Here is a 55243-nt window from a genome sequence, read left to right as displayed (position 1 = left end):
GCCCGGCTGCAGCTCGGACCGCTTGATCTGGGTTGACACGTCGTTCAGGGACCACGTGTTGTGGCTGTCCTGGAGCTGCCAGGCCATGGAGACGTAGCCCGAGCAGTCCTGGCGGTAGCGCCCGCCGGTCGCGTCGTCGTAGTACCAGCTGTAGGGCGAGTTCAGCCCGTTCGAGCTGTACGGGACCCGGTTGGCCGCCCAGTCTCTGGCCCGTTCGAGCACCTGCTGGCGGGTCACTTGCCCGCCGGCGGCCGCGCCCTTGCCCAGGGTTCCGGTCGAGGTGACGGACTTCCAGTCGGACTGCACCGAGTCGGCGAAGGCACTGCCGGTGACCAGAGTGACGGAGGCGATGGCGGTGACGAGAACGAGGGAAGCGCCGCGCGTGGCGGTTTTGTTGCGAAGCAAGGGTGTCTCCAGACACGTCGGACGTACGCGTGGCGTACGGGGGTGATGCGTGGGTGAGCAGGCCGAAGAAGGAGGGCGTGGGCGTGCGAAGGCGCGGCGTGCGGGGGCCCGGGTGGGAGGAAGGCGGAACGGAGAAATGTTCCAGCCTTGGCCGGTGAAGGCAACGCGGCGGATCGGCGCGGCTTGTGCGCGGGAAGCCTGCTGTCTAGCTCAGTGGTGCCAAATCCCTGGCAGGGGGTAGGGCATAGGGCTCCTGTGAAAAATGAGGCATGTCGTGTTGTAAAGGCTAAACCTTGCCCCTGGGTCAAGATCAACTCCAGTGTCGATATTGAGATGAAGATCCCTTCAAAAGGGGAGCTTTATCCCTTTTATGGCAACTTAGTGGACGGCTATCTTCCGTTTCTTCCGTTTTCGTGCGGGCCGGCAGCACTCGGTCGGCTCGAGGAAGAGAAAGACCCCGGGGGGAGATCCCCCGGGGTCGGGCTTGTCAAAGAATCGCGCAGCGCGCGAAGGTGTCGCCGCATGTCCGACGCCACCCATGACCGTCGCCACCGGAGGAAGTGGCTCACGCGGAGGCGTGTCTTTTCCGATCTTCGGAGGTTAAGGCAAGCGGACCGCGCAGGGCGGTCCGCTTCAACTCGGGGACACTCAAGGAAAAGGGGCGGTCACCCTGATGCGTGGTGCCAAGTTCCTGGCTGTACTTGCTCTTTCGGCCACCGCCGTGTGCGGAGGCGGAAGCATCGCCTCCGCACACACGGGCAAAGACGCGGGCGGTGAGGACATCACGGGCGGTGTCCTGTCGGTGCTGGGCAGCAGCACCAGCGCGGGCCACGCCAATCAGTGTGGAGCCCCCATCGGCGGTGTCGGGGGGAAGTCGGTCTGCCGGTCCGAGCACGACCACGCCGGTCACGACCGGGCGGGCAGCGAGCGGGTGGACGGCGGGCTGCTCTCCAACATCGCCGCGTGGAACGCGACCGGGCACAGCAACAACTGCGGCAATCCCAACGTCGCCGTCTTCAGCGACACCACCTGCATCACCGAGGACGTCCACCGCGGACGTTGACCCCGGCCGCGGAATCAGAACCTGCCGGACCGCTTGGGGAAATAGTCCTCGAGCACCCCTTCGCGGTGGACGTCGAGCGTGGCGCAGTGCAGTCCGCCGCCGAAGGGGGCCACGTCCCAGAAGGGCACCGGGACGACTTCGAAGCCCAGTCGGTCGAGCTGTTCCATCTGCGCGGTCTCGCTCGCTTCCACGCAGACCGTGCCGGGGTCCAGCATCAGCACGTTCATCGACAGCCAGGAGCTGCACGCGGACAGGGGCGGCGGGGCCTGCCGGCCGGGGGTGGCGGCCTGGACGACCTGCCAGTCGCTGGCCTTGAGGTGGTGCAGCAGTTCCCCCTCGGCGGGCCGTTCGGCACAGTGCAGGACGAGTCCGGGCCGCAGTGGCACCCAGGTGGCGTCGATGTGCATGGGGTGTGCGTTGCCGAACGTCACTCCGTGCACGCGGTGGTTTGGAAGGTGCTGCCGGAGCCAGCGGGCGATGTCGGCGGCGTCGAAGAGCGGCTCGGCCTCGGTCAGGACGAGCCCTCCGGCCCTGACCCGGGCGATCTGTTCCGCGGGCGACAGGGTCTCGTACTTCTCCCAGAAATCCGGCCGGTATGACGCTTCGGTCAGCCGGGGCTTGGGGGCCGCTTCCCACCGCATGTCCGGGTCGGCGCGGTAGTAGGTCTCGATGAGCGGCCGGTGGGCCAGGTACTCGAACCAGCGGCTGCGGAACGACATGGTCGCCTCGAGCAGCTCGTTCCCGATCACCACCAGGACGTCACGCACCGGCATGGCACCGAACATGCTCGCCTGCGACCACTCCGGGGTGGAGACCGGCCGGCCGAAGTCCAGCGCCCGGGGCCGGTCGACCCGAATGCCACGCGCTTCGAGGACGCGCGCGAAGTTGTCCAGTTGCTCGTTGGCCGCCGCCGTCATGTCCTCGGGCAACAGCCCGTACGTTCCGTGGGGAAAGCCGTGTTCGGGCCAGTCCCGGGCGACCGCCGGCTCAGGCGCCTGCACCATGGTGCCGTCCGCCCGGCCGACGACGATATGCCTCAGCGGATCCCACTCGTTCCAGGAACCGACCTTCACCGACCCTCCCCTGGGTTACGCCAGTACCGCCCGCTCCGCGGAAGGCAGGAGACGGGGAGGGGCCAGTCTGGCGTCTGCCCGACCGCGGCACGAGAGGGCAAGCACGGGGCGCGCGAGGTGACGAGGGAGTGCCCAGCGCACGAGTGCCGGGCGGAGGCCCAGCGGGGCGCGGTCGTGGTGGAAGACGGCGCGCGCCCCGGCGCCTCCCGCGGCCAGGATCAAAGAGGTCCAGTCACGTGGCGGACACTTCCGACTGCGGGATGCTCAGTGAGATCTCACTGCTCCGCACCGGACCGGCGCCCCAGTACGGGCCCTTCTGCGAATACTTCACGGATACCGAATAGTTACCGCTCCCCGGAAGCCTCATCCATTCGCCGTGGAATTCACCAGCGCGTTCAACAGTGCCGCCGGCAGCACTCCCCGACGACACCGTCACGCCCCGGTATGTGACGGTGTGAGACTGCTCCGGAAGGCACTTGTAGTTTTCCTTCGACACGTACCACACCCCTCCCCATTTGTAGGCGCAGTTCCGGACGCGGGTCACCGTGCGGGCCTTCCCTGCGCCGTCTGTCTCCAGGCAGTGCTGTACGCGCGACTCCACCAGGCCGTCCCGGCCTTCGTAGTCGTAGCCGTCGCCGCAGTACGTGTTCCCTCTCCTCGGGGTCATGCCCTCGTAGGGCGAGGCGAGGAAGTCCACGACTTTATCGGCCACCCATGGGTCTCTGTGGATCTCGTTGTGTCCCAGGCAAGGCGTGACGATATTGGTCGCGCCGTTCACGGCCGAGGTCTTGCCCGCCCTTACGGGAAAGTTGCTCGGCACCCCGCCGACGATTCCATCGCAGTAGTATCCCGGCAGTTCGTTGGTCCTGCCTTCCCCTACATTCGAGCGGAAGGTGGCGTACCGTGTCGGGCCCGGTGTGGACTTGGCCGGATCCTCTTCGCCTTCGTTCAGCTTCTTGACGAAGGCGGACCCTTCGGCCATCTCGGCGCCCTGGACGGCCAGGGCGGTTCCGTGGATCGGAGCGGCGATTCCCGCCCAGTGGGAGACCAGAGGGCTTCCGCCCATTTTCCTCAGGTACCAGAGGGTGGACAAGCCGCCCATGGAGTGGGCAACGAGATCCACCTTCCCGTCCGGCGACTTCTTCGCTTTTTCCTCGACGACCTTCCTGAGCTCGCCCGCGATCTCCTCGTTTCCCTTTTTTATCGAGTCGTAGCCCCAGGCGAAGAGGTCGTCCTCGGCATATCCGGCGTCGCGGAAATACTTCTTCATGTCGTCGAATGTCGCGGGCTTGCCACTCCAGCCGTGGACGAAGATGACAGGTCTCTTCCCCCCTTCCATGCGGACGGCGGCGTGTGCCGGTGGCGGCTGGAACTGGGACAGAATCGCGGTGATCGCGCCTACGGCCACAAGCGATATGAGGCGGTGTCGCGCGGAGCGACCGGCCGGCTGGAGCTTGCCGGAGCGAGTCGACGGCATGGAATGACCTTTCTCTCCATGACGTGAGCGCGTGGCTGAACGGGCCACCGCGCTCAGTGAGGGGCGAAGCCGAAGACGGCGAGCCGCGGCATGGCCGCCGCTCTGTTCCTCGCTCATCGCGGGAACCGTCGAATCGATCGTCTCCGGCCAGCCGGTGCGGGACATCGGGATAAAGCCGCAGGGTTTCTGCGGATTTCCCGCAACCGCGCGGACAGTTCACGCACGCGCCCTGGTCGAATCCCGCGATCAGATCGCTGCTTTCGTCATATTCGGGCCAGTCCATCGGAGAGGAAAGGGAGCCGTCAGGCGGCGTGGCGGTCCCCGGGGAGCGGAATGGCGGCCCGCACGGTGGTTCCGCGTCCGGTGCCGCCGGAGGTGAGGGAGAACGTCCCGCCGTATGCCTCGCACCGCCAGCGCATGCCCTCGACCCCGTACCCGGGTACGGTCGCCGGAGAAGTGCCAGGGAGTCCGCGTCCGTCATCGGTGACGGACAGCACGACGTGGTGGTGGCGGAATGCCAGGGAGACGCGTACCTCCTCCGCGTCCGCGTGTTTGACCACGTTGCTGAGGGCTTCCTGGACCACGCGGTAGGCGGCCAGGCATGCCTCGCCGTTCGCCATGGGCGACTCGAGCCGGTCGTCCTGGACGTCGACGTCCACGATCAGCCCGTTCTCGGCCGCCACCCGCGCGGCGAGCGAGCGGACCGTCTCGGCCAGGCCCAGTCCGCGCAGGGCGACCGGGTGGAGGGTGGCGACGATGCTGCGGAGCACGGATGCCTGTTCGTCGAGGCGTCCCACAGCCGTCCGCGCCGACGCCCGTAGCACGTCCGGGTCTTCCTCGGTGAGCGCCGCGTCGAGTTGCCGTCGGGTCAGGGCCAGGAGCTGGAGCACCTCGTCGTGGAGTTCTCCGGCGATCAGCGCCGCGTAGTGCTCCTGCCTGCCCAGCAGGGCGCGGGCCCTGCCCTGCCCGAGCAGGGCCCTGGCCTCGGGCCAGGCCCGCGCCGCGTACACCACCGCCGCCAGGAGGAGGGCCAGCGCCGCGTATCCCGCTTCCGCGCGGAACAGCCAACTGCCGGCCAGGGCCGCGAATCCGCAGGCCACCAGGGCCAACGGCACGCGGACCTTCGGCACCGCGCGGGCCATGACCGCGAGGATGCCGGTGGCGGAGGCGACGGCGAGGGCCGCGACAGGACGGACGGGCAGCGGTTCCTCGGTGAGGACGTCCACCACGTAGGCGACCGTGCCGAGGAGAGCCAGCGCCAGGCACAGATCGCGTACGAGACCGAGGACGTGCGGCCGGTGGATCATGGATCGCTCGCGGGAACGGTTACCCATGGGACCCGTGAGACCCGGGGGTCAGGCTGGTGCGCCGGGCATAGGCGACGAGGTCGGCCCGGGTGACCAGGCCGATCCTGTTGCGCAGCGCGGCCCTGATGCTCTCCACCGTGCGCACGCTCAGCATCAGCTGGGCGGCGACCTCGCGGTTGGTGTGCCCGTCGGCCAGCAGCGCCAGCACCTGTTCTTCGCGCGGGCTCAGCGTCTGCTGAGCGGCCGGGACATGCATCATGTCGACACCGAGCGGGGGCTGTACGTAACTCCCGCCGGCGGCCACCGTGCGCGCCGCCAGGACCAGTTCAGGTACGGACGTGTTCTTCGACAGATAACCGGACGCGCCCGCGCTCAGGGCCCCGCGCACGAGCGCCGCGTCCTCGTGCATGCTGTGCACGAGAATTCCCGTATTCGGGGCTGCCGCCAGCAGCGCGGGGATGACCGGCAGCACTGGTCCGGATTCCAGCACCATGTCCAGCACGAGGAGATCGGGGCGCCTCGAGCGCACGACGTCGACCGCCTCGCGTTCGGCCGCGGCCTCCCCCACCACCACGAAACCCTCGGGCTCCAGAAGCGCCCGCGTACCGGCTCTCACCGTAAGGTGATCGTCGACCAGGACGACGGTCACGGGAGCGGCCATCAACTACCCCGTCCTGGGCGTCGCATGAAAAACCACAGATCCTTGTGCGTGGGCGGAACGCGTCCCACCCTCCGATACACGGCCCCTACTGTCAACCGTAGGCACGAACGGTAGCCGGTGCGTCGCACCATGAATATCCGCGAGTCGGTGACAGCGCATTGCGGGAAACCCGCAAATGTCTTGCGGCATTCCCCGGATGCGGGCACGGGTGCGGCGCTGGGATTCTCGGTCCACCGGTTCTCGCCCGCAAGGTCACAGGCGAGACCATCGATCTCATCCAACCCGACCGGGAATGGAGAAGCACGTGGCCCTCAACCTCCCTCGCACGGCGCTCGCGGTCACCGGGGCGGCACTGCTGCTGTCACAGCTGCCCGCGGGCACAGCGGCCGCCGACAGTAATCCATCCTTGAACGTCATGGCGTTCAACGTGGAACAGCTCCCGTCCATCACCGAAATCGCCGGCACTCCGGGCAGCGACCGCAGAGCGGAACGGCGCGAGGCCGCTGCCGCGGTCATCAAGCGCGAGAACGCCGATGTCGTCGTGCTGGACGAGGCGTTCAACAAGTACGCCCAGGCGATGCGCAACGCGGAACTCAAGGAGATCTACCCGTACCAGACCTCCCTCGTCGGTGAATACTGCAGCGGATCCGGCAGGTGGACGAGTTACGCGGGCAACTGCAGCAACTCACCGTTCGTCGTCAACGGAGGAGTGACGATCCTCAGCAAGCACCCGATTCTCGAGTCCCACCAGCTCGTCTACAACAGCTCCGACAGCTCGACCTCCGACTACAAGTCCAACAAGGGAGCGGCGCTCGCGCGCCTTTCCGTGGCCGGGAAACCGGTATGGGTCGCGGGAACGCACCTGCAGGCGGACGAGGAAGGAAACAGCCCGGTCGAGAAGACGCGCAAGGTCCGTCTCGAACAGCTCAAGGAACTCAGATCCTGGGCTTCGCAGAAGTCCGGCGGCAAGCCCGTGGTGGTCGCGGGCGACTTCAATGTCGAGCACTACACCACGGACCCGGAGAACGGCCACGTGCCCGGAGGTGTCAGCGGTGAGGTCGCCAAGGCGAACGAGGCACTCGGCGGGTCCCTCACGACGCCCAGTACCTCGGGCTACACCTACGACATGGTCGACAATCCGCGCGCCAAGCTGCGTGACGACAAGGGCCGGTACGCCAAGTATCGCAACCGGCTGGATTACATCGGCTACATCAAGGGGACGGGAACCCAGCCGTCCATATCCGGCGAGAAAATCGTCAGCTACGACGGGCTGCGCAAGGGCGGCGACCCTCTCGCCGAAATTCCCTCCGATCACCAGCCCATCGTCTCCCGGGTGACCATCAACAGCTGAAGCTGGGTGACCGGCCCGCGTTTCGTGGATCTCTGCGGTACGGCCGGGGGCGCGGTAGGACCCGGTCACTCTCCTTCGCTTCGAAAGTGCCTCTGCCAGTGCGGGAAAAGGGATGGCAGCAATCACCGTCCTCACCGGCCAGGGGCACTTTCGGCTGGGCTGACCCCCTACCGGACAGTCCGCTTCATGGAGGCAGGAGCGGGCTGCGCTGTGTGAGGTGCTGGTCCAGGCCGGCAAGCCGAAGGGGTGCCGCTTCAGCTGTTGACTGATCCCTGGATACAACCTTCTCGGCCAAGGCTCGTTGACCGCGGCGCGGCCCGCACCGCGATGGTCCACAACTGCCTGCGCTTCGGCACGCTCCACCTGCCCGAGTCCATGATCCTGGAGATGGTGCGCCTGCACGCCCTGGAATACCCGGACCACATCCAGCGGGCGCTGGCCATGCTCCAGCAGCGCGGCGCGTGGCAACGCCGCGCGCAGTTGGAGGCGTCCTTGCCGTACGGCTTCGCCTCGTTCAAGGGCAACCGCCAGCATTATCCGCCGAGGCCATCCCCCAACTCCCCGTCGACGGCGGCGGCCGCCACCACCAGGTCCTGCCATGCCATGCCCGTTCCCTTGAACAGCTTCGGCCGCCGGGGCGCGATGTCCACCCTTCCGCGCACGAGTTCGGACAGGTTGCCCGCGATCACTCCGGTGTCGACCTCGCCCGAGCGCAGGGGGATCAGGAGGTCGCCCGCCTCGCGCAGCGCGGCGGTGCGCGCCTCGACGATGACGGTGGCGCGGGCGACGAGGGCGCTGTCCACCTCGCGGGCCGTCGGTTCGTGCGATCCCATCGCCACGACGACCGCGTGGTCCGCGACCGCCGAGGCGGGGAACAGCGGTGTGCGTGCCGTCGTACAGCAGGCGATCACGTCGGCGGTCTCCACGGCCTGCGGTGGGACGGCCTCCGCTGGCAGGCCCGCCGTCCGGCAGCGCTCGAGGAGTTCGGCTGTCCGCTCCGGGCGGCGCGCGACGACGCCGACCGAGGAGATGGGGCGTACGGCTCTGATCGCTTCCACGTGGCCCCATGCCTGTGGTCCGGCTCCGAAGACGACGAGCCGTTCACCGTCGGTGGCCGCGAGGTGGTCCACGGCCACGGCGGAGACGGCGGGTGTCCGCAGCAGGGTCAGGGCGGAGCCGTCGATCAGCGCTGTCGGGCAGAGCGTGGCGGCGTCCATGAGGAGGTAGGAGGCGACGATGCGCGGCAGGCCGCGGGCGGGGTTGTCGGGCGCGACCGCGGCGATCTTCACTCCGACGTACGAGGTGGACGTGGCGGGCATCAGCAGGAGTTGGCCCGCCTGGGTGTCGAGCACGGTGCGCGGGACGTCCGCTTCGGGGTCCAGTCCGGCACGCAGGGCCCGCTCCAGTGCCTCGATCGCCCGTGGCATGGGCAGGCGGCGGGCGAGTTCGTCGGCGTCGATCAGGGGCAGTTTTGTGGGGTTCACGCGCTCAGTTCCTTCAGTGCGTACGAGGTCTTCTGCAGCGCCGCCGCCAGGTGGGTCGGTTCCTGCCCGTAGGTGAACCGCAGATGGTGCTCGGTTCCGAAGTGGGCCCCGGGGCTGACCAGCACTTTGCCGTGGGCCAGCAGGGCGTCGGCGACCTCGGTGCTGGGCAGGTCCAGGTGGTAGCGGACGAAGGCCAGGGAGGTGGCCTGGGGTGGCACGACCGAGAGCAGGTGGTCGTGGGAGTCGATCCACTGCCGCATGTGGGTCCAGCTTTCGCGCAGGAAGCCGCGGTAGCGGTTCAGCAGGCGGGCGCGGGTGGGCGGCGCGAGCGCCAGCTCCGCCAGTGTCATCGCCGTCCCGGCGGCGGAGATAGTGGTGTATTCGTGCCGTTGGCGGAGCTGTGGGAGGAGTGCGGGTGGGGCGATCAGCCAGCCGAGGCGCAGCCCTTGCATGCCGAACGCCTTGGAGAGGCTGCCGACGCACACGACGCGGTCGTAGTGGCCCCAGAAGGTGGGGCTGAGTTCGTCGGTGTGGAGTTCGGTGCCGCGGTGGACCTCGTCGGAGAGGATCCAGGCGCCGGCCCGGTCGGCGACGGAGACGATCGCCCGTATCTCCTCTTCGGTCAGGACGGTGCCCGTCGGGTTGTTGGGGGTCGTCACCACGATGGCCCGGGTGCCGGGGCGGACCGCGCGGGCCAGGGCGTCGATGTCGGGCCGCCAGCCGCGCTCGGGGTCCAGGGGGACCTCTTCGACATGGGCGCCCAGGTTCCGGGCCGCGCCCCAGACCTGGCGGTAGCCGGGTGACATCGCCACCAGGTGGTCACCGGGGCGGACGAGGGTGTCGACGGTGATCGTGTTGGCCTCGGCCGCCCCGACGGTGACGATGACCTGTGGTGCGTGGTCGGTGCTCCCGGTGTGCCAGTGGGCGATCCGCGCGCGCAGCTGGTCGGTGCCGCAGGTCGGCGGGTAGTTCAGTTCGCTGTCGAGGAGTCGGCGCAGTGTCTGTTCGTCGTCGATCAGATCGCGCAGCCGGATCGGCCGGCAGCCGCTGTCGGCCAGGCTGTACGCGGCGGTGGCTTCCCGCCCCTGCCGCCATTCGAGCAGTTCCAGCGGGCTGAAGGTCATGGATCTCCCCAGGTACTCGGCGGAATGGAGGCGGGACGGGCGGGCTCTATGCGGCGCTGTCCACCTTGGCGGGATCGCGTTCGACGACCGGGCCGAGGACGGTGTCGATGTGCCGCATCACCGCCGGGTCGATGGGGACGCCCGCCGCCTTCGCGCTGTCGCGGACCTGTTCCGGCCGGGATGCACCCACGATGGCCGCGGCGACGTTCGGGTTCTGGAGCGTCCAGGCGACGGCGAGCTGAGCCGGGGTCAGGTTCAACTCCCGGGCGATAGGGACGAGTTGCTGTACGCGCTCCAGCACCTCGTCGCGCAGGAAGGCTTTCACCCACTGGGCGCCCGCCTTGTCCGTGGCGCGTGATCCGGCGGGCGGCGGCCGTCCGGGCAGGTATTTGCCGGTGAGCACGCCTTGGGCGAGTGGCGACCAGACGATCTGGCTGAGCCCTTCCCGTTCGCACAGGGGCACGATCTCCGGTTCGATGACGCGCCAGAGCATCGAGTACTGGGGCTGGTTGGAGACGATGCGTTCCAGGCCCAGTTCGCCGGCGAGCTTGACGGCCCGGGCGATCTGGTCGGCGGTCCACTCCGAGACGCCGAGGTAGAGGACCTTGCCCTGCCGTACCAGGTCGTCGAAGGTCCTGAGCGTCTCCTCCAGCGGGGTGCGCTCGTCGAAGCGGTGTGCCTGGTACAGGTCGATGTAGTCGGTCCCGAGCCTGGTCAGGGAGCCGTTGACGGCCTCGGTGAGGTGTTTGCGGGAGAGACCGCCGTCGTTCGGTCCGGGGCCGGTCGGGTAGAACACCTTGGTCGAGATCACCAGGGATTCGCGGCGCAGGCCCTTGAGCGCCTTGCCGAGCACGGTCTCGGCGGCGGTGCCCGCGTACATGTCGGCCGTGTCGAAGGTGGTGATGCCGGCGTCCAGCGCCGCGCGCACGCATTCCGCGGCCCTGCCGTCGTCGATCTGGGCGCCGTGTGTGACCCAGTTGCCGTAGGCGATCTCACTGACCTGGAGCCCGCTGCGGCCCAGTCGTCGGAACTTCATCCGCCGTCCTCACTGCTGTCGTCGTCACTCCGGGCAAGGGGGGTGATCCGTACGCGGTTGTCGTGGAAGACGGCTCCGCCGCCCATGTCCGCGTCCCGTTCGTCGATGGTCGCGTTGGGGCCGGAGCCGTCGGTGAACTTGAGCCAGTGGCCCTTCGTGGTCATGGCGACCCCCGGGCGCACCACGTCGTCGATCCTGGCCAGGGCTTCGAAGGCGCCTCGCCGGTTGCCGACCCGGACGCGGTCGCCGGCTGAGATGCCGCTCACCGCGGCGTCCTTCGGGTGGAGTACGACGTGCGGCGGGCCGGCCCGGCGGCGCAGTTCGGGTTTGTTCGCGAAGACGGTGTTCAGGAAGAAGTGGTTCGCGACGGAGAGCAGGACGAGGGGGTAGGACCGCGCCAGTTCGGCGTCGTCGGTCTCCTTCGCCGGGACGTGTCCGGCCACGGGGTCGTGGCCGTCCGCCCGGGCGGTCTCCGAGACGAACTCCAGCTTCCCCGAGGGGGTGGGGAACCCGTTCGCGAAGGGCACGAATGCGTCCGGGTAGGCGAGCCGGGCCCATCCCTTGGTGCGCAGTGTGTCGACGGTGATGCCGGTCAGGGACGGGTGCGGGGAGTCGAGGAGTTCGCTCGCCAGCTGTTCGTCGTCGGCGTAGAGGGCGGGTTCCGTCAGGTCCATGGCGCGGGCCAGGCGTCGGAAGGTCTCGGTGGTGGGCAGGCACTCCCCCGGCGGGGCGACGGCCGGTTCGTTCCAGGCGATGTACAGGTGGCTGTAGCCGTCGTGCACGTCCAGGTGCTCGGTCTGCATGGTGGCGGGCAGGAGGATGTCGGCGTAGTCGGCGGTGTCGGTCTGGAAGTGGTCCATGACCACGGTGAAGAGGTCTTCGCGGGCGAGGCCGCGGCGGATCCGGTTCTGGTCGGGGGAGCTGGTCAGCGGGTTGGCGCCGTAGACGATCAGTGCTTCGACGGGTGGATCGTCCACCTCCAGCAGTCCTTCGGCCAGTCGTGTCATGGACAGGGTGCGCACGGGGTGGCGCAGCAGGTCGTCCCGGAAGAGGGCTTCGCGGTTCGCGCCGAAGTAGCCGTCGGTCGAGTAGAGGAGTCCGCCGCCGTACCGCTGCCAGTCCCCGGTGACGGCGGGCAGGCAGGCGAGGGTCCGCAGGGTGGTGCCGCCGCCGGCGTGGCGCTGGATGCCCTGCGACACCCGGATGGCGGTGGGCCTGCTGTGGGCGACGCGCCGGCCGAGCCGGATGATCTCCTCCTCGGTCAAGCCCGTGTCCCGCGCGGTGCGTTCGGGGTCGAATTCCAGCACCCGCTGCCGGAACTCCTCCCATCCCACGGTGTGGGCGGCCAGGTACTCCCGGTCTTCGGCGCCCTCTCGCAGGACGACGTGCATGAGGCCGAGGGCGAGCGCGGCGTCCGAGCCCGGGAGGGGCGCGAGGTGTTCGTCGGCCTGGGCGGCCGAGCGGCTGCGGATCGGGTCGATGACGACGATGTGCGCGCCGTTCTTGCGGGCGCGTTGGACCACCTTCCACAGGTGGTGGTGGCTCGTGAGGGGGTTGCTTCCCCACAGCAGGACCAGCCGGGCGTGCTCCAGGCTCTCCGGGTCGATTCCCGTGCTGACGCCGAGGGTGTAGCGGAGGCCGGCGAGACCGGCGATGGAGCAGATCGTCATGTCGTGGCGGGAGGCGCCCAGGACGTTCCACAGCCGGCTGCCGGCGCGCCCTTGGAGTCCCTGGAGGAAGCCCAGGGTGCCGGTGCCCTGGTAGGGCCAGATGGCTTCGCCGCCGTGGCGTTCGATCGTCTGCTTCAGCCGTCGGGCGATCTCGTCGAGGGCGCTGTCCCAGCTGATGCGCTCGAACCGGCCCTCTCCTTTGCGGCCGACGCGCCGCAGGGGGTGGAGCAGCCGGTCGGGGGCGCGGGTGTGCTCCAGGAACTGATTGACCTTCACGCACAGGGTGCCCCGGGTGTAGGGGTGCTCCGGGGTGCCGCGCAGCGCGACGGCTTCGCCGTCCCGGACCGTCACCTGCCAGCTGCAGCCGTCGGGGCAGTCCAGCGGGCACGCCCCGGGGACCTGTGTGGTGTTCATGTGCCCCTCCTTCCCGATGACTTGAGCAGCGTGTCCCGCTGGGCCAGTTCCTCGAGCAGTGACCGCGACAGCGATCCTGTCATCACCTCCTGCGCGGTGCCGGTCGAGCTGATCCGGCCGTCCGGCGCCACGCTCACGTCGGTCTCGCCGCCGGGCATGCGGACCGTCACGTCGGGGCCGACGAGGCCGTGTGCGCGTGCCGCGGCCGCGGCGGCGCACGCACCGCCGCCCGACGCGGGTACGGAGCCGGCGGCTCGCTCCCAGACGGCGATGTCCAGCGTGCGGTCGTCGTGGACGCGTACGAACTCCACGTTGGTGCCCTGGGGGTGGCGGGGGTGCCAGGCGAGGGCGGGCCCCAGGCGCCGCACCAGCTCATCGTCGATCGCATCGCTGAAGACGACGGTGTGGGGGACGCCGAGGTGCAGGTCGGTGACGGTGACCTCGTCGCCGGGTCCGGCGTCTGCCAGGGGGACGACGGTGCTCGCGAGGCCACCGTCGTCCGTGCCCTGGCCGGTGAAGCGCGCCCGGCCCATCCCCACGCATACCCGGCCTCCGGTGAGGTCGGTGATCCGGACCTCCGCGTCACCGCCGGGCGTGCGCAGGGTGAACGGCGTCCCCGTACGCCACTCCTCGACGTAGCGTGCGGCGAGGTGCAGCGCGAACATGCGCAGCCCGTTGCCGCTCATCCCGCACTCGCTGCCGTCCGCGTTGAAGATGCGCAGCGGTGTGGCGGTGCCGGGCCGGGGCTCCTCCAGCGGGCCGAGGAGCAGTCCGTCGGCGCCGACTCCGTGGTGCCGGTCGCAGAGCAGCCGGACGGCCTCGGGGCCGGGGTCCGTGCCCAGGGCCGTACTGCCGCCCTGGGGGTCGACGAGCAGGTAGTCGTTGCCGAGCGCCTGGTACTTCACGAAGTCGCCCATGAACCGGCCGCCGTGGCAGATCAGTTCGTCGTGCCGTCGGTGAGGGCCGCCTCTTCGTACTCCTCGCCGTACCACCTGTTCGCCCAGGTGGAGTAGGCGACGATCACGATGTCCCGGTGACCGGGGCCGCCGTCGGCGGAGGTGACGTCGGTGGCTTCGTGCTTGACCGCGGCGTCGTCGAGCAGGACGGCCTGGCCTGCCTCCAGTGTGCCTGTCCAGAACGGTGCGTCGGCGTCGGGCATCCACAGGCGGGTCTCGCCTCCGGCGACGTTGTGCCGCCGCAGCACGGCGATCATGATGTATTCGTGCCCGTCGCTGTGCACGCCCTCCGGGGTGATCGGCGCGCAGCGCTCGCCGCTGGCGGTGCTGCGGTTCTGATGGATGTTGATCTGCCAGTCGTGGCTGCGGTCCAGATCGAGCGCCTCCGCGCCGACGGTGACCAGGGGGGTGAAGTCGACGGTGACCGGTTCGTAGGGGCGGCGGATGCCGCCGGCCACGTTGTTGTATTTGGTGTAGGTGATGTAGTCGCGGTGCGGCAGCTTCTCGTAGATCCAGCCCCCGTCAGGTCCGGGCTTGGGCGAGAGCCGGTACTGCGTGAACCGCTTGTGGCGCGTGCCGTTGCCCATGAACGGGTCGACCGGGAGGCTGTCGTAGCTGTCCAGCGTCTCCGGTGCCGACGGGGGGAGGTCGATGATCGAGAAGCCTTGGGGGCCGACTGCCATGGCGCTGAATCCTTTCTGTCAAAGGTGTCGTCGGGCTCAGGCGGGTCGGTGGGCGGCGAGATCGGGCATGCGTTCGTCGAGGTAGCGGGCGGAGGAGTTGAGCCGCCAGAGTGCTCCTCGGGCGATCGCCCGGCGCATGCGCTCGGAGGTGGCGGCGGGGACGACCACGTTGTGGAACCATCCGGCCGCGTGCCGGGAGTCGATGGTGATGTGCAGCTTGTGGTAGACGATGCCGGGGTCGGGCAGCCCGAGCCGTTCCCAGGCGTGCACGACGTGGACGAAGCGTTCGGGCGCCAGCCATTCGGTCATCCCGAGGAATCCGACGGCTTCCGGATACAGCCGCCGGTACCGGCACAGGAGCACGGCGAGATTTCCCGAGAGCAAGGCGTTGGCCGTGAGCGACCGTTCCAGTTCCTGAGCAGGGATATCGAAGACCCGGAAGATCTGGTTGAAGAGATGGGTGTGCACCTGCGAAGGGTCGCCGTTTCCCATCTCGTCCCAGAAGTTCTCGGCTATCTCCATCTTCGCGTCGCCGCTGGTGCCGACCTGCATCATGGCGAGAAGATCGTCGAATCGACCGTCGACAACCGATTCCTGGATCACGTAGTTCCGCAGGTCGTCCGCCGTGGCCTGGTCGCGGATGAATTCCCGGTAGTACGGGTGCTTGTACACGCGGTGTTCACGCGCGGCCTTCTTCAGCCAGGACAGGTACGCGGACGGCTCGGCCGGTGCCGCGTCGAGGGTGCCCGGCTCCAGCATGGCGTCCTCGGCGGCCATGGTGGCCTGTTCCAGCAGGCGGAGCATCTCGTGGACGAACGCGGAGCCCTCGGCGGTGGGGCCGTCGGGGAGCTGGGTGCAGAGCCCGTAGATGCGGGAGAGCAGCAGCTGCTGGCCGTGGAACGCCGCCGTGTCGCCGACCGCCGAGCGTGCGTTGAGATCATTGACGGCCGCTCGTAAGGCCGCCCGTTGAGCAGTGGTCACCGATGCGTCGAGGTCTTCCGCGGGACATTTCAGCAGCGAGGAGACTTCCTCCACCACCGGATAGGCGTCCACCGCTGACTTCTGATCGATTAAGTGGGCTTCTGTGTTCACATTGCCTCCTGCCATATGTCGGCTACCCATGCCGATGGCATGGCCATCTGTTGAACGCTGATACTCTGCCACCTCAAGAGCCGTATCGCATCAGCAGGTTGGCGTGAAGGCAGGGCTTGACACATCTTGTATGGGGGATTCCTTCACGGTGAAATGACCTGGCGCAATACGCGTCGGCGAACTCGGCCGGAAATCGACGAGCAGTGGGCCTCAGGGGCCCACTGCCCACGCGCATCACCGTGCCCGCGCGCTCACTCCTCGATCCGTGCGGACGGATGCGGGGCCGGCCTTTCAGGGCCCTGATCCGGGGCGGGGCTCGTTCGGGTGCGTGGCGGCCCGGATCCCTCGCGGGCCGCGAGGAAGAGCACGGCGAGGAGCAGCAGGGCCGTGCCGGCGAGGACGGTCGCGTTCAGCCGCTCACCGAAGACCAGGATGCCGATGGCCGCCGCGGTGAGCGGATCGACCAGGGCGACCACGGAGGCCGTGGTCGCCCGGACCACCCGGAGCCCGATGAAGAACAGGATGTACGCCAGCGCCGTCGGCACCGCCCCCAGATAGAGGATCAGGCCGAGGGCCCACCCCGGCCGGTGCATGTCGGGCACCAGGCCCTCCCACAGGGCCAGCGGCAGGAGGCAGACCGCGCCCACGGTCAGGCCGGGCACCGTGGACTCGAAGACACCACCGGCGTTGTTCCGCCCGGAGAAACGGCCCAGCAGGGTCACCCCCGCGTAGCCGACGGCGGAGAGCAGCGCGTATCCGATGCCCAGGAGAGGATCGGGGCCGGTGCTCCCGTCGGCTCCGCCCATCAGCAGCACCAGGCCGGCGACGCCGCTCGCCACCGCGACGGTTCCGGCGACGCCGGTGCGCTCACCCAGGGTCAGCCGGGCGCCGACGGCGACCAGCACCGGGCCCGATCCGAGAGTCACCACCGTGCCCACGGCCAGTCCGGCCTGCTGCACGGCGGCGAAATAGGCGGTCTGGGCCACCACCATCCCGATGCCCGTGATCAGGGCCCGCCGGGGATTCACCGTGTGCATCGCGCGCAGCGAGAGCACCGTCCCGGGCCGCCGGGCCCGCCGGACGGAGTGAGCCACCAGGAGCAGCACGAGTCCGGTCAGGAACCGCCAGAAGGAAACGGCGACGGGGCCGATCCCGCCGACGTCGTACATTTCGGTGGCCACGGCACCGCCGGTGCCCCAGGCCGTGGCCGCGATCGCGACATAGAGGACACCCCGCCACACGGGCAGGGCGGAAGAGGACTGCAAAGGAGGTCTCCTCGATCGATTGCCGACACGAAGTCTTCGTGGGCAACCCGCGCAGCCATCCCGGCGTCCGGGATGGTGCTACGTGACTGCCCGCCTCAGGCGACGGGCGGCGGAGACGTCATCAGCAGATGCATGCGGGCACCCTACCCAGCGGGGCGACAAGGACGCCCCGGGATGCGCCGCATCCGGCCCGGGTACGCTCGGTCGCGCCGGACTGTGCCTTCCCGGGGAAGCACCGCACTGTCGGTGCCGCGCGCGCCGGTCTCACGGTGCCTGCTGCGATGTGGTGGCGCGAGGTCCGGCCGCACACCGGCCCGAGGAGGCCCACCAGGGGATTTCCGGATCAGCAAGACATGCCACTCCGCCGTCGGCCACCGGCTGGAGCAGCGGGCTCGCACCATCCGTGCGGCCGGTCACGCGGGCACAACTGCGTTGCCGCGCCGGCGCTTTCGGCCGACGACGAGGGGCTCGACAAGGTCGGATTCGTCCGTGGCTGGGGTGAACTGGCCGACTTCGGGAAATGGCTCGACAACGACGTCGGTCGCCGGCATCCGGACGATGTCCTCCGGGACAGACTGGCTCGTCGAACTGTGCGAGGGCGAACGGGCCGGACCCTGATTCACGACACTCCCCCGCGATCCACACCGACCGCCTGCCGTCCCGCTCATCGGGGCGGCAGGAGCGACAGGACTGTCTCCCTCAGCCGGCCTGCGACAGTACGCACATCGTCATCGGTGAGCCCGGGGTGCAGTGGCAAGCACAGCGTCTCCTCCGCGGCCCGCTCGGAGACCGGCAGGCGGGGCACGGGCCCGTAGGCCGGGACCGTGTGCAGGGGACCGTAGCGGAAGTTCGTCTGGATGCCTGCGGTGTACAGGGCGCGGGCCACCTCGTCCCTGATGGCGCGGTCCACTTGGACCCAGTAGAGGTAGTACGAGGAGCGGTGCCCTTCGGGGAGCGGGGGCGGCAGCCTAATGCCGTCGGCGCCGGACAGTTCGCTGTCATAGAGGCGTACGAGCTCCGCCCTGCGGGAGATGAGGCCGGGCAGGCGGTCCAACTGGACCGACCCGATCGCGGCAGTCAGGTCGTTGCCGACGAGCCGGTAACCGACCTCCCATTGTTCGAATGTCCAGTTCTGCCACGCCGGCGCGCTGAAGCCGTCGCCGGGTTGCGCCAGACCGTGGTAGACGAGACGACGTGCCCGGCGGGCGAGATCAAGGTCGCGCACGTACAGCATGCCGCCGTCACCGGTCACCATGATTTTCATGGCGTCGAAGCTCCAGACACCCATGTCGCCGAAGGTGCCGACGGCCCGTCCTCCCACCGTGGACGCCACCGCGCACGCCGCGTCCTCGATGAGTGCGATGCCCCGTGTTTCGCAGAAATCCGCGAGGTCCGCGACGTGGCCCGGGTACCCACCGTAATGAAGGACCAGGACCGCTTTGGTGCGGGAGGTGACGACCTTCTCGACGTCGCGCACAGTGGGGTTGAGGGAATGAGGATCGACCTCGCAGAAGACCGGCCGGGCGCCGCGCGACACCGTGGCGTTGGGCCCGGCCACAAAGCTCAAGGACGGCATCACGATTTCGTCGCCCTCGGCCGGCCCCAGCAACTCGAGGGCGAGGAACGTACCGGATGTGGCCGAATTCAGAAAGATGACGTGCTCGTGCGGGACCCCGAGATGGCGGGCGAACTGTTCCTCGAAGCGGCGGGACTGTTCTCGGTAGCCGACCCTCCCGCTGCTGAAGACCTCCGCGACAGCGTTCAGTTCCGGGTCGCCCAGCACGGGCCGGGAAAAATCAATCATGTTTCCGTCCTTCGCCGTGTTCTCTGGCTCGCTGCTCGACATGGTGGAGTCGGGGCTCATGACCTCCCGGACGCGTTCATGGGATGTCGCCGGAGGCAGAGCGCTGCCTGCGCCGGAGGCGAAGCGCTGCCTGACGGCAGTCGGCGCGGAGGCCGAGGCCGTCGATCAGCTTGGCGGACCGGTTCACCGGACACGGCGGGAACTCCGGGACGTCCGGAAAACCACCATGCGGCAAGGGGAAACCAGCACGCAGGCGCCCTACGGCACAACCTGAACACGCCCTTCCCCAAGGCTGCACCACGATAGAGAATCTGCGGCAGCCTCAGGCGTACGCTTCTGGCCATTCCCGGAAGGGCGAACCCGAAGGCCCAGGCCGACTTCAAAGATCCTGGCCACCGGATTCCCGGGCGATGTGCCCGCATATAACGGAGGCAGGAACTCGTCGGTGATGTACGTGCCCACAGCACGTACCCGCTGACACAGTGTTGACGCGCTTCGGACGGACTTGCTAGATCTGGACCTTCAAGCGTGCCGTACGGCATATCCCGTCTCTGCCCTCCCCCACCAGGACGCTGGGTGCCTACGAGAAAGGCGCTCGATGACACAACAGCCCGCTCCGGCCACCTGCTCCTCCCGGCAGTGCGCCCCGATGCCTCAAACACGGGAGTCCGACGGCGAGAACGGCGTCGGCGACCTCTATGACCGGATCAACGACGTGACGGCCGACGCCATGGGTGGCTTCCTGCACGGCGGTTACTGGTTGGGGCCTGACGATCCCAGCACCGATGAGGAGGCAGGCATCCGGCTGACCGACTTCGTGTCCGACCGGCTCCGGCTCACTCCCGGGGACAGAGTCCTGGACGTGGGCTGTGGCAACGGCAAGGCGACGACACACATCGCGCGACGGCACGGCGTGAGCGTCACCGGTATCACCCTCAGCCCTCACCAGGTCCGGCAGGCGACGAAACTCGCCGCCGCGACGGGACTCGCCGGTTCCACGGAGTTCCAGGTCCACGACATGCTCGCGCTGCCCTTCCCTGAAGCGTCCTTCGACGCGGCCTACGCCATCGAAGCCGTCTGCCACGCCCAGAACCGTACCGAGGTGTTCGCGCAACTGGCCCGGGTGCTGCGTCCGGGCGGGCTGCTGACGGTGACCGACCTTGTGCTCCTGCGCCCTCTGGAGGGCGACGACCACCGGGCCCTCGTCGATGCCACGATCAAGAACTTTCACCAGGGCCCCATGCTCCTCCGCGGCGAGTACGAGGCGTGCGTGCGGGCGGCCGGTCTCGAGGTGGTCGAGTTCCTCGACATCAGCGAGTTCCTCCGACCGTCGTTCCGTGTCGTCGGTCGTAATCTCGCCCGGTCCCGGGAGGCACTGAAGGAACTCGTGACCGAGAGCGAGTTGCGTTTCATGGTGGAAGACCTCGCCCGCTTCTCGGACATCACGGAGCTCGGCTACGCCGTGGTGACCGCCCGCAAACCCCGTCCGCAGGCGCATTCGCCCCGACCGTCGACACCGTCACCGTGACGCCGGTGACCGCGTGACCGCGTGACCGCCTCTTGGCGGTTGTGTGGCGATCCCACCTGGACCACCCATCAGACCGCCCGGCGCGGTCTCGACGAGCTTGCGGGCTGTATGGCCGCCTTCTCAGGGGGAAGTCGCGTAGCGGGTGCCGACGTTTCCGGCGTGCCATTCGTGGTTGCCGGTCATCCAGTTCGACAGCCCGGCCATGAAGCGGGCGACGAGCGGGTTGGTGGCGGCGAGGGCGGCGGCCTGTTCCTCGAAGAGGTGGACGATCTCGTTGTGGACCTCGATCGCCTTCTGAAAGGCGTCGTTGATGGAGCATTCCTCCTCGGCCGCGATAACGGTGGGCAGGCTGTAGTGGAAGCGCTCGCTGGCCTGCTCCTTGCGGAGCGAGTAGAGGTCGTTGCAAATGGTCGAGGCGTTGGAGGCCAGGGCGACGGCACGCTGCACCGCGGGCTCCGCGAAGACATGAGCGGGCAGCTCGTAGCCTCCGACGCAGTCGGTGAGGGTCAGGCATGGACGGAAGTTGTTGAACTGCCGCTGCACCAGGTATTCCCACACCGGAGGGGTGCGGTGCCGGCTGATGCAGTCGCCCTCGGCGTTGTACCCGAGGTAGAGGTTGGCGATGTCGTGCCGGAAGCGATGCGCCTGTGCCGGTGTGGCCAGCGCGTAGAAGTAGTCCATGGCCGACCGCATGGAGCGCAGGGCCGGGTGGGAATCGATCCCTGTGCGCCAGTCGGCTTCGTAGCGCGGGGTGTTGTGCGAGGGGTCGATCGCGGACTGGGCGAGGGCCAGCGCCGCGCCGCGGCGGTCCGCGCTGCCGCCGTACTCCGCTTCGCAGAAGTAGTCGTCGACGGCGTTCTCGCCGATCAGGAGACGGGCGGCGACCATGAGGTGGTCGATGTCGGGGGCGTCCGGGTGGCACAGGACCACCGACCGCCCCGCGTCGAAGGCGAGGAGTGCCTCTCGGAGATCGGTTTCCGGGTAGAGGTCCACTTCCTTCTCGGCCCACTCGACGAGCCGTTGGTTGACCTCATCGGCCAGCCCGCGGTCGTCCCGTACGGCCGGCGGGCAGTAGAGACCTTCGATCCGTTGCGACGACGACTGCGACTCCGCCGGTGAGGTGGGGGCGTCCGGCAGCGCCGCCGCGCCCGGCTCCAAGCTCGCCGCGAGGCGCAGGGAGTTCGTTCCGATACCGGTAGGCCCGGACAGCAGTTTGGCCAGGAGGTGGGACGAGCCGACAGCGGCCTCGGGCTCATCGGCCGCGTGGGGGGTTGGCAGGGTCATCCACAACTCCGTTCACAGGCACTTGACTTGACTCTCTCGTCGCCGAAGGGATAGCACGGCGCGCGGAGCGGCAACAAGGGGTCTCCCTCTCCCCCATGGGCCTGACGTGCATCTCTGACCGTGCCCGACAGTGTTGCTCACTCGTCCGAGTGAAGCGGTCGAATCTGTCCGCTCACGGATGCCCCGCGTCGGCCGACAGCCCTGTGCGACCGGGCAGCAGGTGGCGCAATGACACCCTCCGCAGCCTGGCCCCGTTCGGCCATCCGGACGACACGGGACATCAGTTCGCGCAGATCAGGTCATCCTCGCGAGCGGCGAATTCCGCTCCTGCAAGGCGGAGTTGCCAGCCAAGAGCGACTTCCGGGCGGCATTCGGTGGCGCAAACTCACAGTGCACGTTTCGCCACTCTCGACCAACATCCTTGCCCGCTGCTTCACTTGCGGCGCGCATCTGCGGAAGCAGGCCCGGCCCGCCGCAGGAGCTGCGCGTGCCCTGCGCCCCCCATTGTCGGAAGGGACCGGAATGACGAGTGCAGTGACACCGGATCAATCGGAACAGCGTGCAGGGTCCGCAGGACAGGCGCAGTTGAGCCTCGGTGTCGCTGCCGCACGAAATCTGGCGACCACCACCAAGACCGTTCCGCAGATGCAGAACATCAGCTCGCGCTGGCTGCTGCGGATGCTGCCCTGGGTGGAGGTCAGCGGCGGTACGTACCGGGTCAACCGGCGTCTGGCCTACGCGGTCGGCGACGGGCGGGTGGCCTTCGTCCAGGAAGGGGCGGACGTCAGGGTCGTACCGGCGGAGCTGGGCGAACTGCCACTGCTGCGCGGGTTCGACGATCCGGAGGTGCTGCGGTCCCTGGCCGGCCAGTTCGAGCAGCGCGAGTACGAGCCGGGCGAGGTCTTGGCGCAGGCCGGGCAGCCGGCGGACCGGGTGGTCCTGATCGCGCACGGCAAGGTGGAGAAGACCGGCGCCGGGAAGTACGAGGCCGAGTCGCGACTGGGGGTACTCGCCGACGGCGGGTTCTTCGGTGGGCAGGTGGTGTCGGACGAGCCCGGGGCGTGGGAGTTCACGGCGCGGGCGCTGACGGCGTGCACCGTGCTGGTGCTGCCCCGGCGGGCGTACGAGGAGGTGGCCGGGCGGAGCGAGCCGCTGCGCGAGCATGTGCGGCGCCGCCAGGCCGAACGCGAACGCCCGCAGAACAAGCGCGGCGAAGCCGATATCGCACTGGCCGCCGGCCACGCCGGGGAGCCGGTCCTGCCCGGCACGTTCGCCGACTACGAACTCGCCCCACGCGAATACGAGTTGAGTGTGGCCCAGACGGTCCTGAGGGTGCACACCCGGGTCGCCGACCTCTACAACGACCCGATGAACCAGCTCGAGCAGCAGCTGCGGCTGACGATCGAGGCGCTGCGCGAGCGCCAGGAGTACGAGCTGGTCAACAACCGCGCTTTCGGGCTGCTGCACAACGCCGACCACGGACAGCGCATCTCCACCCACTCCGGTCCGCCCACTCCGGACGACTTCGACGAGCTGCTGAGCATGCGCCGCCAGACCAAGGCGTTCTTCGCGCATCCCAAGGCGATCGCCGCCCTCGGCCGCGAGTGCAACAAGCGCGGCGTCTACTTCGGCGACGCCGACGTCAACGGGCACCGCATCCCCGCCTGGCGCGGTGTGCCGATCTTCCCCCTGGGCAAGCTGCCGCTCTCCGCGCAGGGCACCACCTCGGTCCTGGCGATGCGCACCGGCGAGGAAGCCTCGGGTGTGGTCGGGCTGCGGCAGACCGGGCTCCCGGAGGAACGCGAGCCGGGCCTGAACGTGCGGTTCATGGGCATCAACGACCAGGCCCTCATCTCCTACCTGGTCAGCACGTACTACTCGGCCGCCGTCCTGGTGCCCGACGCGCTCGGCGTGCTGGAGAACGTCGAGGTCGGCCGCCCCTCCGGCGCCTGAGCCCCGCCCGCCACAGGTCGCGCCGGAGGAGAGGCCGCGCTCCGGCCCCATGCGGCCGCTCTCCGCCCTCATCACCACGTCAGTGCCTGCCGCGCAGCGCACTGCACCAGCACCACCTGAACGTCAGGCAGTCAACGGCACGTTGTAAGGAGTCTCCACCATGACCACCACCCCGGAAGCCCCCGCCTCCGTCCTGCGTACGGCGTACCAGCAGGCTGTCGCCGACTACTGGAACAACGAGAAGGACCCGGTGAACCTGCGGCTGGGCGAGGTCGACGACCTCTACCACCACCACTACGGACTGGGCGACTACGACCCCTCCGTGCTGGAAGGCCCGGAGGAGACCCGGGACGCGCGCATCATCGAGGAGCTCCACCGCCTGGAGTCGGCCCAGGCCGACGTCCTCCTGGACCACCTCGGTCCCGTCGCCCCCGAGCAGCGGCTGCTCGACGCGGGCTGCGGCCGCGGCGGCAGCAGCATCATGGCCAACGCCCGCTTCGGCTGCCGGGTCGACGGTGTCTCGATCTCCGAGACGCAGGTCGACTTCGCCAACGCGGAGGCCCGCAGGCGCGGCGTGGACGACAAGGTGCGCTACCACTTCCGCAACATGCTGGACACCGGCTTCCCGACCGGGGACTTCCAGGGCATCTGGAACAACGAGTCCACCATGTATGTGGACCTGAACGAGCTCTTCGCCGAGCACGCCCGGCAGCTCGCGCGCGGCGGCCGCTACGTCGTCATCACCGGTTGCTCCAACGACGTGACGGGCGGCCGCTCCAAGGCGGTCAGCGCCATCGACGAGCACTACACGTGCAACATCCACCCGCGCAGCGCGTACTTCAAGGCCATGGTCGCGAACGGCCTCGTGCCGATGCACGTCGTGGACCTCACGCCCACCGCGATCCCGTACTGGGAGCTCCGGGCCAAGTCGTCGCTGGCCACGGGGGTCGAGGACCCCTTCCTCACGGCCTACCGCGAAGGCAGCTTCCACTACCTGCTCATCGCCGCCGACCGGATCTGAACCGTCTCACGCACACGGCACTCCGTCCGGACCAGGGCCGAGGATGAGATGTGCGGTGCCGTGGCGATGAGAGCGAAGACCCGGTCGATCCGTTCGGCCGGGTCCGCGCGTATGCCGGCGCCTGCGGCGGATGTGGCCGGGCGACCGGCTGTGCCGCAGGCGCCGGTTTGAGCGCCATCGACGATGGTAAGGAACGCCAAGGCATCGGCTGGTCGGGCCATGTGACTGACGGCCTGGTCGAGGCTCTTCGTGAAGACCTCGGGCGGACAGGACGACCGGTTAAGGGGCAGCAGTGACCCGCGTGACCGACCTCCACTACCGGAAGCACGTCCTGCCGTACTACCGAGCGTTCGAGTCGCGCTTCGGATATGCGGCGCTGCTCGGGCGCACGCGTCATTTCGGCTGGTACGAGCCGGGCCACTCCCCCTGGGGATTCTCGGCGGCCATGCGGCGCATGGAACTCGTCGTGGCCCGGAAGCTGGCCCTGTCCCCAGGATCGCCGGTGCTCGACGCCGGATGTGGGGTCGGCGACACAGCACGCACGATCGCACGGGCGAGCGGCGTGCACGTCACCGGGATCGACGGGATCGGACCGGATATCGCCATCGCGCGGGAGCGGTCGGCCCGCGCCGATGAACCGGGCGGGCGCACGCGTTTCCTCCTGGCCAACTATCACGCCCTCCCCTTCACCGACGCCTCCTTCGCGGGCCTCTACACAATGGAATCCTTCGTCCACTCCCCCGACCCCCGGCAGGGGCTCGCCGAGTTCTTCCGCGTGCTGCGCCCGGGCGGGAGGCTGGTGATGTGCGAGTATTCGAGCACTCCACAAACGCACCTGCTGCCGAAGGCGCGCTCCGCGCTGCTCAGGGTCTGTGAGCTCTCCGGCATGCCGGGCATGCTCACGTTGACCCACGGGCACTTGGAGCAGCTCCTCCAGCAGGCCGGATTCGTCGTCGAATCGGCTTATGACGCGACGGAGAGGATTCTGCCCATGCTCCGCTGTTTCTCGGTGCTCGGCCGGCTGCCTTACGCCCTCGCGCGCGGCGTCGGCCGTGGCGACCGGCTCGTCAACGCGATGAGCGGGGTGGAGATGTACCGGCACCAGGAGACGTGGCGATACAACATCTGTGTCGCCACCAGGCCGTGACGCTTCGGCACATTCTCTGTTCTCGCTGACCGGGTGCGGGGTTACCGGACGGCACAGTCGGCGAAATTCGGGGTTCCGCCTTCTTGGATGTAGCAGGGGGTGGTGCCGTGGAAGTAGGAGCCGTTGTGCTTGCCCTGGTATTCGACCTTGACGTAGGTGCCCTTCTTCCACCACCAGTTGTTGATGCGCGTCCAGGGGTTCGGGGTGTTGCGCCAGTCGGTGCTGACCCAGGCGCCGTCCTGGTTGGTGCCGTGCACGTTGATGGCGTCGGACTGACCGGTATGGACGGTGACCTGCAGGCAGCACCCCTTCAACGACGGGGCGGCGGTGGCTGCTTGCGGGGCCACGAGCCCCGCGGTGCTCAGACCCACGAAGGCCAGGCCGAGAAGCGTGCCTTTGGCGATGCGAGACATGGTGCCCCTTTCACTGAAGAGGTCCTCGCCGGCCTGCGCTGGTGCAGGCCGCCATGCAGTGCTTCACAGCCTCTCCGCCACGGCGGCTCGGCGCAATCCTTTTCAGCGACGACTGAACCCTCTTGCGTATCACCGCTCCCGTACAGGAGGCCGGGACGATGCCCGCATCTTTGTGGCTTCCGCCAGTACGCCGGCCTGCCGGTATGCGGGGAGACTGACTGCCTGCCAGCGGCTCCGGCGCGCCCCGGGAGCCGGGTTCCGGGGCCAAGGCCATGACGAAAGGGCACGGGAGGACAGCACGATGAGCGTGCAGCAGTATGACGCGATCGGTGAGGCGTTCGAGGGCTTCAAGTCCCTTCCGCTGGCACAGTACGGGGAGGTGCCCAGCTTCCTGGCCATGGTCGGGGACGTGCGCGGTAAATCGGTCCTCGATTTGGCCTCCGGCACCGGCTTCTACAGCAGGGAGTTCAAGCGGCGTGGTGCCGCGGAGGTGCTCGGCATCGACATCTCCGGTGAAATGGTCGCCGCGGCACGGTCGTTCGAGGAACGTGAACCGCTAGGTGTGCGCTACGAGGTCGGCGATGTGTCCGTACTGCGGCCCCTTGAGCGGTCCTTCGACATCGCTACGGGGGTTCAGCTGCTCAACTACGCCGAGGACATCGCCGCCATGGAGCGGATGTGCCGCAGCGTGCACCGGAGCCTGAGGCCCGGCGCCGATTTCTTCGTGCTCGCCCAGACCCCCGACTTCCGTTTCGACGGCCCGTCCTTGGCCAAGTACGGCTTTCTCTGCGAGCCGACCGGCGAGGAGATCGAGACCGGCCCGCGGGTGCGGATCACGGCACTGCTCGACCCACCGATCTCCTTCGTGGGCGCCTGTCCGCGCCGCGAGGTCTACGAACAATGTCTGCGGGCAGCCGGATTCAAGGAGGTGGCCTGGGTCCCAATGGAGGTGTCCGACGCCGGCGTGCGCGAGTTCGGCGCGGACTTCTGGGAGGACCTCCGCGCCAATCCCCCACTGGAGATGCTGCGCTGCCGCGCCTGACGGGCGAGCGACGACGGCCGGATCGCGGTCCGGCGCTGCTCACGAACGCGGTCAGTGGCCGCCGGTGTGGAGGCGCCGATCTCGATGAGGGAGTCCAGACCGAAGCCGGCCAGCGCGACCGAGCGGGCGTCGAGCGCGGCGATCGCGAGGACCACGATGCCGATCACGTTCCAGCCCAGGGTGGTGTACTCCAAGGCGAAGCCGCGTCGCAGCAAGGCGGTCCGGGTCATGGCGGGCGGCGTCGTCATGATCGTCGGTCCTGGTGAAGGGTGATGGCGGGTCAGTCCGACAGGGCCTGGCGGATGCGGCGGGAGGGAGTGAAGGCGTACAGCTCCAGTACGCCGGGCGGGTCGGCCAGGCCCGGGCCGCCGGCCTCGACCCAGGCGGCGATGTCGCCGGCGGCGTCGGTGCCGTTGACCAGGCCCAGCCACACCGGGCGCCCGCCCGCCGCGCGGCCGGCCGCGGAGGGCTGCACGACCATGACGTTGGCGTGCTCGCAGGCGTCCAGACAGCCGGTCAACCGCACTTGCGCAGTCCCGGCGAGGGATTGGCGCAGCTGGGCGAGCTGCGCGTCATGGTCCAGGCCGGGGATCTTGGGGGTTCCGCAGCAGCAGCCGCGGCAGACGGTGACCGTGCAGCGGGCTGTCCCCGCCGCGGCGGGGGCAGCCTTGCGGGTGCGGCGGCTCACTGGCCGTTCCCGGCGCGGGCACGGCGCCAGGCGGCATCGGCCAGCAGGCGCAGGCCGTTGAGGCCGACGATGACGGTCGAACCCTCGTGTCCGGCGACACCGAGCGGCAGCGGCAGCGTGCCGGCCAGGTCCCAGATGACCAGGCCGGTGATGAACGTCCCGGCGATCACGAGGTTCTGCACCACCAAGCGGCGGGCCCGGCGCGAGAGCGCGACGACGGTGGGGATGGTGGCCAGTTCGTCGCGGACCACGACGGCGTCGGCGGTCTCCAGGGCGAGGTCGGAGCCGGCGCGGCCCATGGCGATGCCGGTGTGGGCCGCGGCAAGGGCCGGGGCGTCGTTGACGCCATCGCCGACCACCAGCACCTTGCGCCCGGCCTGTTCCAGATCCTTGACGGCGGTGACCTTGTCCTGCGGGAGAAGGCCCGCGCGGACGTCGGTGATGCCGACCTCCTCGGCCAGGCGGGCGGCGGCGCGCGGGTTGTCGCCGGTGACCAGCACCGGCGTGTGCCCGGTCAGGCCGGTCAGCGCGTCGACGGTGGCAGCGGCCTCCGCACGCAGCCGGTCGGCGATGCCCAGCACACCGACCGGCGTGCCCTCTACCTCGATCAGGACAGCGGTGCGGCCCTCGTCCTCCATCTGGGCGGCGACCGTGGCGGCCGCGTGATCGCCGCGCCCGTTCAGCAGCCGGGCGGGGGTGCCGACCGCGACGGCCTTGCCCTCAACGGTGGCCGTCACGCCGGTGCCGGGGTCGGAGGCGAAGTCCTCCGCTACGGGGATGTTCAGGCCGCGGGCGCGGGCGGCGGCCACGACGGCGCGAGCCAGCGGGTGCTCGCTGGGGTGCTCGGCCGCCGCCGCCAGGACCAGCAGCTCCTCCTCGCTCAGGCCGCAGGCGGCCAGCGGGCGGATGTCGGTCACCCGCGGGGTGCCTTCGGTCAGCGTGCCGGTCTTGTCCAGCGCCACCGCGTCGACCTGGCCGAGCTGCTCCATCACCACCGCGGACTTCACCAGCACGCCGTGGCGGCCCGCATTCGCGATGGCGGACAGCAACGGGGGCATGGTGGCCAGCACCACCGCGCACGGCGAGGCCACGATCATGAACGTCATCGCCCGCAGCAGCGTCGCCTGCAACGCCGCGCCGAACAGCAGCGGCAGCGCGAACAACGCGACCGTGGCGGCCACCATGCCGAGGCTGTACCGCTGCTCGACCTTCTCGATGAACAGCTGGGTGGGCGCCTTGGTCTCGGAGGCTTCCTCGACCATGGCCACAATCCGGGCGATCACCGAATCGGACGGATCGCGCTCGACCTTCACGCGCAGGGCGCCGGTGCCATTCAGCGTGCCGGCGAACACCTCGTCGCCCTCCCGCTTGGCCACGGGCAGGGGCTCGCCGGTGATGGTGGCCTGGTCCACGTCGCTCGCCCCGTCCAGCACGCGCCCGTCGGCGCCGACCCGCTCCCCGGGCCGCACCAGGATGATGTCGCCCACCCGCAGCCCCTCGGTGGGAAGCGTCTCCTCGGTGCCGTCGTCGGCCAGGCGGGTCGCGGTAGTGGGGGCGAGGTCGAGCAGGCCACGTACGGAGTCGGCGGTGCGGGCGGTGGCGACCGCATCCAGCGCGCCGGAGGTGGCGAAGATGACGATCAGCAGCGCGCCGTCCAGCACCTGCCCGATCGCCGCCGCGCCGAGCGCGGCGACGACCATGAGCAGGTCCACGTCCAGCGTCTTGTCCTTCAGTGCCTGAAGGCCCGCCCAGCCGGGTTCCCAACCGCCGGTGGCGTAGGTGAGGGCGAACAGCGGCCCCCACGCCCAGGCCGGCGCGCCCAGCAGGTACAGCGGCAGCGCGATCAGGAACAGCACCAGCGAGGCTGCCGCCCAGCGTGCCTCGGGCAGCGCGAAGATCCGGGTTCGGCGCCTGGGCGCCCCCGCGTCACGGACGGCGTCGGCGGCGGGCGCCGGGCGCGTGAGGGTGGAAGACATCGAAACGGGGGTCCTTCGAAACGGGGGCCTTCGAAACGGGCGGACAGCGTCCAACGCCACCACCGTAACAGGAACGAATGAACATCGATTCATACATTCATCAGGAAGCGTACGATGGCCGCATGGGTCATGGAGCCGCATCCCCCGCCAATCGCGTCCCGCGCGCCCGCCTGACCGCGGACAACGCCGCGAAGGTGGCCGCCACTCTGCAGGCGCTGGCCACCCCCTCGAGGCTGCTGATCCTCTCCCGCCTGCGCGAGGGCCCGCTGCCGGCGACCGAGCTGGCCGCCGAGGTCGGCATGGAACAGTCCGCCTGCTCCCACCAGCTGCGCCTGCTGCGCAACCTCGACCTGGTGGTCGGCACCCGCAAGGGCCGCTCCGTCGTCTACTCCCTCTACGACAACCACGTCTGCGAACTGCTCGACCAGGCGCTGTACCACGTCGAGCACCTCCGCCTCGGCCTGAGTGACACAGCCGACGAGCTGGATCCTGAAGTCGCCACCTCAAGCGCCTGACCGGGGCAGGCGCTCGGCCACGGCGCGCCACGCGGTGAGGGGGAAGGTGTGCGGGGTGTCGGCGACGATGTGGAGGGCGACGTGGTCCGCGCCCGCCTCCAGGTGGGCCAGGACACGCCGCGCGACGACGTCGGCGGACCCCCACGCCACCAGGGAGTCGACGAAGCGGTCGCTACCGCCGTCGGCGAGATCGCCCTGGGCGAACCCGTCCTCCAGCCAGGTCCGCACGTAGTTGGGCTTCGTGAGGTAGGGAGCGATCGCCGCCGGGAAGGCCGCCCAGCCACAGTGTGCCGTAGCCGAGCTCCTCCAGTTCGCCTGCCGCCGCCCGTGCTCGATCCGGATCACCGTGGGTGAACGCCGTACTCCACACCCCGACCGGCGACATGTCCATACCGTGCCCTCCTCGGCGTTCACCTGACGATGGCTTGCCCTGACGGTCACTCAGCCACGGTCTGGCGGCCGGTCCGCCGGGCGGCGAGATCGCGTTCCAGCCTGAGCACGTCCGCCGGAGTGTTCACCGCCTGCCAGGGCGCGTCGACCGCGTAACCCGCCAGTTGGCGGGCGCCGACCAGACGGGGCAGTGTGCTGTCGGCGTGGTCTCCCTCCGCGGGGAGGAGGGAGAGGACCTGCCAGGCGAACAGATACACACCGGCGTTCACTCGGCCCGGCCCCGGGGCGGTCGGGGCGAGGTCCGTCACCCGGCCCAGCTCGTCATGAGCTACCGCGCTGCCGGGCAGGCCGCGACCGGCGAGCGCCACGGTCGCGGCGACGCCACCGCGCAGGTGATGGGCGCGCATGCCGCACAGGCAGAAGCACGTCCAGATGTCCCCGTAGACGGCGAACCACGGCTCACCCGGATACGGCAGGGCACGCGCGGCCCGGCGTAGCCCACCGCCACGTCCCAACGGCCTTTTCTCGACCACCACTTCGGTCCGTGGCGGCGTCGGACGGGCGTCGAGATACGAGACGATCACCTCGGCCAGGTGCCCCGCCGACACGACCACGTGCTCGACTCCGCAACCGGCGAGCCAGTCGAGTTGGTGCCCCAGGATCGGTACCCCATGGACCTCCACCATCGCCTTGGGCCGCTCATCGGGCAGCGGCAGGAGCCGGCTGCCCCTGCCTCCCGCCAGGATGACTGCTTGTCGGCCCGGCAGAGGGCCGCCTCGCCCGCAGAAGAGAGGGGACGCCTCCGCCATGGCGGGCTCCCCCGGCCTGTGCGTGCACACGCGAGCGGCGGACGACGGGCCGGATCTGAACATGCCTGGGTAGTACCCCGGTCCCGACGGGGCGAAAGCGGACGTGAACCGGCCTTCGCGCGCCTGACCCTCGGGCCGCGGTCGCCACCGGCGCGGAAGAGGACCGGACCGGCTGCCCGCCGTGGTGACAGCGACCCCACACCGACCCTTACGGCTACGCCGACGCACCTGCGGCGGGAGCCGCCTATACCGGAGTCCCCCGGCGGCGTCGGCGGTATTCGCGAGTGAGGGCGCGGAGGGCGGCGGGTACGGAGGGGCGTGCGGAGCCGCGCAGGATATCGGGGCCTTTTCTCGCGGCGGCTTGGGCGGTGAGGATCTCCAATGTCACCATCGCTCGCACGAAAGAGCGGTTGGCCGGTGCGGTGAGACCTGCCAGGCGGCGGCTGGCCATGAGGTCGTGCTGTGCCTGCTGCAACTGGCTTCGCAGCAGCGCACGCAGGCCGGGGGTGTCGCGGGCGTTTTCCAGGTCGTCACGGGTGACGTCGTGCTGTTTCAGGGCGTCATGGGGAAGGGTGAGGCGTCCGTCGCGGAGGTCTTCGGCGAGGTCGTTGACGAAGTCCAGGCGCTGACTGCCGTCGATGTAGCTGCGGCACGCGGCGCGGTAGTCGGCCGGGGCCGCTTCGGGGACGAGCAGGCCGGCGACGAGCATGAACGCGGGGAGCGAGTACGCATCGATGTAGCGCTGGTAGTCCGCTTCCGTGGCGAACCCGGAGAAGTCGAGGTCGGTGGCTGCCCCGGCCAGGAACTCCCCGGCCTGGCCGGCCAGGCCGGGGTGGACGGTGACGGTGTGGAGCAGCGGCCGGAGCACCGGGTGGTCGCTGTGTCCGGTGGCCAGGGCTGTGCGTACCTCGTTCTCCCATGACCGGTAGGCAAGGATGCGTCCGGGCAGGGGGCCTTGGTCGAGGAGGTTGTCCGTGTGGTGCATGAACGCCGTCGTGGCGATCACGTGCGGGACCACGGGGCGGGGCAGGAGCAGCCGGACGGCGGCGTAGGCATGGGGCTCGTACCGGGCGACCGCTGCTCGCTGCCGGGTGTAGTCGTGGCGCAGCTGCGGGGCGTGGATGTCGGCGGAGTCGAGCACCCGGTTCCATGCGGTGGTCATGCGTTGTCTTTCTCGAGAGGGAGGGCCGAGGCCCACCCTTGCCCAGCCGAGTCTGATCCTGGTCGCCGTCTCTTCTCCGGAGACCGCGGCGAGCCGGCAGCCTGACGCCCCGGCCTCGCAAGGATGCCATGACCTGCAACTCCACGGCACACACCGCTCGGCGATCGGTGGAGGGCGGCGCCGCCGAGGCGTGCGGCAGCGGGCCGCGCAGTGCCATGGCGGTGTCCGAAGGCTCGGTGGGGATGGGCATCATCTGGTCGGCGGTGGTCGAATGCCCTGCCGGGCACCGGCCCGGCCTATGGCGCACAGGTGATCCACAGCGTTCTGCCGGTGCGGGCGGGCCGTCCGAGGAAGTGCGTCACCGACCTCGCCGGCGCCCCGGGCGCATGATTCCGCGTGCTGAGTGGCGGCGGCGCCACCGCACGAACGCCCGGACCGGCGCAGCGTTGACGAACCGAAGAGAGCCCTTGACCTCAACCACACTTGAGGTCCTAGCTTTGCGATCATGACGACCGCGACCACCCCGCAGAACGGCACCACCGCACCCGCCCAGCGGCCGATCGCCCTGGTCGCCTGGGGAGCCACCGAGGCGATTCTGAGGCACTCGCAGGCCACCCTGGCACGCATCGACATGACCCAGCCCCAGTGGTGGGTGCTCAACAACATCGTCCGGGCCGAGCACGGCCTCACAAGGGAGGAGATCCGCGCCCTGGCCGTGCCCTACGACATGGGCACTCACGTGATGGTCCACGCCACCGACGCCCTCGTGCACCGAGGCTGGCTCGACACCGGCACGGACGGCCGGCTGACCCTCACGGAAGAGGGCCGCGAGGGTATGGCGACGACGAAGGAACACATGGCCCCGGTGCGCGCGGAGATCCTCGGCGACATCACGGAAGAGGAGTACGCGACTGCGCTCTCCGTGCTCAAGCGCGTCACCGACAACCTCGCCCAGACAAGCCGGCGGTCCGAGCCGGGGCTGTGACATGCGGCGCGCAGCACCACGTGCGTGAGGACCACGGCCGCGCCGGTGCCACGACCCCAGGGGCCGCCCGGCCCGGTGGGTCCCCCAAAATCAGCCGCAGGCGCATGCGCGGAGTGTGCCCGGCGAGGTCGTCCTCCTGCGGGCCGGCCCTCGACACGTGAGGCGTCGGCCGTGGAACCGTCGGCTTTCCCGGGCAGGCCCCTTCGGCAGGGCGGGCACGCACGATCACGGTGCCCACGGCGACGGACCCGATCAGGTGAACACCCTTCAGGGGAGACGGCTTTCCGTCGCATGAGCCCGCCCGCCGCGGCGCAAGCGTGGGATCAGCCGAGGGACGCGCCGCTTGTACTCCTCGTACGTGCCGGGGAACGCCTCGGTCATCAGCTTCTCCTCGACGCCGATCTTCCACTGCACGAGGACGACGGCCAGCAGCACCGCCACCACCCAGCCGCCGAACAGCATCAGCACCGCGGTGCCGATGAACATGCCGAGGATGCCGGTGTAGATGGGGTGGCGAACGATCGCGTAGGGGCCGTCGGTACGCAACTCGTGGCCCTGCCGCTCCACGGGGGCGGACGTCCACATGAGGCCGAGGCGGACGCGCGCCCAGATCGTGAAGCCGGTCGCGGCGATCAGCACGACGGCGCCCACGGCGCGCAGCCACTGGACGTGCACGGTGATCGGGTCCCATGTGCCGTGCGGCAGCAGCGCGTTCACCGTCACCGCCACGACGATCCCGGCGACGATGCTCCACCGCTGGAGCGGCTGTCCGCGCTTGCGCACGGACGGGGACCGGCGGGCGTTGTAGAGCGCGCCGAGAGCCCAGACGGCCAAGAACGTCAGCCAGCAGGCGATGTCGATCCCTGTCGCGACGTGGCGCCACTGCGAGTCGGTCATGGTTCGCTTCGCCCCCTTCAGGCAGGACGGCCGTTCCTCCTGATGAGACGCGACAGCCCACGGGCGGGTTGCCACCGAGGCGGCGCTCCGGCAGCACCGGAAGCGGCGCGCGGGCGCGGCGCGGAGCGCGACCGGACGAGCCCGCACGCCTCCTCCGGCGGACCCGACGAGACGGGTGACTGAGATCCTGTCCGGTCGACGATGCCCGGCGGCCGTGAGGCCGCCGGGCACACGTCGCTCAGTGGCTTGACGGCTTCATGGATGGCACGATCACCGCAGCGGGAACGGTCGGGTCACCCGTCCTCGATGTCCGAGATGAGCTTGGTGCTCAGGTCGCTCTGCACGGCCAGCCGGGTGTGGCCGGCGTCCGGGCCGGTACCCCACGTGAGCGTGACCGTGGTGAACAGGTGCCCGGCACCGGAATCGTGGTAGCGCACTTCCCAGTGGGTGGGCACGTCCTGGGCGCGCAGCACTCCGTCGGCGTGGTTGGCCTCCTCCCAGGCGGCCAAGCGCTGACGGAGGTCCTCTGTGAGGTAGTGGGCGCGAAGCTCCGCCCCCAGGTCGTCGGTTCCGTCGTCGACGGCATCGACGTACGCACCGTAGAAGTCGGCCACCCGATCGACCGCGGAGTCCGGACTTCCCCCGCGGACCGCCTCACCCGACTGATCTCCCGGCATGAATTCCCCCTCTGGAACACCGTTGTTCGGCAACGCCCTCGGCAACAAGCTGCCCATGCCCTACCGGAAGTACTCTTTTCAGGCGATATAAGGCTGAACGTGACGCTCTGGCCATCGCCCGCTCCCACCTGCCCGCGCACGTTCAGGCCGTTGCCTTTGCAAGCCGTTGTCTTTACAAGGGAAAACCGTCGGCCGGGATCGCGGCCGACGGTCCTCGGGGGCCCTTGGGGCACGGGGGCGTACGGACTCCGGCCCGGCGCTGTCCGCTACTTGAAGAGGTGGTCGCCGGGCGTGGCCATGCGGTGGGTGTTGCCGTGCTTACTCACCCAGTCGCGGATGAGTTTGATGGCGTTGGCGCATTTCCAGTCGTTGTCGTATTCGCGTACGCCGGTGAAGGCACCGTAGCCGGCGATGATGCCGTCGACGCGGGCGTCGCCGAGGAGCTTGTCGACGTACCAGGGGTCGTTGTAGGTGGTGGTCCAGGACAGGGTGGCCCCGAGCTGCCGGGCGGCCCGGTCGGCCGCGCCCTTCTTCAGTTCCGTGCAGGTGTTGTAGGAGGGTTCGGTGCAGTTGCCGAAGCCCTTGGTGATGTCGGTGTCGCCGTAGTCCATGGCGCGGTGGCCGGCCGGGAACCCGGCACCGGAGCGGGCGAAGGCGTCGCGCACCTGGTCACGGGTCCCCGTCGTCGTGACGCCCTCGAGCTTCCCGAGCTTGCCTTCCAGGCTCTTCCAGCCCCGGCCCCCGACGTCGGGGGTGCTGCCGCCGTGGTACTCGTAGAACCCGTACAGCACCTGGATCCCCGCGGCCGTCAGCCGCTGCGCCTTGTCCCGCAGCCCGGCGACACTGCACGCGCGGTTGGGCGCTTCACCGCAGTAGTTCGGGTCCTTGATGTCCAGCCAGACCAGCCCCAGTTTGCGGCCCGCCTTGGCGTGGGAGACGATGCGGTCGATCATGCTGTCGAAGCTGGGGCCCCGCCGGCTGTCGCCGGCGGAGGAGCAGTCGTGGTAGGCGCGCCATTCGTTGGGGTTCCACCAGGCGCACACGTCGATCTCGATCCCGTTCGCACCGTGGCTGATCGCGGCGTCGACGCCGTCGAGGGTGTCGACGCGGTGCGCGATGGCGTAGATCGCGTGCCGCTGATCGGCCGCTGCCGCCGGCGTCGTGCCGAGCACGGAGGCACCGACAATCCCGCACAGTGCTGCTATCAACGCCAGTAACGCCCGCGGGCGGGCGCCCTGCCTGAGGTGAGTGGTCAAGAAAGGTACTCCTTAGATCCGACGGCAGACGTCAATACCGCGGCCTGCGGCGACGGTGCCGATGGGCGCTTGGAGTTAAGAGGGTGGTCCTTTTCGACCCAGGATTGCACTAGTGTTTCGAGCTGCTGACGGGAATGAGCCAGGACCGGACAGCCTACAAGGCCCGTTACCAGACGGGTGGTTGGGGCTGGCGGGGCGAACGCCACGCCCCCGATCCTACTGAACGGTGCCTATCTGGCCTGCACTTGACCTCAACCGTCAGGTACGTTCCTGGACGGAACTGTCGGCAGACGGCCGCTGCGGAAAGGTGAGCAGATGTCCCAGCCCGCCCCAGTCGAAGCACTCACCGCGTGGAATGGCCACACCCTCCGCGAGGCGGACTGGCTGCTCCCTCTGCCACCCGCCTGCTCGCGCGCGCTGGACAGCGGACCCGCGGGAGCTCCCCTCCGAGCCGCGCTGGCGGAACTGGCCACGCGTATCACCCAACGTCTCCGGAACGGCCGCGGGTTCGTCGTGATCCACGGCTTCCCGGTGAGTGGCCGCACCGACCAGGAGTGCGCCGCAAGGTGCCGGCTGCTCGCCGCCTCGCTGGGCACGCCGAGGCCGGCGGACGCGGGTGACTTCGTCGCAGTGACCGACAACGCCGGACTGGGCAAGACCGACCGCGCTCTGACCCTGCACACCGACCGGACCCCGGCACCCCATCCCCCAAGCCTGCTGGGGCTGTTGTGCGTACGGCAGGCGGCCCAAGGCGGGGAGACACTCCTGGCCAGCGGCCATACCGTGCACAACAGGCTGCTCGCCGATACCCCCTGGGCCCTGCCACGGCTCTACCAGGACTTCCGCTTCGGCCGAGGCCCCGGCTTCGACCGCCTCCGCCCCGTCTTCCAGCGGCACGGCTCCGACGTGCGCGTGCACTACAACCGGCGCGGGATCGAACGTGCCCATCACGAAGCCGGTGCGCCCCTGACCGCCGAGGAGCGGGCGGCTCTCGACGCTGTCGACCAGGTCCTGTCCGACTCGCGTACCGTCCTGCGCGTTCCGCTGCGCCCGGGAGACCTTCTCTGGCTGGACAACACTGTCGTGCTGCACGGCCGCACCGCCTTCACCGACGCGTCCGACCCGTACGCCCGTAGGTGTCTGGTTCGCGTATGGGTGGACTGAGGCACCTCGGATGGGCCGCCCCCCTGCCGCCGTCGGAGTCGAAGTCGAAGAAGGCGACCGGGCCGGCACGTGAGGTGAAGGTGGCGCCACTGAGCCTCCGCGAAAAACCCGTTGGAGGGCCGCGGCGCCCGCTGCTAGCCTTTCGGAGGCCGTGCGAGAGAACAAGGAGGTGGTACCCGTGAACGTATCGACATGGGTGCTCCCCTCCGGGGTCACGGTCGGGCGATAGGTCGTCGTCCGGGAGCGCCGTTCAAGAGCTCCCGAAAGGCATGACCATGCGATTCACTTCTGAACGGCGTCTCGAGGACGGCATCCTCGAACGCGAATTCACCCTCGGCGAGATCCCCGGCACCCTCTGGATGCCCGGGTCCGCATCCGCGTCCGCACCGGCCCCGCTGATCCTCATGGCCCACAACAACGGCCTGCCCAAGGGGGAACCCCGGCTGGTGGCCCGCGCCCGGCACACCGCGGCGTCCGGCTACGCGGTGGCCACCATCGACGCCCGCGGGTGCGGTGACCGGCCCCGTTCCGCCGCCGCCGAACAGGCCCGCGCCGACCTCCGCCGGGCGATGCAGGCCGGTGAGCCGGTCGACGATATCTTCGAGTCTCTCGTCGGCCCGCTGGTCGAAAACGCGGTCCCGGAATGGCGGACCACCCTGGACGCTCTCCTAACGCTGCCCGGGATCGGCGACCCGGTCGGGTATTCGGGGTGGGCCGCTCTCGGCATCCGGCTGGCGGTGGCCGAGCCGCGCATCAGGGCCGCCGGCCTCTTCGCCGGGGGTTATGTGCCCCGTGCTCAGCGCGAGGAGGCCCGGCAAGTCACCATTCCCTTGCTGCTCCTGCTGCAGTGGGACGACGAAGGGAACCCCCGGCAGCGGGCCCTGGATCTGTTCGACGCCTTCGACGCCAAGGAGAAGACGCTGCACGCCAATATGGGCGGGCACCTCGGCACCCCGTGGTTCGAGCGGGAGGACGGGGACCGGTTCTTCGGCCGGCACCTGAAGTGAGGCCGGACCGCCAGGCCGGCGACAGACGGTAGACGGTGCCGGCCGACGCCGCTCGTCGAGGACGGGTCCTGGCCTTCCTCGATGGCGGTGGCCTGCGGATGCAGGGCCGCCCCGATCGCGGCAGTACCGGCCATCAGCGGTACTGGCCGGTCGGGGCGGTGGCGAAGTCGTCCTTACTGATCGTTTCTGGCAGCGGCCTCGTCCGGGCTACGCTTGACGGCGTGGACCGAGGCCGGACAAGTCTGCGCCCGCTGTACGGGCTGAAACGGTGGATCTACCGGGGCGACCGGCCCGACGCGGTCGCTCGTCTGCTCAACGCCTTCTGGCAGTGGCGCTACGGCACGGCGCGCGCGCCGCAGGACCACGGAGTCACTCTCATCGTCCGCGGCAGGGCCAGCGGCAGGGTGATCGCTTTCCCCGTGGTCCCCGTGGCTCATGAGGGCAAGTGGTACGTGGTGTCGATGTTGGGCACTCACGCCAACTGGGTACGCAACGTGCACGCCTCGGGCGGCAAGGCCGTCATCCGGCACGGACGGGACCACGACGTCACCCTCCGGGAGGTCCCGGCCTCGTCCCGTGCCCACATCCTGCGCGCCTACCTCAACGCAGCTCCCGGCGCCCGGCCGCACGCGCCCGTCGACCGGACCGCTCCACTGGAAGACTTCGAGCGGATCGCACCCGACTACCCCGTCTTCCACGTCATCGGCCTGCCCGAGCCGGAAGCGGTGTGAGTGGGCGTCAGGTCCGAGCTTCCTCAGTTCGTGATCGCCCGATCGTGGTACTGATCGCCGCCCGGGCCGCCTGGTGGGCATGTCCATGTTGAGGTGCGGGGTGTGAAGAGAGAGCCGTACCCCAGCGACTTGTCGGACGAGCAGTGGTTGCTGATCGAGCCGATGATCACCGCCTGGAAGCAGGACCGGGTGGCGCGGTCGGCGACCGGAGATCCCGGGGCCTGTGACCTGCCGGAGGTCGTGAACGCGATCTTCTACCAGAACCGGACGGGCTGACCCGCCGCCTCACCACGCCCGCCCCCGCCTGGCGCGACGCCCTTGAGCTGGCCGCGTGAACGTCATCGAGCTGCTGGCCAACCTCCAGGTCCAGCACGACCAGACCACGACCCGGCCCTGTGAACTACGCGACCAGAGCGGCCACTTGACCGCCGCCCCGGCCGAGACCGAGGCGACTCGCGGACCTGTCCACTACCCAGAAGGTCATCGCCGAACTCGCACCGGCCGGAGACGAACCCGGACCGCCCGCGGCGACCACCGCCTGTCAGCCCATCGTGAACGCCTTCAACCAGCACTCCGGCTGGGCATTCAGAGCCCGTGAGCCGCACGAACTCCTCGGCATGCCCACCCACGAGGCATCTGTCAACATCACCCGCGACCGTCTCGGACGCCTCGCCCGCCAAGGCTTCCTCACCCAGCCCGGACGAGGCCGCTACCAGAAACGGCCTTAACGCCCACTCAGACCGTGCGCGCTCCGGAGAACCTCGTCGTGGATGACCTCACCGGCCGGAGACGATCTCCGTCAGGTGATGCAGCGAGTTGATGAGATGCTCCGGGCCGAAGGGCGGGAATCGGATGTACTCCCGGATGGACTGCGGCACCGCCGACCAGTCATAGGTGAGCGTGACTTCGGTCCCGGACGGGCCGAGCGGCGCGAGGTCGTAACGCCAGGTCCAGCCTCCGAACTCCAGCTGACCATCGTCCTTCTCCGTGCCCGTCCGCCAGCCGATGGCGCATGGCGGGTCGAGCACCTGGACCTGGTTGGCCACCCGGTAGTCACCGTTCGGATGGTTGGGGTGATACATGTCCATCCGGAAGATCTGCCCCACCTCGGTCAGCGGCGCCCGGTCCACAGCTTCCTGAATCCAGCCGGTGCCGTCGATCGACGCATGGGCCGTCGGGTCCGCCAGCACCGCGAACACCCTCGCGGCGGGCACGGCGACCGTAAGGGTGGCGCTCACGTTCTCCTGGTCCACGGTGTGCACGCTCCTTGTGATCTCGTCTCGGGTCTCCGCAGGCGCGGAAGGGGACGTTCCCAGCATGCAAACGACGCGGCGAGGCAAAACTCATCGGTTGTGTGTGTACTGACTGACGTGAATCTCCGGGCGGGCTATAGCTCCGGCAGTCGGTCCGTCGGCTCTGGAGGGCGCCGTCGCTCGAGCCAGAAAAGGTAGATCCGCAGGTGCCCGGCCAGCTCACCATCGAGGTAGGCGGCGTAGTCGCGAGCAGCTGCGGCTGATCCCTGCCCGGACCTCTCGTCGTCGGCCTCCCACGCGTCGCGCCGACCGGTGAGGTGCTGCCGGACTCGGTCCCTGTCGCGCCACCACTCCCGGACAGCGGCCGGCGTCCAGTGGTCGTCACCGTCGCAGCCATAGCCGGAGAAGGGATCTTGTTGTGCGGCTTCGACCAGCTGCTGAAGCTGCTCCGGCGTCCGCGGCTGACGGTAGACGAACTCGGTGAAGTGCTCACCCTCGTAGAGGACGAGGGCTGGGGCGTGCAGGCGGCCGGTGCCGCAGTTGTCCGTGCCGGCCCCGTAGAACGGCCCGGGCACGTTGAGCCACTTCCGCTCGCTCCACCGCCCCTGGAAGGACTTGCGTGTGTCGCCGAGCAAAGGCACCGGGTCGAAGTAGAGCTCCACATCGGAAGAGTAGTCGGGGGCAGTGCCGGCCGCGGAGCCGGGGGCTCCTGGGGAGCCGGGCGCCAAGGGTCCGCTCCCCCACAGCGTTTTCCCAGGTCAGTTGCCCTTCACGGTAAGGTGCTCGGGCTCTGTCCTCCCTCGGTCGAGAAGCAATGGTGTTCGGCCTCCGCGTGTGAGGGGCCAGGGCTGGGACCGTCACCGCCGTCGGATCGATGGTCCGTGTCAGTGCGGGTGACCGGCGATGCGCAAGAAGGACAAGGTGGGGCACGGAATGAGGGAGCACGGCCGACGGCAGCGTCACCGTACGGTGGACCGGGTCGCGTGGATCCTGGAGGCCGCCGCGCGGGCGCCGGGCGGGGTGACCGTGGCCGATCTGGCGCGGACGCTCGGAGCGCCGGCGAGTTCGGTGCAGGACCTGGTCAACGGCCTTGTCGCGACAGGCTTTCTGCTGGAACAGCACCGGCGCTTCAGGCTCGGTCCCGCCCCGCACGTCCTCAACCTCATCTCCGGCCGGGTCGTCCCGCGGATCAGTCAGGCCGAGCTCGGCGAACTGAGCCGCGTCGCGGGTACCCCGGTGCTGCTCACGGTGCGGGTCGGACTCGACGCCGTGTATCTCGCGCGCGGCGGCGAGGACCACATCCCCCGCCTCGTGCCGCTCGCCGACCAGCACGTCGCCCGGCCGCTGTTGCGCACCGCCGCGGGCCGTCTGCTGCTGGCCTTCACCGATGAGGCGGAGCGCCGTGATCTGCTCGACGAGCTCGCCCGCCACGACCCCGAGGCGGTCGCCGAGTTCCGCTCCGCTCTTCCGGCGATCCGCGCGTCGCGGATCAGTCGCAGCGAGGGCCTGGCCGACCCCGAGGTCAGCGCGCTCGCGATCCCCGTCACCGAAGGTCGCGTCGTCACGGGAGCCCTCGCTCTGATGCACCGGCGTCGCGGCAACTCGGAGCGCTTGCTCCTGGACCGGGCGGCGGCCCGGCTCCTCGCACACATCCAGGAGAGGCAGGGCTGACGTCCGCATCGATTCACGGATATCCGTGAATCCGGGCGTTCGTGCGGCGCTGGGAACGAATATCCCGGCATGACCTCGCACACGCTGACCACGACCAAGCCCACGCCGCCGCCGTCCACCGGCGAGATCGTCTCCCGGCTGCTGCACACCCTCGGCGACCCCGACCCTGCCCGAGGAACCGAGGACATCACCGTCGTCGGGGCCGATCCCCTGGTGCCCTCGGTGCACCGCCTCGCCGATGCCATGTCTGCCGCGATCGGTGTCTTCGGGCAGCAGATGGCGGCGCTCGGCGAACAGCGCGGCCACGCGCCCCAGAGGGTGGAGGTGCGGGCCGGGGCCGCGATCGACCAGCTCATGGCGACGTATCACACGACGCTCTCGGGGCGCCCCCTCACCGCTCTCCTCGACGATCCGACGCTGCTCGGCAACAACGACTTCTACCGGGCGCGCGACGGCCGGTGGATCTTTATCATCACCACCTATCCGCATCTGCGGGACGCGGTCCACTCCGTGCTGAGGTGCGGGCTCGACAAGGTGGGGATCGCGCAGGCCGCGGCCGGCTGGGACGCCTTCACGCTGGAGGAGGCCATCTGCGCGCGGGGCGGCGTCGCCTGCGTGGTGCGCAGCCGGGACGAGTGGCTCGCGCACCCCGCGGGGCGGCATGTGGCGCGGCGCCCGGTCGTCGAGATCGAACGCGTCGGTGACGGGCCGGTCCGCCCGCTGGAGCCGATCGGCGCGGCCGAGGAGGCCCTCGCGGGCGTACGGGTGCTCGATCTCACTCATGTCATCGCGGGGCCCGTCGCGGCCCGGCTCCTCGCCCAGTTCGGCGCCGACGTGCTGCACCTGTCGCGTCCCGACCGCCCGGATCCGATCCCGATGATCGCGATGACCGGCGGCGGCAAGCGCAACGCCTACTGCGATCTGCGCGACGACAACGACCGCGCGGCCTTCCACGACGCGCTCCAGGACGCGGACGTCTTCGTGCACGCCTACCGGGGACTCGCCCGGCACGGGGCCTCGACCGAGGAACTCGTCCGCCGCCGCCCGGGGCTCATCACCCTCGAATACCACGCCTGGGGCGCCGACGGTCCCTGGGGCGAACGCGGCGGGTTCGACCAACTCGCCTGCTCGGCCACGGGATTCGCCGTCGAAGAGTGGACGGACCGGCCGTCACTGCCGCCGACGTATCTGCTCAACGACTACCTCGCCGCCTACCTCGGCGCCGCCGCCGTCGCGACGGTCCTGCGCCGACGTGCGGTGGAGGGCGGCTCATGGCGGATCCGTGTGACGTTGGCCGGGGTGTGTCACTGGGTGCAGGAACTCGGGTTGCTGGCTCGGGAGGACATACTCGGCCTGCCCCACCCCGGGCGCGCGCCGCTCGCCGCGCTGTCGACCACCGGGACCGACTTCGGCCCGCTCACCGAACCGGCGACGCCGTTCGCGTACAGCGGGCGCGCGGTCCCCCAGCCCGGCCGGCGTTCCCCGCTCGGGTCTGCCGAGCTCCAGTGGCGCTGAGCCACTTCTCGCGGCTCACGACGGGGATCACCGCCACCGTCTTCCTGGCCGGACTCCCCCTCGCCGCCGTCTTCCCCGAGTCAGCGGCCCGGGCACGGCACCACGTGCCCGCCGCCTTCACCGCACCACTGTTCCCCGCCCCACCCGATACCCCAGGAGGCACCGAAGATGTCCGAGAAGCCGAGCGGCCCGTCCGGCCGCGGACTCCTTGCCGGAGTCCGCGTCATCGAACTGGCCAGCGTCATCATGGCTCCGTACGCCGCTCAGCAACTCGGTGACCTGGGCGCCGACGTGATCAAGGTCGAGCCGCCCGCCGGTGACATGACGCGCCACTACCCGCCGCGGCGCCACCCCGGCATGGGCGGCACGGCACTGAACCTCAACCGCAACAAGCGCAGCGCCGTCATCGATCTCAAGGCCCCGCACGGCCGCGATGCCCTGCTCGCCCTGTTGCGCACCGCCGACGTCTTCATCACCAACCTGCGCCCGCAGGCTCTGGAGAAGCTCCGTCTCGGCTACGACGACGTGGCGGCCGTCAACCCCGGCCTGATCTACGCAGGCGCCCAGGGTTTCCGCAGCGACAGCCGCTACGGCACCCACGCCGCCTACGACGACGTCATCCAGGCGGCCAGCGGCCTGGTCTGGCTCAACCACAAGGTCTCCGGCCAACCGCACTACGTTCCCACCGTGCTGGCCGACAAGATCTGCGGCATGCAGATCGCCCAGTCGGTACTGGCCGCACTGCACTACCGGGAGCACGGCGGCACCGGACAGCACATCGAGGTCCCGATGGCGGACACCATGCTCGCCTTCAACCTGGTCGAGCACCTGGGCGCGGCCACCCTGGAGACCGACGGGGAGTTCGGCTCGGCCCGCTCGCTCAGCCCGCAGCGCCGCGCCCAGCGCACCGCCGACGGCTGGATGTGCATCCTGCCGCACAGCGACCGCAACTGGCGGGACTTCACCGCCTTCGTCGGCCGCCCCGACCTGGCCGACGACCCGCGCTTCGCCACCGGACCCGAACGGGCCCGCAACGCCGACGTGTTCTATCCGCTGCTCGCGGAGCTGACACCGCGGCACACGAGCGCCGAGTGGCAGGAGTTCTGCGACGGGGCAGGCATCGCCGCCGCCCCGGTGCTCGACCTGGAGTCCGCCGCCACCACCGCCTATGCCCGAGAGGGCGGCCTGCTCCGCGATGCCGAGCACCCCACCGAGGGCACCTATCGGGTGATCGGCCGGCCGGTCCGCTACTCGGCCGACCCGGAGCCGGAGCTGCGGCCCTGCCCGGGCATCGGCCAGCACACCGACGAGGTGCTCCGTGAAGCCGGCTTCGATCCTTCCCTGCTGCAGCCCACGGGCTGATCGATTTCCGTAACGAAAAGAATTCACTGATCCGGGAGCGAACAAGTCATGTCTCATTCAGCGCTTTCATCGATCGCGTTCCCCGATGTCGCCCTGCCCGAATCGGCCCGTCTCCTGCGCGCCGAGGTCCGCGCCTTCCTCGACGAGGAGCGCGCTCGCGGCACCGTGCTCGGCCGTCCCGACTCCTGGCTGGCCGGCTGGGACCCCGCCTTCAGCCGCCGCCTCGCCGAGCGCGGCTGGGTCGGCATGGCCCTGCCCGCCGAGTACGGCGGAGCGGGCCGCGGCTTCCTGGAACGCTATGTGGTGATCGAGGAACTGCTCGCCGCGGGCGCCCCGGTCAGCGCCCACTGGGTCTCCGACCGCCAAGCCGGCCCGTCCATCCTCGAGCACGGTACCGAGGAGCAGCGCCGTTTCTTCCTGCCGAGGATCGCCGCCGGGCAGTGCTTCTTCTCCATCGGCATGAGCGAGAAGAGCAGCGGATCCGACCTCGCCTCGGTGCGTACACGCGCTGAACGCACCGCCGACGGCTGGCGGTTGACCGGCACCAAGATGTGGACCGGCGGCGCCCATGTCAACGACTACGCCATCGTGCTGGCCCGTACCGACGACGCCGAGGACAAGCACGCCGGCCTCAGCCAGTTCATCGTCGACCTGCGCGCCCCGGGTGTACGGGTCGAGCCGATCCACCTGATGAGCGGCGAGCATCGCTTCAACGCCTTCCACCTCGAAGGCGTCGACGTCCCCGACGGCATGCTGCTCGGGCGGCGGGGTGACGGCTGGAAGCAGGTCACCGGCGAGCTCGCCTTCGAACGCAGCGGCCCGGAGCGCTACCTGTCCACCTTCCCCCTGCTGATCTCCCTGCTCCGCGAGCTCGAACAGCGCTCAGCGACGGCCGAGCAGCTCACCCAGGTCGGCATCCTGACGGCACGTCTGCACAGCATCCGCCGGCTCTCCCTCGGCGTGGCCGCCGCACTGGTCGCCGGAGCCTCGCCCGATCTTCAGGCCGCCCTGGTCAAGGACCTCGGCACCCGCCTGGAAGGCACGCTGATCGACACCGTCCGCGGCGTCCTGCCGACCCCGGCCGACCCGCACGCCACTCCCGGCAGCCACCCCGAACTGCTCGCCTTCGCCCTGCTGCACAGCCCCGGCTACACCCTGCGCGGCGGTACCAACGAAATCCTTCGCGGCATCATCACTCGTGGTCTGGAGCAGCACTGATGAACACCCACACGATCGACACCAGCACCCCTGTCATCTCCGCCGACGCCTATGACACCACCGCCTTCTTCGCCGACCCCGACGCCATCGCCGTCGTCACCGGCACCACCGCCCCGGACGCCGTGGCCCTCCCGTCCCCGGACGCCTCGACCGCCGAACTCCTCGCCGCGGCCCAGGAGGCAGGGCGCCGTGCCGTCCCCGCCCCGTTCGCCGAGACCGCTCTGGTCGCCCGCCCGCTGCTGCGCCGCGCCGGCCTCCCCGTACCCGAGGGCCCGCTCAGCTACGCCCTCGCCCCCGAGCTGACGATCCGCTACGCCCACCCGGCCACCTCGGCCGTCGGCTCGGCCGGCTGCCTGGGCGACGACGACACCCTGCTGGTCACCGGCACCCTGCGTCGCGTTCCCTGGGCCCGCGCCGCCACCGCGGTGGTCGTCCTGGCCACCGCCCCCTCCGGGCCCGTCCTGTTCACGTTCACCCCCGACCAAGCCGTTCTCACCCCTGGCGGCAACCTCGCCGAGGAACCCCGGGACGATCTGTATCTGGCCGCCGTTGAGATCCCTGCCTCGCGGGTCCGCCGGATCGCCCCCGAGTTGCTCGACGAGGGCCGGCTCCGCGCGGCCCTGGCTCGCTCCGCCCTGATCGCGGGCGCGGCCGAACGCTGCGTCGGCCTGACGGTCGCCCACACCGCGGCCCGCACCCAGTTCGGCCGTCCGCTCAGCCGCTTCCAGGCCGTCAAGCAGGAGGAAGCGCGACTGGTCGAGGAGGCCGCCTTGGTCCGTGCCGCCGTCCAGGCCGCCGCCGCACCGCTGGACACCGGCGGGCCCGGGGCTCACTTCGCCGTCGCCGCCGCCAAGACCCAGGCATCCGCCTCGGCCGCCGAGATCGCCCGCATAGCCCACCAACTGCACGGCGCCATCGGTATCACCCGGCTCAGCCCGCTCCACCTCGCCACCACCCGCCTGTGGTCCTGGCGCGACGAAGACGGCGACGAAACCTACTGGGCACGCCGCCTGGCCCGCCCCCTCACCGCCACCTCCCTGTGGCCCGCCCTGACCACCACGCCCTGACCCCCTCACCCTTCCTCGCCGCCGCCCGGCTCCGGCCCGGTCGGCGGCGGCGGCTTTCCCCGTATGCGGGAGGAACCCGACCAGCGGGCGAGGACACCTCGTACGGCGACGTCTCGGACCAGCTCCGGAAGACGGCCGCGACTGCTCGCCGCCCCAGGCGGTCAGTCGCTGGCCGCCTGGGGCGCGCCGAGGTCGGAGCGGTGCCGGTCCAGGATTCCCTCGACGATCCGCATCAGCCGTTCCCCCACCTGATCGATGCTTCCGTTCTGCGTACTGACCTGCGCTCCTTCGAGTACGAAGGTGATCTCGGCCGCGGTCTGCTCGGGGTCGGGCAGCCCGGCCCCGGCGCACATGCCCACCAGTCTGCGGGTCTGGAGTGCCTTATGCCGCTCGATGACTTGCCGCGCGGGATGGGAGCGGTCGGGCAGTTCGGCGAGGGAGTTGATGAACGGGCAGCCCCGGTGCGAGATCGTCGGCAGTCCCTCGGCGATGAAGCGGGCCAGGCCGAGGATCTGCTCCCTGGGGTGGTCGCGGTGTTCGGTCTCGACCCGGTCGAAGGCGGCCTGGTAGTCGGCCGCGACGATCCGCAGCCACTCCGCGACCAGTGCGTCCTTGGTCTCGAAGTGCCGGTAGATCGCCATTTTGGTGGTCCGGGCGCGCTCGGCGATGGCCTGAACGCCCACCCGTCGGATCCCCTCGCTCTGGAAGAGCTCCTCCGCCGCGTCGAGGATGCGCTCACGAGGCGGCAGTTTCGCCACCCTGCTCGGCCTGCTGACGGTCGATGCCATGACTGCTCCGTGACGTCCGGTCCGTTGTCGGGTCCCTCACCTGCTGCTACGGTACCAGTCAGCCTCATACGATACCGATCGGTATCGCATGGCACTCGGAGGTATCGTTCTTCCCGCTGGGAGTGACAGTTGAGAGTTACCGAGTACGTGAACTTCGATGCGGTCGGGCTCGCGGAGCTGGTGGCCGAAGGCGAAGTGACGCCCGCCGAACTGGAAGCAGCCGCACGCGAGGCCACGCAAGCGGTCAATCCGCGGATCAACGCCGTCGTGGAGACATGGCCGGCCGAGGACGATCCCACCCCCGGCAGCGCACCACTGGCCGGGGTCCCTTTCCTGATCAAGGACGTCGGAGTCTCCATGGCCGGGAGGCGGACGGAGCTGGGCAGCCGCCTCGCCGCCGGCCACGTCGCAGAGGCCGACTCGTTCCTCATGCGCCGCTTCCGCCGCGCCGGTCTCGTAACGTTCGGGCGTACCGCGACCCCGGAGATGGCGTACAGCACCACCACGGAGCCCGTGCTGTACGGCGCGACCCGCAACCCCTGGGACGTGGAGCGGAGCGCGGGCGGGTCCAGCGGGGGCGCGGCGGCGGCCGTCGCTGCCGGGGTGGTCCCGATCGCACACGCCACCGACGCCATCGGCTCGATCCGCATCCCCGCCGCCTACAACGGTCTCTTCGGGCTGAAGCCCACCCGCGGCCGGGTCTCCATGGGCCCGGACTTCGACGAGCTCTTCAACGGCCTGGCCGTGCAAGGCAGCGTCAGCCGCACCGTGCGCGACAGTGCGGCACTGCTCGACCAGATCCGTGGCCCGGAACCGGGTGACCCCTACTTCGCCGAGGAGCCGCCCCGCCCGTACGCGGAGGAAGTCACCCGCCACCCGGGCTCGTTGCGGATAGGTGTCCTCGCCCAGGCATGGGGCGGACACCGCACCGCCCCACCGGTGGCCGACGCCCTGGCTCGCACCGTGCGCCTGCTCGAATCCCTCGGCCACCAGGTGGAGGAGGTCGAGGTCGACCTCGGGGCCGACTGGGAGGAGTTCGTCCTGGCCAGCGCCCGTCAGTGGACAGCGAATCTCACGGCCTCACTCGACGAACTGGCTGCCGCCTTCGGCCGGCCCATCGACTCCTCGACCCTCGAACCGGTGACCCTTGCCAACTACCACTACGGGCAGCGAGTCAGTGGCACCCAGTTCGTCACCGCCCTCACGATCCGGAACCGTATCGCTCGAAGCCTGGCACGGCACTTCGCGTCCCACGACATGCTGCTCACCCCGACCCTGCCGGATCTCCCCGTGCCCTTGGGAACTCATGCCGAGGGCGCGGAGTCGCTGGACGGCCTCGGCTGGTTCCGCCGCCTCTACGATCTCTCGCCGTTCACCGCGGCGTTCAACGTGGCAGGCACACCCGCCATGTCCGTGCCACTGACGGCCGACGCCGGGACGGGGCTCCCGATCGGCATGCAGTTCGCTGCCGGCTACGGGCACGAGGGCGCCCTCTTCCGCCTCGGCGGGCAACTCGAACAGGCAAGCCCGTGGTCAGGGCGGACTCCCATGGTGTGGGCAGGCGATCACACACGCGGCTGAGAATCCATTCCCTCAACGCATCGAGGAAAGGGGGCTGGTGCGAGCGTTGATCGCGATGGTCCCGTAGCGCGGGTGGGCGATGGCGCCGCGGAGGCGGTGGCCGAGGCCATGGGGGCGGACCTGGCCAGGCCGGATCACCGGACCCGCGCCGGAGCCTCGCGGTGGCGTCCGCGCCGGGGGTGAGCTCCCTGTTCATGCCGGTCAGTTGCCACGAGGCGGGGCAGGCCCGACACAGAAAGCATCGGGCCGACCAGGCGGCGTAGCAGCGGTGCCCATCACTGCCCGAGGCAGGGCGGGGCCGTGCCCCGGACGCCGACGGTGCTGTCGTGGAACGCGTGGGGGCGATCTCAGTCGGACGCGAGGAACTCGGCCAAGCGATGGGTGTCCTCGAGATACCGGTCGTAGGGGAAACCAGCCGCTATGAGCCCGGCGCGAAGCTCGTCGCCGAGCGGCTTTCCGGCGGCGTGGAATGCCTTCCGGCCGGCCTCGGTGAGGCGGACCAGCCTCCGCCGCGCGTGTTCGGGGTCGACGGTGATCCGCACCAGATCGTCCGCCTGGAGTGTCCGTAGCGCCCGGCTGATCGCCGGGTCGGACACCGACAGTGCCTGCGCGAGCCCGTGCTGCGTCACCGGCTCGATCTCCTCCAGCGTGCCCAGCAGGCGTATCTGGCTGTAGGTCAAGCCGCCGAGGTCGTCGGTGCGCCGCCGGGCCGCCTCGCCCAGCTGCATGACCACGCGGTGCAGCAGATCTCCGAGTCCGTCGTCCATAGGTGCCACTATACCTAACTCTTGACGGGTTAATATTAACCCGTCAAGAATGAGGCCCATGGACAACTACTCCTACGTCGCGCAGTCCGCCTTCCCGCTGGTCTGGATCCTGGTACCGGCCGCCGGAGCCTTCGCGCGCACCCGCCACACCCACTCACCTCAGCAGGCCCTGGAAATCTGGCAGCGCTGGTGGGCCATCGGCGCCTTCGGCTGCGGCAGCCTGTGGATGACGGTCGCGTTCCTCGCCTTCCCGGACACCATGGCCACGGCGATCGGCTTCGACCGGACGCCCTTCATGTTCGAGATCGCCTTCGCCAACCTCGGACTGGCCGTCATGGGCTTCCGGGCCGCCTCGGCATCCGCGCGGGAGCGCATCACCATCGGGCTCGGCGGGGGGATGTTCCTCTGGGGAGCCGCGGCCGGTCACCTCTACCAGTGGTTCGCCAACGGTGACCACGCCCCCGGCAACACGGGCGGAGTGCTCGTCAACGACCTCCTGATCCCAGCGGTCATGATCATCCTTGCCGCGCGATCCCGGCAGCTGGCAGTCACACCCCGGTCGGCCACGAAGACCGGCACCTGAGACGCGGTAGCGGGCCCCCGCTGCCGCCTCCAGCGCCACTCCCCCGGCAGGCTCCCCGCGTTGGTGATTCACGGCTTGCAGTGATCCGGCCCCGTCACCGCCTCGGAACCCCGGCTCGACGCGGGCCGGCAACGCCTCGAACACTTCCACCCCGCAAGAAGTCTACAGCTGTATACTTTCAGGGAAGATGCCTCGTAGTACCACAGAGCGCGGGTGTGCGAAGCGGGCCCGCGGGAGGGAAACACGAGATGAACCTCAACCTCATAGGCAAGCGCGCCCTCATCACCGGTTCGAGCGCGGGACTCGGCGAGGCCACTGCGAAGATGCTGGCGGCCGAGGGGGCCGCGGTCGTGGTGCACGGCCGGGACAAGGACCGCACGGAGAAGGTCGCGCGGGAGATCCGCGAGGCCGGCGGGGCGGCCGAGACGGTCGTCGGCGATCTCGCCGACGACCTCGCCGCCGCCGGCGTCGCCCACGCGGCCACCGCGGGCGGCCCCGTCGACATCCTCGTCAACAACGCCGGCTTCTACCGGCACCTGTCCTGGGCCGAAGCCACCCCGGACGAGTGGCGCGACACCTACAACGTCAACGTCGTCTCAGCCGTTCGCATGATCCAGCACCTGGTGCCCGCCATGCGCGAACGCGACTGGGGACGTGTCGTCACCATCGGCGGCGGACTCGCCTCCCAGCCGCTGAACACCCACCCCCAGTACAACGCCACCTTGGCCGCCCGGCACAACCTCGCCGTCTCCCTCGCCCGTGAACTCAAGGGCACAGGCGTCACATCCAACGTCGTCTCCCCGGGGGCGATCCTCGTCGAAGCCACCAAGGACCTCTTCACCAGTATCGGGCCCGCCCGCGGCTGGGGCCGGACCTGGGACGAGATCCAGCCCAACGCCGTCGAAGCCCTCCTCCCCAACGACCAGGAACGCTTCGGCGAACCCGATGAGATCGCCGCAGCCGTCGCCTACCTCTGCGGCGAACACGCCCAGTACGTCAGTGGAGCCACCATCCGCGTCGACGGCGGGCTCATCCGCTCCGCATTCTGAGCACACGCCCCGCCGTCCCGCGGGCCGGTGACAGGCCGCTATCCGCCGGTGCCGTCGCGGCCGGCTCCGGGCGCGGAACCGCCGCCTGCCTCACGGATGACCGGTCCGAGCATGTCGGCGAGAAGGGCGGCGAGGCGGTCGTCGTCTGCCGTGACGAGCGCGGTGGTACCGACGACGCTGCGCAGCAGCCATGTTCCGGCGACCAGCGCGAGGGCGAGCTGGGCGCGGACGTCGGCCTCCGAGCCGTCGAGCAACCCTGCGAGACGGGCTCCCACATGGGCCTCCACACCCTGCCGGACGATGTCCGCCGCCTCCGGATCCGGCGCCGAGCGCAGCAGCAGGAGAAACGGGTCGAGTCGCTCGGCGCCGGGCGCGGTGCGCTCGGCGAGCGTGTGGGCGATGGCGTCCGCCAAACCGGCGCGTTCGTCGCCGACGACGGTCGGCGGTGCGAAGGCACGAGCGACGGCCCGCGCGAACAGGCCCTCCTTCGAGCCGAAGTAACGGTTGATCATCATCGCCGTCACACCCGCCCGCTCGGCGATCTGACGCACCCCGGCCCCGGCGTACCCGTGCTCGGTGAACTCCACGACCGCGGCGGCGAGAATCGCCTCGCGTGTCGCGGCGCCGTCGCGCCTGCGGGCAGGATATGCAGTGCTCATGGCCAGGAGCATACGGCGCGTTGGCGCGGATTCCGTCAGCCGCTCCCCCCACCTGGTCGACGCTTCCGTTCCGCGTACCGCCCTGCGAGCTCCGCCTCGAAACGCGACCTCGTCGAGCGGACTCATACGTTTCCGGGCCACCGCTTACTGGCCCACCCACCCCCGCAACAGTTCCTCCCGCTCCGCCCGCCGAGGCGACCCGCCCTCCCACGCGCGGCCCCACTCCGACATCGCCGCCAGCGTCGTCTCCATCGTCGCGGCGCCTTCCGTGAGGTGGGCCAGGAGGGCGTGGGAGAGGTCGATCTCGGTCTGCGGGTAGCCGACGGCGGCGGCGATGTAGGCCGCCAACTCGGTTTCACCGTCAGATGTTTCCACGCGCACCGTCATCAGCGCCGGAGCCTCGTCCACCAGGCCGTGGCCCATGGGCAGGGCCAGTTCCTTCACCGTGCCCAGAGCCAGGTCCTTGACCACACCGACCTGCCGCTTCAGAGACTTCACAGGGACGTCCGCCACCGTCAGGGCGTCCACGTCCTCCCACAGGTGAAGGCCCGCCTGTCCGTCGCCGAGGGCCACGACACCCTCGGGGGTCAGGCGGACCCCGGGAGCCGAACCGGCCGGCTTCGCGCCCACGTAGACGTCGCCCTCGACGATCCAGAACAGGCCCACCATGGCCATGGGTTACTCACTTCTCCCGACGACGGCGCCGCCGTATCACACGTCAACGAGCAGGTCGTCCTCCGCAACGCGTCGACGAGCTGGGAAGTTCCCGCTTCCCAGCTCCGGGTCCGCGCTGGTCAGCACCGCACCAGACTCCGTAGGCCGGTGGATCGCTGAAGACGAGCCGAACACGTACCAGCCCTGGATCCCCCCGTTGGTGGCCACCTGACGGCCCGACCGTCAACGGCGCCGCGACGGGCCTTCACTCAGGCCAGGCCGGCCTCTCACGCATCATTTCCCCGGTCACAGCGCGATATCGGACGCCGGTCCGAGGTGGCCGAGCTCGCCAGGTTGACACGGCGCGGACCGGCCGGCGACTTGCCGATCGCCCGTGCCTTGCCGTCCCCGTGGAGCACCACGTCAGGCGCGAGCATGCCGAGCAGTGCGTCCAGGTCGCCGCCTCCGGCGACCTCGAAGAACCTGCGGGCGAGTTCGTCGCCCTCCGCCCGCCGGGCCGGGGACAGTGCCGATGTCGACTGCCCGCGCTGCGGGGGCGACGCGCCTTCTGAGCGCGGGCGAAGATCTGCCGGCAGTCCGCCGCGGACTTGCCGACGATCCCCGCCACGTCCGGGTAGCCGTACCCGAAGACCTCGCGCAGCCCGAACACCGCCCGCTCCACGGCGGAAAGGTTCTGACGGCGGCGCAAAGGCGTACGTCGGGGCACATGGCACAGATGGCGGGGCCTTTCCGCCTCCCGGCACCTCGCTCGACAGCGCATCAGTGTGTCCGCACGGCAGATGGCCGCTCCTGCTTGGGATACCGCACCGCCCGGGTGCAGCCGCCCCGGCCAGGTGAACGCCGGCGGCGGCCGCCTCGTCTCCGTGCGAACGGCTGGACGGGGGTGTGGCAGCGGGACGGTCGGGTAGCCGCCGGGACAGCGACCCGGAACACAAAAAGCCACGAGAACGGAGTGCACATGTCGAAGATCGAGGAATCCGTCGAGGTCGATGTGCCTCTGACCACCGTCTACGACCAGTGGACGCAGTTCGAGGAGTTCCCGCGGTTCATGGAGGGTGTCGAACGGATCGAACAGCGCACCCCGACCCTCACCCACTGGGTGACCGAGGTCGGCGGGGTCCGTCGTGAGTTCGACGCCGAGATCACCGAGCAGCGCCCCCACGAGCGGATCGCGTGGACGACGGTGCGGGGCGAAGTGCGGCAGGCGGGCGTGGTGACCTTCCACCGGCTGGACGACACCCATACCAAGGTGATGCTCCAGCTGAACCACGACGCGTCCGGGATCGCCGACACCGTCGGCGACAAGCTCGGCTTCGTCCGGCACCGGGCGAAGGGCGACCTGAAGCGGTTCAAGGCATTCATCGAGAGCCGCGGCAGTGCCACCGGCGCGTGGCACGGCACGGTGTGAGCCGCTGCCGCCGGGTGGGGGGGGGGGGGGGGGGGGGGGGCCGCCCCCCGTCTCGCCGGGCGACTTCAGCCACACCCCCACCCAGGACATCACCAAACGCGCCCCCTTCCCCCCGGTGCCCACTTCCCCCCCTACCG

Annotated in this window: 53 protein-coding genes and 1 pseudogene (1 of these 54 cut by a window edge); 24 read left to right on the top strand and 30 right to left on the bottom strand. The window is 69.8% G+C overall.

The window, feature by feature from the left end:
• Positions 1-405, bottom strand: partial view of an FG-GAP-like repeat-containing protein gene (locus ACZ4A5_RS25340; protein WP_467588614.1) — the start only. The gene continues 1716 nt to the left of window position 1, outside the view; 405 of the gene's 2121 nt are visible here — the first part of the coding sequence; its start codon is at positions 403-405; its stop codon lies off the left edge, out of view.
• A 673-nt stretch (positions 406-1078) separates the two neighbouring features.
• On the opposite strand from ACZ4A5_RS25340, the gene ACZ4A5_RS25335 reads away from it, so the two are divergent.
• Positions 1079-1468 (top strand): hypothetical protein, encoded by a 390-nt coding sequence (locus ACZ4A5_RS25335; protein ID WP_467588610.1) that lies wholly within the window; start codon positions 1079-1081, stop codon positions 1466-1468.
• Positions 1469-1482: 14 nt separating this feature from the next.
• Here ACZ4A5_RS25335 and ACZ4A5_RS25330 read toward each other — a convergent pair whose 3' ends face one another.
• The 4 genes from ACZ4A5_RS25330 to ACZ4A5_RS25315 all read right to left on the bottom strand — a co-directional run bounded on the left by ACZ4A5_RS25330 (position 1483) and on the right by ACZ4A5_RS25315 (position 5986).
• Positions 1483-2541, bottom strand: coding sequence for a serine/threonine protein kinase (locus tag ACZ4A5_RS25330; RefSeq protein ID WP_467588606.1), 1059 nt, complete (start codon positions 2539-2541; stop codon positions 1483-1485).
• 232 nt (positions 2542-2773) lie between these two features.
• Positions 2774-4018, bottom strand: a complete 1245-nt coding sequence (locus ACZ4A5_RS25325; RefSeq protein ID WP_467588603.1) for a lipase/acyltransferase domain-containing protein — start codon at positions 4016-4018, stop codon at positions 2774-2776.
• 302 nt (positions 4019-4320) lie between these two features.
• Positions 4321-5352, bottom strand: a complete 1032-nt coding sequence (locus tag ACZ4A5_RS25320) for a sensor histidine kinase (protein WP_467588600.1) — start codon at positions 5350-5352, stop codon at positions 4321-4323.
• Complete coding sequence (locus tag ACZ4A5_RS25315; RefSeq protein ID WP_467588596.1) at positions 5345-5986, bottom strand: response regulator; 642 nt, start codon at positions 5984-5986, stop codon at positions 5345-5347. Before ACZ4A5_RS25315 ends, ACZ4A5_RS25320 begins: the two co-directional genes overlap by 8 nt.
• Before the next feature lie 304 nt (positions 5987-6290).
• Between ACZ4A5_RS25315 and ACZ4A5_RS25310 the strand changes: the two genes are divergently transcribed.
• Positions 6291-7337 carry a sphingomyelin phosphodiesterase gene (locus ACZ4A5_RS25310; RefSeq protein WP_467588593.1) on the top strand — a complete coding sequence of 349 codons (1047 nt, stop codon included), beginning with the start codon at positions 6291-6293 and terminating at the stop codon, positions 7335-7337.
• Positions 7338-7870: 533 nt separating this feature from the next.
• On the opposite strand, the gene ACZ4A5_RS25305 is transcribed toward ACZ4A5_RS25310, so the two are convergent.
• The 9 genes from ACZ4A5_RS25305 to ACZ4A5_RS25265 all read right to left on the bottom strand — a co-directional run bounded on the left by ACZ4A5_RS25305 (position 7871) and on the right by ACZ4A5_RS25265 (position 18925).
• Positions 7871-8821 (bottom strand): ornithine cyclodeaminase family protein, encoded by a 951-nt coding sequence (locus tag ACZ4A5_RS25305; RefSeq protein WP_467588590.1) that lies wholly within the window; start codon positions 8819-8821, stop codon positions 7871-7873.
• Positions 8818-9945, bottom strand: coding sequence for an aminotransferase class I/II-fold pyridoxal phosphate-dependent enzyme (locus tag ACZ4A5_RS25300; RefSeq protein ID WP_467588585.1), 1128 nt, complete (start codon positions 9943-9945; stop codon positions 8818-8820). The genes ACZ4A5_RS25305 and ACZ4A5_RS25300 overlap by 4 nt, the downstream gene beginning before the upstream one ends.
• A 46-nt stretch (positions 9946-9991) precedes the next feature.
• Positions 9992-10981, bottom strand: a complete 990-nt coding sequence (locus ACZ4A5_RS25295) for an aldo/keto reductase family protein (protein ID WP_467588582.1) — start codon at positions 10979-10981, stop codon at positions 9992-9994.
• The gene (locus tag ACZ4A5_RS25290) at positions 10978-13065 is read right to left on the bottom strand and encodes a molybdopterin-containing oxidoreductase family protein (RefSeq protein ID WP_467588580.1); all 2088 of its coding nucleotides are present in this window, start codon (positions 13063-13065) and stop codon (positions 10978-10980) included. Before ACZ4A5_RS25290 ends, ACZ4A5_RS25295 begins: the two co-directional genes overlap by 4 nt.
• Positions 13062-13982 (bottom strand): diaminopimelate epimerase, encoded by a 921-nt coding sequence (dapF, locus tag ACZ4A5_RS25285; protein WP_467588577.1) that lies wholly within the window; start codon positions 13980-13982, stop codon positions 13062-13064. The genes ACZ4A5_RS25290 and dapF overlap by 4 nt, the downstream gene beginning before the upstream one ends.
• A gap of 20 nt (positions 13983-14002) precedes the next feature.
• Complete coding sequence (locus ACZ4A5_RS25280) at positions 14003-14704, bottom strand: 2OG-Fe dioxygenase family protein (protein ID WP_467588572.1); 702 nt, start codon at positions 14702-14704, stop codon at positions 14003-14005.
• A gap of 36 nt (positions 14705-14740) precedes the next feature.
• The gene (locus ACZ4A5_RS25275; RefSeq protein ID WP_467588569.1) at positions 14741-15796 is read right to left on the bottom strand and encodes an iron-containing redox enzyme family protein; all 1056 of its coding nucleotides are present in this window, start codon (positions 15794-15796) and stop codon (positions 14741-14743) included.
• A 251-nt stretch (positions 15797-16047) separates the two neighbouring features.
• Entirely contained in the window at positions 16048-17061 is a 1014-nt protein-coding gene (locus tag ACZ4A5_RS25270) for a DMT family transporter (protein ID WP_467588566.1), read from the bottom strand.
• Positions 17062-17725: 664 nt separating this feature from the next.
• A complete protein-coding gene (locus ACZ4A5_RS25265) occupies positions 17726-18925 on the bottom strand; it encodes a DegT/DnrJ/EryC1/StrS family aminotransferase (RefSeq protein WP_467588563.1) in 1200 nt (399 codons plus the stop codon).
• A gap of 538 nt (positions 18926-19463) precedes the next feature.
• Here ACZ4A5_RS25265 and ACZ4A5_RS25260 point away from each other — a divergent pair.
• Positions 19464-20393: an SAM-dependent methyltransferase gene (locus tag ACZ4A5_RS25260; protein WP_467588560.1), complete on the top strand. Its 930-nt coding sequence runs from the start codon at positions 19464-19466 to the stop codon at positions 20391-20393.
• Between the two features lie 120 nt (positions 20394-20513).
• On the opposite strand, the gene ACZ4A5_RS25255 is transcribed toward ACZ4A5_RS25260, so the two are convergent.
• Positions 20514-21677 carry a family 2 encapsulin nanocompartment cargo protein terpene cyclase gene (locus ACZ4A5_RS25255; protein WP_467588555.1) on the bottom strand — a complete coding sequence of 388 codons (1164 nt, stop codon included), beginning with the start codon at positions 21675-21677 and terminating at the stop codon, positions 20514-20516.
• Positions 21678-22199: 522 nt separating this feature from the next.
• Between ACZ4A5_RS25255 and ACZ4A5_RS25250 the strand changes: the two genes are divergently transcribed.
• The 3 genes from ACZ4A5_RS25250 (at position 22200) to ACZ4A5_RS25240 (ending at position 25798) form a co-directional block, all read left to right on the top strand.
• Complete coding sequence (locus ACZ4A5_RS25250) at positions 22200-23630, top strand: family 2B encapsulin nanocompartment shell protein (RefSeq protein ID WP_467588550.1); 1431 nt, start codon at positions 22200-22202, stop codon at positions 23628-23630.
• A 160-nt stretch (positions 23631-23790) separates the two neighbouring features.
• Positions 23791-24651, top strand: a complete 861-nt coding sequence (locus ACZ4A5_RS25245) for a geranyl diphosphate 2-C-methyltransferase (protein ID WP_467588547.1) — start codon at positions 23791-23793, stop codon at positions 24649-24651.
• A 292-nt stretch (positions 24652-24943) separates the two neighbouring features.
• Positions 24944-25798, top strand: a complete 855-nt coding sequence (locus tag ACZ4A5_RS25240) for a class I SAM-dependent methyltransferase (RefSeq protein ID WP_467588543.1) — start codon at positions 24944-24946, stop codon at positions 25796-25798.
• Between the two features lie 41 nt (positions 25799-25839).
• Here the strand turns inward: ACZ4A5_RS25240 and ACZ4A5_RS25235 are convergent, their stop codons facing one another.
• The gene (locus ACZ4A5_RS25235) at positions 25840-26211 is read right to left on the bottom strand and encodes a hypothetical protein (protein WP_467588540.1); all 372 of its coding nucleotides are present in this window, start codon (positions 26209-26211) and stop codon (positions 25840-25842) included.
• Between the two features lie 301 nt (positions 26212-26512).
• On the opposite strand from ACZ4A5_RS25235, the gene ACZ4A5_RS25230 reads away from it, so the two are divergent.
• A complete protein-coding gene (locus ACZ4A5_RS25230) occupies positions 26513-27253 on the top strand; it encodes a class I SAM-dependent methyltransferase (protein ID WP_467588537.1) in 741 nt (246 codons plus the stop codon).
• Positions 27254-27337: 84 nt separating this feature from the next.
• Positions 27338-27526: a hypothetical protein gene (locus tag ACZ4A5_RS25225; RefSeq protein WP_467588534.1), complete on the top strand. Its 189-nt coding sequence runs from the start codon at positions 27338-27340 to the stop codon at positions 27524-27526.
• A 7-nt stretch (positions 27527-27533) separates the two neighbouring features.
• Here ACZ4A5_RS25225 and ACZ4A5_RS25220 read toward each other — a convergent pair whose 3' ends face one another.
• Together ACZ4A5_RS25220 and ACZ4A5_RS25215 are read right to left on the bottom strand one after the other, a co-directional pair.
• Positions 27534-27941 (bottom strand): (2Fe-2S) ferredoxin domain-containing protein, encoded by a 408-nt coding sequence (locus ACZ4A5_RS25220; protein ID WP_467588531.1) that lies wholly within the window; start codon positions 27939-27941, stop codon positions 27534-27536.
• Positions 27938-29917, bottom strand: a complete 1980-nt coding sequence (locus ACZ4A5_RS25215; RefSeq protein WP_467588528.1) for a heavy metal translocating P-type ATPase — start codon at positions 29915-29917, stop codon at positions 27938-27940. Before ACZ4A5_RS25215 ends, ACZ4A5_RS25220 begins: the two co-directional genes overlap by 4 nt.
• Before the next feature lie 122 nt (positions 29918-30039).
• Between ACZ4A5_RS25215 and ACZ4A5_RS25210 the strand changes: the two genes are divergently transcribed.
• Entirely contained in the window at positions 30040-30432 is a 393-nt protein-coding gene (locus ACZ4A5_RS25210) for an ArsR/SmtB family transcription factor (protein ID WP_467588525.1), read from the top strand.
• On the opposite strand, the gene ACZ4A5_RS25205 is transcribed toward ACZ4A5_RS25210, so the two are convergent.
• From ACZ4A5_RS25205 to ACZ4A5_RS25195, 3 genes are all read right to left on the bottom strand, one after another.
• The gene (locus ACZ4A5_RS25205) at positions 30421-30777 is read right to left on the bottom strand and encodes a hypothetical protein (protein WP_467588521.1); all 357 of its coding nucleotides are present in this window, start codon (positions 30775-30777) and stop codon (positions 30421-30423) included. The genes ACZ4A5_RS25210 and ACZ4A5_RS25205 overlap by 12 nt on opposite strands.
• 92 nt (positions 30778-30869) lie before the next feature.
• Positions 30870-31631, bottom strand: a complete 762-nt coding sequence (locus ACZ4A5_RS25200; RefSeq protein WP_467588518.1) for a nucleotidyltransferase family protein — start codon at positions 31629-31631, stop codon at positions 30870-30872.
• A gap of 244 nt (positions 31632-31875) precedes the next feature.
• Positions 31876-32793, bottom strand: coding sequence for a phytoene/squalene synthase family protein (locus ACZ4A5_RS25195; RefSeq protein WP_467588515.1), 918 nt, complete (start codon positions 32791-32793; stop codon positions 31876-31878).
• A 505-nt stretch (positions 32794-33298) separates the two neighbouring features.
• On the opposite strand from ACZ4A5_RS25195, the gene ACZ4A5_RS25190 reads away from it, so the two are divergent.
• Positions 33299-33778, top strand: a complete 480-nt coding sequence (locus ACZ4A5_RS25190) for a MarR family winged helix-turn-helix transcriptional regulator (RefSeq protein ID WP_467588512.1) — start codon at positions 33299-33301, stop codon at positions 33776-33778.
• Positions 33779-34045: 267 nt separating this feature from the next.
• On the opposite strand, the gene ACZ4A5_RS25185 is transcribed toward ACZ4A5_RS25190, so the two are convergent.
• From ACZ4A5_RS25185 to ACZ4A5_RS25175, 3 genes are all read right to left on the bottom strand, one after another.
• Positions 34046-34675: a methyltransferase family protein gene (locus ACZ4A5_RS25185; RefSeq protein WP_467588509.1), complete on the bottom strand. Its 630-nt coding sequence runs from the start codon at positions 34673-34675 to the stop codon at positions 34046-34048.
• Positions 34676-34968: 293 nt separating this feature from the next.
• On the bottom strand, positions 34969-35352 hold the full coding sequence (locus ACZ4A5_RS25180) for a hypothetical protein (protein ID WP_467588505.1): 384 nt from the start codon (positions 35350-35352) through the stop codon (positions 34969-34971).
• 266 nt (positions 35353-35618) lie between these two features.
• Positions 35619-36608, bottom strand: a complete 990-nt coding sequence (locus ACZ4A5_RS25175; protein ID WP_467588502.1) for a PI-PLC domain-containing protein — start codon at positions 36606-36608, stop codon at positions 35619-35621.
• A gap of 315 nt (positions 36609-36923) precedes the next feature.
• Here ACZ4A5_RS25175 and ACZ4A5_RS25170 point away from each other — a divergent pair, with 315 nt between their 5' ends.
• The 5 genes and pseudogenes from ACZ4A5_RS25170 (at position 36924) to ACZ4A5_RS25150 (ending at position 40238) form a co-directional block, all read left to right on the top strand.
• On the top strand, positions 36924-37772 hold the full coding sequence (locus ACZ4A5_RS25170; RefSeq protein ID WP_467588499.1) for a TauD/TfdA family dioxygenase: 849 nt from the start codon (positions 36924-36926) through the stop codon (positions 37770-37772).
• A gap of 275 nt (positions 37773-38047) precedes the next feature.
• Positions 38048-38779, top strand: a complete 732-nt coding sequence (locus ACZ4A5_RS25165) for a dienelactone hydrolase family protein (protein ID WP_467588495.1) — start codon at positions 38048-38050, stop codon at positions 38777-38779.
• Positions 38780-39000: 221 nt separating this feature from the next.
• The gene (locus tag ACZ4A5_RS25160; protein ID WP_467588492.1) at positions 39001-39510 is read left to right on the top strand and encodes a nitroreductase/quinone reductase family protein; all 510 of its coding nucleotides are present in this window, start codon (positions 39001-39003) and stop codon (positions 39508-39510) included.
• A gap of 102 nt (positions 39511-39612) precedes the next feature.
• Positions 39613-39783 (top strand): annotated as a pseudogene (locus tag ACZ4A5_RS25155) (transposase); the annotation flags it as partial.
• Between the two features lie 278 nt (positions 39784-40061).
• On the top strand, positions 40062-40238 hold the full coding sequence (locus ACZ4A5_RS25150; protein WP_467588488.1) for a hypothetical protein: 177 nt from the start codon (positions 40062-40064) through the stop codon (positions 40236-40238).
• A gap of 48 nt (positions 40239-40286) precedes the next feature.
• On the opposite strand, the gene ACZ4A5_RS25145 is transcribed toward ACZ4A5_RS25150, so the two are convergent.
• Positions 40287-40763, bottom strand: a complete 477-nt coding sequence (locus ACZ4A5_RS25145; RefSeq protein WP_467588484.1) for an SRPBCC domain-containing protein — start codon at positions 40761-40763, stop codon at positions 40287-40289.
• A gap of 134 nt (positions 40764-40897) precedes the next feature.
• Positions 40898-41425: a ferredoxin gene (locus ACZ4A5_RS25140; RefSeq protein WP_467588481.1), complete on the bottom strand. Its 528-nt coding sequence runs from the start codon at positions 41423-41425 to the stop codon at positions 40898-40900.
• A gap of 271 nt (positions 41426-41696) precedes the next feature.
• On the opposite strand from ACZ4A5_RS25140, the gene ACZ4A5_RS25135 reads away from it, so the two are divergent.
• The 5 genes from ACZ4A5_RS25135 (at position 41697) to ACZ4A5_RS25115 (ending at position 47596) form a co-directional block, all read left to right on the top strand.
• Positions 41697-42434 (top strand): helix-turn-helix domain-containing protein, encoded by a 738-nt coding sequence (locus ACZ4A5_RS25135; RefSeq protein WP_467588478.1) that lies wholly within the window; start codon positions 41697-41699, stop codon positions 42432-42434.
• Positions 42435-42503: 69 nt separating this feature from the next.
• Positions 42504-43949 carry a CoA transferase gene (locus tag ACZ4A5_RS25130; RefSeq protein WP_467588475.1) on the top strand — a complete coding sequence of 482 codons (1446 nt, stop codon included), beginning with the start codon at positions 42504-42506 and terminating at the stop codon, positions 43947-43949.
• Positions 43950-44117: 168 nt separating this feature from the next.
• The gene (locus tag ACZ4A5_RS25125; RefSeq protein ID WP_467588471.1) at positions 44118-45311 is read left to right on the top strand and encodes a CaiB/BaiF CoA transferase family protein; all 1194 of its coding nucleotides are present in this window, start codon (positions 44118-44120) and stop codon (positions 45309-45311) included.
• 48 nt (positions 45312-45359) lie between these two features.
• A complete protein-coding gene (locus ACZ4A5_RS25120; protein ID WP_467588467.1) occupies positions 45360-46529 on the top strand; it encodes an acyl-CoA dehydrogenase family protein in 1170 nt (389 codons plus the stop codon).
• Entirely contained in the window at positions 46529-47596 is a 1068-nt protein-coding gene (locus tag ACZ4A5_RS25115) for an acyl-CoA dehydrogenase family protein (protein ID WP_467588463.1), read from the top strand. Before ACZ4A5_RS25120 ends, ACZ4A5_RS25115 begins: the two co-directional genes overlap by 1 nt.
• 161 nt (positions 47597-47757) lie before the next feature.
• Here the strand turns inward: ACZ4A5_RS25115 and ACZ4A5_RS25110 are convergent, their stop codons facing one another.
• A complete protein-coding gene (locus ACZ4A5_RS25110) occupies positions 47758-48384 on the bottom strand; it encodes a TetR/AcrR family transcriptional regulator (RefSeq protein ID WP_467588459.1) in 627 nt (208 codons plus the stop codon).
• A 129-nt stretch (positions 48385-48513) separates the two neighbouring features.
• Between ACZ4A5_RS25110 and ACZ4A5_RS25105 the strand changes: the two genes are divergently transcribed.
• Positions 48514-49965 carry an amidase gene (locus ACZ4A5_RS25105; protein ID WP_467588456.1) on the top strand — a complete coding sequence of 484 codons (1452 nt, stop codon included), beginning with the start codon at positions 48514-48516 and terminating at the stop codon, positions 49963-49965.
• Positions 49966-50312: 347 nt separating this feature from the next.
• Here the strand turns inward: ACZ4A5_RS25105 and ACZ4A5_RS25100 are convergent, their stop codons facing one another.
• Positions 50313-50732: a MarR family winged helix-turn-helix transcriptional regulator gene (locus tag ACZ4A5_RS25100; RefSeq protein ID WP_467588453.1), complete on the bottom strand. Its 420-nt coding sequence runs from the start codon at positions 50730-50732 to the stop codon at positions 50313-50315.
• Between the two features lie 58 nt (positions 50733-50790).
• Here ACZ4A5_RS25100 and ACZ4A5_RS25095 point away from each other — a divergent pair, with 58 nt between their 5' ends.
• Both ACZ4A5_RS25095 and ACZ4A5_RS25090 read left to right on the top strand, forming a co-directional pair.
• Positions 50791-51315, top strand: a complete 525-nt coding sequence (locus tag ACZ4A5_RS25095) for a DUF6790 family protein (RefSeq protein ID WP_467588450.1) — start codon at positions 50791-50793, stop codon at positions 51313-51315.
• 248 nt (positions 51316-51563) lie between these two features.
• Positions 51564-52364 carry an SDR family NAD(P)-dependent oxidoreductase gene (locus ACZ4A5_RS25090; protein WP_467588447.1) on the top strand — a complete coding sequence of 267 codons (801 nt, stop codon included), beginning with the start codon at positions 51564-51566 and terminating at the stop codon, positions 52362-52364.
• Between the two features lie 38 nt (positions 52365-52402).
• Here the strand turns inward: ACZ4A5_RS25090 and ACZ4A5_RS25085 are convergent, their stop codons facing one another.
• Positions 52403-53023 carry a TetR/AcrR family transcriptional regulator gene (locus ACZ4A5_RS25085; protein WP_467588445.1) on the bottom strand — a complete coding sequence of 207 codons (621 nt, stop codon included), beginning with the start codon at positions 53021-53023 and terminating at the stop codon, positions 52403-52405.
• A gap of 144 nt (positions 53024-53167) precedes the next feature.
• Positions 53168-53698, bottom strand: a complete 531-nt coding sequence (locus ACZ4A5_RS25080) for a hypothetical protein (protein WP_467588443.1) — start codon at positions 53696-53698, stop codon at positions 53168-53170.
• Positions 53699-54656: 958 nt separating this feature from the next.
• On the opposite strand from ACZ4A5_RS25080, the gene ACZ4A5_RS25075 reads away from it, so the two are divergent.
• On the top strand, positions 54657-55106 hold the full coding sequence (locus ACZ4A5_RS25075; RefSeq protein WP_467588440.1) for an SRPBCC family protein: 450 nt from the start codon (positions 54657-54659) through the stop codon (positions 55104-55106).
• Positions 55107-55243: the final 137 nt, after the last annotated feature.

It is taken from the genome of Streptomyces sp. NPDC025618 (assembly GCF_055558795.1).
Note: the sequence above shows the minus strand (reverse complement) of the source record. Positions and strands in the feature narration are given on the sequence as shown.

What these genes read in the sequence shown, in the direction of transcription:
- ACZ4A5_RS25335 (WP_467588610.1), top strand. Translation starts at nt 1,079, where the DNA reads ATGCGTGGTGCCAAGTTCCTGGCTGTACTTGCTCTTTCGGCCACCGCC.
- ACZ4A5_RS25325 (WP_467588603.1), bottom strand. Translation starts at nt 4,018, where the DNA reads ATGCCGTCGACTCGCTCCGGCAAGCTCCAGCCGGCCGGTCGCTCCGCG.
- ACZ4A5_RS25320 (WP_467588600.1), bottom strand. Translation starts at nt 5,352, where the DNA reads ATGGGTAACCGTTCCCGCGAGCGATCCATGATCCACCGGCCGCACGTC.
- ACZ4A5_RS25315 (WP_467588596.1), bottom strand. Translation starts at nt 5,986, where the DNA reads ATGGCCGCTCCCGTGACCGTCGTCCTGGTCGACGATCACCTTACGGTG.
- ACZ4A5_RS25300 (WP_467588585.1), bottom strand. Translation starts at nt 9,945, where the DNA reads ATGACCTTCAGCCCGCTGGAACTGCTCGAATGGCGGCAGGGGCGGGAA.
- ACZ4A5_RS25295 (WP_467588582.1), bottom strand. Translation starts at nt 10,981, where the DNA reads ATGAAGTTCCGACGACTGGGCCGCAGCGGGCTCCAGGTCAGTGAGATC.
- ACZ4A5_RS25290 (WP_467588580.1), bottom strand. Translation starts at nt 13,065, where the DNA reads ATGAACACCACACAGGTCCCCGGGGCGTGCCCGCTGGACTGCCCCGAC.
- dapF (WP_467588577.1), bottom strand. Translation starts at nt 13,982, where the DNA reads ATGGGCGACTTCGTGAAGTACCAGGCGCTCGGCAACGACTACCTGCTC.
- ACZ4A5_RS25280 (WP_467588572.1), bottom strand. Translation starts at nt 14,704, where the DNA reads ATGGCAGTCGGCCCCCAAGGCTTCTCGATCATCGACCTCCCCCCGTCG.
- ACZ4A5_RS25265 (WP_467588563.1), bottom strand. Translation starts at nt 18,925, where the DNA reads ATGAGCCCCGACTCCACCATGTCGAGCAGCGAGCCAGAGAACACGGCG.
- ACZ4A5_RS25260 (WP_467588560.1), top strand. Translation starts at nt 19,464, where the DNA reads ATGACACAACAGCCCGCTCCGGCCACCTGCTCCTCCCGGCAGTGCGCC.
- ACZ4A5_RS25255 (WP_467588555.1), bottom strand. Translation starts at nt 21,677, where the DNA reads ATGACCCTGCCAACCCCCCACGCGGCCGATGAGCCCGAGGCCGCTGTC.
- ACZ4A5_RS25250 (WP_467588550.1), top strand. Translation starts at nt 22,200, where the DNA reads ATGACGAGTGCAGTGACACCGGATCAATCGGAACAGCGTGCAGGGTCC.
- ACZ4A5_RS25245 (WP_467588547.1), top strand. Translation starts at nt 23,791, where the DNA reads ATGACCACCACCCCGGAAGCCCCCGCCTCCGTCCTGCGTACGGCGTAC.
- ACZ4A5_RS25235 (WP_467588540.1), bottom strand. Translation starts at nt 26,211, where the DNA reads ATGTCTCGCATCGCCAAAGGCACGCTTCTCGGCCTGGCCTTCGTGGGT.
- ACZ4A5_RS25230 (WP_467588537.1), top strand. Translation starts at nt 26,513, where the DNA reads ATGAGCGTGCAGCAGTATGACGCGATCGGTGAGGCGTTCGAGGGCTTC.
- ACZ4A5_RS25225 (WP_467588534.1), top strand. Translation starts at nt 27,338, where the DNA reads ATGAGGGAGTCCAGACCGAAGCCGGCCAGCGCGACCGAGCGGGCGTCG.
- ACZ4A5_RS25215 (WP_467588528.1), bottom strand. Translation starts at nt 29,917, where the DNA reads ATGTCTTCCACCCTCACGCGCCCGGCGCCCGCCGCCGACGCCGTCCGT.
- ACZ4A5_RS25210 (WP_467588525.1), top strand. Translation starts at nt 30,040, where the DNA reads ATGGGTCATGGAGCCGCATCCCCCGCCAATCGCGTCCCGCGCGCCCGC.
- ACZ4A5_RS25200 (WP_467588518.1), bottom strand. Translation starts at nt 31,631, where the DNA reads ATGGCGGAGGCGTCCCCTCTCTTCTGCGGGCGAGGCGGCCCTCTGCCG.
- ACZ4A5_RS25195 (WP_467588515.1), bottom strand. Translation starts at nt 32,793, where the DNA reads ATGACCACCGCATGGAACCGGGTGCTCGACTCCGCCGACATCCACGCC.
- ACZ4A5_RS25190 (WP_467588512.1), top strand. Translation starts at nt 33,299, where the DNA reads ATGACGACCGCGACCACCCCGCAGAACGGCACCACCGCACCCGCCCAG.
- ACZ4A5_RS25185 (WP_467588509.1), bottom strand. Translation starts at nt 34,675, where the DNA reads ATGACCGACTCGCAGTGGCGCCACGTCGCGACAGGGATCGACATCGCC.
- ACZ4A5_RS25180 (WP_467588505.1), bottom strand. Translation starts at nt 35,352, where the DNA reads ATGCCGGGAGATCAGTCGGGTGAGGCGGTCCGCGGGGGAAGTCCGGAC.
- ACZ4A5_RS25170 (WP_467588499.1), top strand. Translation starts at nt 36,924, where the DNA reads ATGTCCCAGCCCGCCCCAGTCGAAGCACTCACCGCGTGGAATGGCCAC.
- ACZ4A5_RS25165 (WP_467588495.1), top strand. Translation starts at nt 38,048, where the DNA reads ATGCGATTCACTTCTGAACGGCGTCTCGAGGACGGCATCCTCGAACGC.
- ACZ4A5_RS25135 (WP_467588478.1), top strand. Translation starts at nt 41,697, where the DNA reads ATGAGGGAGCACGGCCGACGGCAGCGTCACCGTACGGTGGACCGGGTC.
- ACZ4A5_RS25130 (WP_467588475.1), top strand. Translation starts at nt 42,504, where the DNA reads ATGACCTCGCACACGCTGACCACGACCAAGCCCACGCCGCCGCCGTCC.
- ACZ4A5_RS25125 (WP_467588471.1), top strand. Translation starts at nt 44,118, where the DNA reads ATGTCCGAGAAGCCGAGCGGCCCGTCCGGCCGCGGACTCCTTGCCGGA.
- ACZ4A5_RS25120 (WP_467588467.1), top strand. Translation starts at nt 45,360, where the DNA reads ATGTCTCATTCAGCGCTTTCATCGATCGCGTTCCCCGATGTCGCCCTG.
- ACZ4A5_RS25115 (WP_467588463.1), top strand. Translation starts at nt 46,529, where the DNA reads ATGAACACCCACACGATCGACACCAGCACCCCTGTCATCTCCGCCGAC.
- ACZ4A5_RS25110 (WP_467588459.1), bottom strand. Translation starts at nt 48,384, where the DNA reads ATGGCATCGACCGTCAGCAGGCCGAGCAGGGTGGCGAAACTGCCGCCT.
- ACZ4A5_RS25100 (WP_467588453.1), bottom strand. Translation starts at nt 50,732, where the DNA reads ATGGACGACGGACTCGGAGATCTGCTGCACCGCGTGGTCATGCAGCTG.
- ACZ4A5_RS25095 (WP_467588450.1), top strand. Translation starts at nt 50,791, where the DNA reads ATGGACAACTACTCCTACGTCGCGCAGTCCGCCTTCCCGCTGGTCTGG.
- ACZ4A5_RS25090 (WP_467588447.1), top strand. Translation starts at nt 51,564, where the DNA reads ATGAACCTCAACCTCATAGGCAAGCGCGCCCTCATCACCGGTTCGAGC.
- ACZ4A5_RS25085 (WP_467588445.1), bottom strand. Translation starts at nt 53,023, where the DNA reads ATGAGCACTGCATATCCTGCCCGCAGGCGCGACGGCGCCGCGACACGC.
- ACZ4A5_RS25080 (WP_467588443.1), bottom strand. Translation starts at nt 53,698, where the DNA reads ATGGCCATGGTGGGCCTGTTCTGGATCGTCGAGGGCGACGTCTACGTG.
- ACZ4A5_RS25075 (WP_467588440.1), top strand. Translation starts at nt 54,657, where the DNA reads ATGTCGAAGATCGAGGAATCCGTCGAGGTCGATGTGCCTCTGACCACC.